Annotated in this window: 52 protein-coding genes and 13 pseudogenes (1 of these 65 cut by a window edge); 34 read left to right on the forward strand and 31 right to left on the reverse strand. The window is 54.6% G+C overall.

The features are described 5' to 3' along the window. Window positions 1-22 precede the first annotated feature (22 nt). The 5 genes from JNO11_RS20610 to JNO11_RS20630 all read right to left on the reverse strand — a co-directional run bounded on the left by JNO11_RS20610 (window position 23) and on the right by JNO11_RS20630 (window position 3152). The gene (locus JNO11_RS20610) at window positions 23-577 is read right to left on the reverse strand and encodes a hypothetical protein (RefSeq protein ID WP_325177780.1); all 555 of its coding nucleotides are present in this window, start codon (window positions 575-577) and stop codon (window positions 23-25) included. A gap of 106 nt (window positions 578-683) precedes the next feature. Beyond that, the gene (locus JNO11_RS20615; RefSeq protein WP_325177781.1) at window positions 684-1043 is read right to left on the reverse strand and encodes a hypothetical protein; all 360 of its coding nucleotides are present in this window, start codon (window positions 1041-1043) and stop codon (window positions 684-686) included. After that, window positions 1027-2070, reverse strand: coding sequence for a hypothetical protein (locus tag JNO11_RS20620; protein ID WP_325177782.1), 1044 nt, complete (start codon window positions 2068-2070; stop codon window positions 1027-1029). The genes JNO11_RS20615 and JNO11_RS20620 overlap by 17 nt, the downstream gene beginning before the upstream one ends. 16 nt (window positions 2071-2086) lie before the next feature. Beyond that, window positions 2087-2245: a hypothetical protein gene (locus JNO11_RS20625; protein ID WP_325177783.1), complete on the reverse strand. Its 159-nt coding sequence runs from the start codon at window positions 2243-2245 to the stop codon at window positions 2087-2089. Between the two features lie 76 nt (window positions 2246-2321). Then, window positions 2322-3152 carry an Abi family protein gene (locus tag JNO11_RS20630; RefSeq protein ID WP_325177784.1) on the reverse strand — a complete coding sequence of 277 codons (831 nt, stop codon included), beginning with the start codon at window positions 3150-3152 and terminating at the stop codon, window positions 2322-2324. 571 nt (window positions 3153-3723) lie between these two features. Here JNO11_RS20630 and JNO11_RS20635 point away from each other — a divergent pair. Together JNO11_RS20635 and JNO11_RS20640 are read left to right on the forward strand one after the other, a co-directional pair. Beyond that, entirely contained in the window at window positions 3724-4020 is a 297-nt protein-coding gene (locus tag JNO11_RS20635; RefSeq protein WP_325177785.1) for a hypothetical protein, read from the forward strand. Continuing rightward, on the forward strand, window positions 4002-4451 hold the full coding sequence (locus tag JNO11_RS20640; protein WP_325177786.1) for a tyrosine-type recombinase/integrase: 450 nt from the start codon (window positions 4002-4004) through the stop codon (window positions 4449-4451). The genes JNO11_RS20635 and JNO11_RS20640 overlap by 19 nt, the downstream gene beginning before the upstream one ends. Before the next feature lie 112 nt (window positions 4452-4563). Here the strand turns inward: JNO11_RS20640 and JNO11_RS20645 are convergent, their stop codons facing one another. The 3 genes and pseudogenes from JNO11_RS20645 to JNO11_RS20655 form a co-directional block, all read right to left on the reverse strand. Further along, window positions 4564-4887 (reverse strand): DUF1173 family protein, encoded by a 324-nt coding sequence (locus tag JNO11_RS20645; protein WP_325177787.1) that lies wholly within the window; start codon window positions 4885-4887, stop codon window positions 4564-4566. A gap of 1 nt (window position 4888) precedes the next feature. Then, a pseudogene (locus JNO11_RS20650) lies at window positions 4889-5191 on the reverse strand (hypothetical protein); the annotation flags it as partial. A gap of 116 nt (window positions 5192-5307) precedes the next feature. Continuing rightward, window positions 5308-5859, reverse strand: a complete 552-nt coding sequence (locus tag JNO11_RS20655; RefSeq protein WP_325177788.1) for a DUF1173 family protein — start codon at window positions 5857-5859, stop codon at window positions 5308-5310. Window positions 5860-5988: 129 nt separating this feature from the next. Here JNO11_RS20655 and JNO11_RS20660 point away from each other — a divergent pair, with 129 nt between their 5' ends. The 3 genes from JNO11_RS20660 to JNO11_RS20670 are packed head-to-tail and all read left to right on the forward strand — an operon-like array spanning window position 5989 to window position 7167. Further along, entirely contained in the window at window positions 5989-6612 is a 624-nt protein-coding gene (locus JNO11_RS20660; protein WP_187501747.1) for a ParA family protein, read from the forward strand. Window positions 6613-6648: 36 nt separating this feature from the next. Beyond that, window positions 6649-6879 (forward strand): hypothetical protein, encoded by a 231-nt coding sequence (locus JNO11_RS20665; protein WP_095708341.1) that lies wholly within the window; start codon window positions 6649-6651, stop codon window positions 6877-6879. Window positions 6880-6921: 42 nt separating this feature from the next. Continuing rightward, window positions 6922-7167, forward strand: a complete 246-nt coding sequence (locus tag JNO11_RS20670; protein WP_325177789.1) for a hypothetical protein — start codon at window positions 6922-6924, stop codon at window positions 7165-7167. A gap of 309 nt (window positions 7168-7476) precedes the next feature. Here the strand turns inward: JNO11_RS20670 and umuC are convergent. The 7 genes and pseudogenes from umuC to iraP form a co-directional block, all read right to left on the reverse strand. After that, window positions 7477-8519: pseudogene (gene umuC / locus JNO11_RS20675) on the reverse strand (translesion error-prone DNA polymerase V subunit UmuC); the annotation flags it as partial. Window positions 8520-8586: 67 nt separating this feature from the next. Then, window positions 8587-8751 (reverse strand): hypothetical protein, encoded by a 165-nt coding sequence (locus JNO11_RS20680; protein WP_325177790.1) that lies wholly within the window; start codon window positions 8749-8751, stop codon window positions 8587-8589. 685 nt (window positions 8752-9436) lie between these two features. After that, window positions 9437-10084: an EAL domain-containing protein gene (locus JNO11_RS20685; protein ID WP_325177791.1), complete on the reverse strand. Its 648-nt coding sequence runs from the start codon at window positions 10082-10084 to the stop codon at window positions 9437-9439. After that, window positions 10074-11504, reverse strand: coding sequence for a sensor domain-containing diguanylate cyclase (locus tag JNO11_RS20690; protein ID WP_325177792.1), 1431 nt, complete (start codon window positions 11502-11504; stop codon window positions 10074-10076). The genes JNO11_RS20685 and JNO11_RS20690 overlap by 11 nt, the downstream gene beginning before the upstream one ends. A 252-nt stretch (window positions 11505-11756) precedes the next feature. Next, window positions 11757-12023, reverse strand: a complete 267-nt coding sequence (locus tag JNO11_RS20695; protein ID WP_325177793.1) for a hypothetical protein — start codon at window positions 12021-12023, stop codon at window positions 11757-11759. 146 nt (window positions 12024-12169) lie between these two features. Continuing rightward, the gene (locus tag JNO11_RS20700; RefSeq protein ID WP_325177794.1) at window positions 12170-13714 is read right to left on the reverse strand and encodes a methyl-accepting chemotaxis protein; all 1545 of its coding nucleotides are present in this window, start codon (window positions 13712-13714) and stop codon (window positions 12170-12172) included. A 564-nt stretch (window positions 13715-14278) separates the two neighbouring features. Then, the gene (gene iraP / locus JNO11_RS20705) at window positions 14279-14644 is read right to left on the reverse strand and encodes an anti-adapter protein IraP (RefSeq protein ID WP_158150101.1); all 366 of its coding nucleotides are present in this window, start codon (window positions 14642-14644) and stop codon (window positions 14279-14281) included. Window positions 14645-15550: 906 nt separating this feature from the next. Between iraP and JNO11_RS20710 the strand changes: the two are divergent. Both JNO11_RS20710 and JNO11_RS20715 read left to right on the forward strand, forming a co-directional pair. After that, window positions 15551-17126: pseudogene (locus JNO11_RS20710) on the forward strand (diguanylate cyclase). 238 nt (window positions 17127-17364) lie between these two features. Further along, entirely contained in the window at window positions 17365-17766 is a 402-nt protein-coding gene (locus JNO11_RS20715) for a biofilm development regulator YmgB/AriR family protein (RefSeq protein ID WP_158132500.1), read from the forward strand. Between the two features lie 65 nt (window positions 17767-17831). On the opposite strand, the pseudogene JNO11_RS20720 reads toward JNO11_RS20715, so the two are convergent. After that, window positions 17832-19614 (reverse strand): annotated as a pseudogene (locus tag JNO11_RS20720) (GGDEF and EAL domain-containing protein). Window positions 19615-19948: 334 nt separating this feature from the next. Between JNO11_RS20720 and JNO11_RS20725 the strand changes: the two are divergent. The 6 genes and pseudogenes from JNO11_RS20725 to JNO11_RS20760 form a co-directional block, all read left to right on the forward strand. Further along, a pseudogene (locus JNO11_RS20725) lies at window positions 19949-21305 on the forward strand (methyl-accepting chemotaxis protein); the annotation flags it as partial. A gap of 642 nt (window positions 21306-21947) precedes the next feature. Next, window positions 21948-22188, forward strand: a pseudogene (locus JNO11_RS20730) (transcriptional regulator). A gap of 470 nt (window positions 22189-22658) precedes the next feature. Beyond that, a pseudogene (locus JNO11_RS24880) lies at window positions 22659-24841 on the forward strand (EAL domain-containing protein). Window positions 24842-25349: 508 nt separating this feature from the next. Further along, window positions 25350-25559, forward strand: a complete 210-nt coding sequence (locus JNO11_RS20750) for a hypothetical protein (protein WP_158150097.1) — start codon at window positions 25350-25352, stop codon at window positions 25557-25559. 975 nt (window positions 25560-26534) lie between these two features. After that, window positions 26535-27782: a DUF2254 domain-containing protein gene (locus tag JNO11_RS20755; RefSeq protein ID WP_325177797.1), complete on the forward strand. Its 1248-nt coding sequence runs from the start codon at window positions 26535-26537 to the stop codon at window positions 27780-27782. A gap of 110 nt (window positions 27783-27892) precedes the next feature. Beyond that, window positions 27893-28066 (forward strand): hypothetical protein, encoded by a 174-nt coding sequence (locus JNO11_RS20760; RefSeq protein ID WP_158150096.1) that lies wholly within the window; start codon window positions 27893-27895, stop codon window positions 28064-28066. A gap of 763 nt (window positions 28067-28829) precedes the next feature. Here the strand turns inward: JNO11_RS20760 and JNO11_RS20765 are convergent. From JNO11_RS20765 to umuD, 3 genes and pseudogenes are all read right to left on the reverse strand, one after another. Next, window positions 28830-30493: pseudogene (locus JNO11_RS20765) on the reverse strand (methyl-accepting chemotaxis protein). Between the two features lie 954 nt (window positions 30494-31447). Continuing rightward, window positions 31448-31675 (reverse strand): annotated as a pseudogene (locus JNO11_RS20775) (DNA polymerase V subunit UmuC); the annotation flags it as partial. Between the two features lie 8 nt (window positions 31676-31683). Then, window positions 31684-32133 carry a translesion error-prone DNA polymerase V autoproteolytic subunit gene (gene umuD / locus JNO11_RS20780; RefSeq protein ID WP_325177800.1) on the reverse strand — a complete coding sequence of 150 codons (450 nt, stop codon included), beginning with the start codon at window positions 32131-32133 and terminating at the stop codon, window positions 31684-31686. A gap of 395 nt (window positions 32134-32528) precedes the next feature. On the opposite strand from umuD, the gene JNO11_RS20785 reads away from it, so the two are divergent. From JNO11_RS20785 to JNO11_RS20805, 5 genes are read left to right on the forward strand one after another with little or no spacing between them, the layout of a single operon-like run. Beyond that, window positions 32529-32828, forward strand: coding sequence for a hypothetical protein (locus tag JNO11_RS20785; protein WP_325177801.1), 300 nt, complete (start codon window positions 32529-32531; stop codon window positions 32826-32828). After that, window positions 32788-33582, forward strand: coding sequence for a hypothetical protein (locus tag JNO11_RS20790; RefSeq protein WP_325177802.1), 795 nt, complete (start codon window positions 32788-32790; stop codon window positions 33580-33582). The genes JNO11_RS20785 and JNO11_RS20790 overlap by 41 nt, the downstream gene beginning before the upstream one ends. 57 nt (window positions 33583-33639) lie before the next feature. Further along, the gene (locus JNO11_RS20795) at window positions 33640-34542 is read left to right on the forward strand and encodes a hypothetical protein (protein WP_325177803.1); all 903 of its coding nucleotides are present in this window, start codon (window positions 33640-33642) and stop codon (window positions 34540-34542) included. After that, window positions 34539-35336, forward strand: coding sequence for a hypothetical protein (locus tag JNO11_RS20800; protein ID WP_325177804.1), 798 nt, complete (start codon window positions 34539-34541; stop codon window positions 35334-35336). Before JNO11_RS20795 ends, JNO11_RS20800 begins: the two co-directional genes overlap by 4 nt. Beyond that, window positions 35299-36216 carry a hypothetical protein gene (locus JNO11_RS20805; protein ID WP_325177805.1) on the forward strand — a complete coding sequence of 306 codons (918 nt, stop codon included), beginning with the start codon at window positions 35299-35301 and terminating at the stop codon, window positions 36214-36216. Before JNO11_RS20800 ends, JNO11_RS20805 begins: the two co-directional genes overlap by 38 nt. 207 nt (window positions 36217-36423) lie before the next feature. Here the strand turns inward: JNO11_RS20805 and JNO11_RS20810 are convergent, their stop codons facing one another. Next, complete coding sequence (locus JNO11_RS20810; RefSeq protein WP_325177806.1) at window positions 36424-36711, reverse strand: hypothetical protein; 288 nt, start codon at window positions 36709-36711, stop codon at window positions 36424-36426. 485 nt (window positions 36712-37196) lie between these two features. Between JNO11_RS20810 and JNO11_RS20815 the strand changes: the two genes are divergently transcribed. Next, window positions 37197-38135 carry an IS110 family transposase gene (locus JNO11_RS20815; RefSeq protein WP_325177807.1) on the forward strand — a complete coding sequence of 313 codons (939 nt, stop codon included), beginning with the start codon at window positions 37197-37199 and terminating at the stop codon, window positions 38133-38135. Window positions 38136-38290: 155 nt separating this feature from the next. On the opposite strand, the gene JNO11_RS20820 is transcribed toward JNO11_RS20815, so the two are convergent. From JNO11_RS20820 to JNO11_RS20865, 10 genes and pseudogenes are all read right to left on the reverse strand, one after another. Then, window positions 38291-38851, reverse strand: a complete 561-nt coding sequence (locus JNO11_RS20820; RefSeq protein WP_013360175.1) for a histidine phosphatase family protein — start codon at window positions 38849-38851, stop codon at window positions 38291-38293. A gap of 3 nt (window positions 38852-38854) precedes the next feature. Then, on the reverse strand, window positions 38855-39262 hold the full coding sequence (locus tag JNO11_RS20825) for a CbtA family protein (protein WP_325177808.1): 408 nt from the start codon (window positions 39260-39262) through the stop codon (window positions 38855-38857). Further along, window positions 39210-39605, reverse strand: coding sequence for a CbtA family protein (locus JNO11_RS20830; protein WP_325177809.1), 396 nt, complete (start codon window positions 39603-39605; stop codon window positions 39210-39212). Before JNO11_RS20830 ends, JNO11_RS20825 begins: the two co-directional genes overlap by 53 nt. A gap of 25 nt (window positions 39606-39630) precedes the next feature. Further along, window positions 39631-39840: a CbtB-domain containing protein gene (locus JNO11_RS20835; RefSeq protein ID WP_013360173.1), complete on the reverse strand. Its 210-nt coding sequence runs from the start codon at window positions 39838-39840 to the stop codon at window positions 39631-39633. A 30-nt stretch (window positions 39841-39870) separates the two neighbouring features. Further along, entirely contained in the window at window positions 39871-40305 is a 435-nt protein-coding gene (locus JNO11_RS20840) for a nitrile hydratase accessory protein (protein WP_013360172.1), read from the reverse strand. Beyond that, window positions 40302-40961 (reverse strand): nitrile hydratase subunit beta, encoded by a 660-nt coding sequence (gene nthB, locus JNO11_RS20845; RefSeq protein WP_325177810.1) that lies wholly within the window; start codon window positions 40959-40961, stop codon window positions 40302-40304. Before nthB ends, JNO11_RS20840 begins: the two co-directional genes overlap by 4 nt. Next, window positions 40958-41605: a nitrile hydratase subunit alpha gene (nthA, locus tag JNO11_RS20850; protein ID WP_013360170.1), complete on the reverse strand. Its 648-nt coding sequence runs from the start codon at window positions 41603-41605 to the stop codon at window positions 40958-40960. Before nthA ends, nthB begins: the two co-directional genes overlap by 4 nt. 50 nt (window positions 41606-41655) lie before the next feature. Then, window positions 41656-43171: pseudogene (locus JNO11_RS20855) on the reverse strand (amidase). 111 nt (window positions 43172-43282) lie between these two features. Further along, a complete protein-coding gene (locus tag JNO11_RS20860) occupies window positions 43283-44149 on the reverse strand; it encodes a transporter (RefSeq protein ID WP_013360168.1) in 867 nt (288 codons plus the stop codon). A gap of 38 nt (window positions 44150-44187) precedes the next feature. Beyond that, window positions 44188-45051 (reverse strand): phenylacetaldoxime dehydratase family protein, encoded by an 864-nt coding sequence (locus JNO11_RS20865; protein ID WP_325177812.1) that lies wholly within the window; start codon window positions 45049-45051, stop codon window positions 44188-44190. 491 nt (window positions 45052-45542) lie between these two features. Between JNO11_RS20865 and JNO11_RS20870 the strand changes: the two genes are divergently transcribed. The 5 genes and pseudogenes from JNO11_RS20870 (at window position 45543) to JNO11_RS20890 (ending at window position 49050) form a co-directional block, all read left to right on the forward strand. Then, window positions 45543-46544, forward strand: a complete 1002-nt coding sequence (locus JNO11_RS20870; RefSeq protein ID WP_325177813.1) for a helix-turn-helix domain-containing protein — start codon at window positions 45543-45545, stop codon at window positions 46542-46544. A gap of 413 nt (window positions 46545-46957) precedes the next feature. Further along, the gene (locus JNO11_RS20875; protein WP_325177814.1) at window positions 46958-47602 is read left to right on the forward strand and encodes a DNA methyltransferase; all 645 of its coding nucleotides are present in this window, start codon (window positions 46958-46960) and stop codon (window positions 47600-47602) included. Window positions 47603-47637: 35 nt separating this feature from the next. After that, on the forward strand, window positions 47638-47868 hold the full coding sequence (locus tag JNO11_RS20880) for a hypothetical protein (protein WP_109654244.1): 231 nt from the start codon (window positions 47638-47640) through the stop codon (window positions 47866-47868). A gap of 452 nt (window positions 47869-48320) precedes the next feature. Next, window positions 48321-48822 (forward strand): annotated as a pseudogene (locus tag JNO11_RS20885) (antirestriction protein ArdA). Window positions 48823-48861: 39 nt separating this feature from the next. Further along, window positions 48862-49050: a hypothetical protein gene (locus JNO11_RS20890; RefSeq protein WP_033781319.1), complete on the forward strand. Its 189-nt coding sequence runs from the start codon at window positions 48862-48864 to the stop codon at window positions 49048-49050. Window positions 49051-49179: 129 nt separating this feature from the next. Here the strand turns inward: JNO11_RS20890 and JNO11_RS20895 are convergent. After that, window positions 49180-49517 (reverse strand): annotated as a pseudogene (locus JNO11_RS20895) (nuclear transport factor 2 family protein). A 673-nt stretch (window positions 49518-50190) separates the two neighbouring features. Between JNO11_RS20895 and JNO11_RS20900 the strand changes: the two are divergent. The 10 genes and pseudogenes from JNO11_RS20900 to JNO11_RS20945 form a co-directional block, all read left to right on the forward strand. Then, window positions 50191-50424 (forward strand): DUF905 domain-containing protein, encoded by a 234-nt coding sequence (locus JNO11_RS20900; RefSeq protein ID WP_187495345.1) that lies wholly within the window; start codon window positions 50191-50193, stop codon window positions 50422-50424. A gap of 128 nt (window positions 50425-50552) precedes the next feature. Continuing rightward, window positions 50553-52523 carry a ParB/RepB/Spo0J family partition protein gene (locus tag JNO11_RS20905; protein ID WP_325177815.1) on the forward strand — a complete coding sequence of 657 codons (1971 nt, stop codon included), beginning with the start codon at window positions 50553-50555 and terminating at the stop codon, window positions 52521-52523. A 38-nt stretch (window positions 52524-52561) separates the two neighbouring features. Continuing rightward, entirely contained in the window at window positions 52562-52852 is a 291-nt protein-coding gene (gene psiB / locus JNO11_RS20910; protein WP_325177816.1) for a conjugation system SOS inhibitor PsiB, read from the forward strand. Beyond that, entirely contained in the window at window positions 52842-53000 is a 159-nt protein-coding gene (locus tag JNO11_RS20915; protein WP_325177817.1) for a hypothetical protein, read from the forward strand. Before psiB ends, JNO11_RS20915 begins: the two co-directional genes overlap by 11 nt. After that, window positions 52997-53728, forward strand: coding sequence for a plasmid SOS inhibition protein A (locus JNO11_RS20920; protein WP_325177818.1), 732 nt, complete (start codon window positions 52997-52999; stop codon window positions 53726-53728). Before JNO11_RS20915 ends, JNO11_RS20920 begins: the two co-directional genes overlap by 4 nt. 507 nt (window positions 53729-54235) lie before the next feature. After that, complete coding sequence (locus tag JNO11_RS20925; RefSeq protein ID WP_325177819.1) at window positions 54236-54628, forward strand: hypothetical protein; 393 nt, start codon at window positions 54236-54238, stop codon at window positions 54626-54628. A gap of 100 nt (window positions 54629-54728) precedes the next feature. Further along, window positions 54729-54866, forward strand: a complete 138-nt coding sequence (locus JNO11_RS20930) for a succinate dehydrogenase flavoprotein subunit (RefSeq protein ID WP_311979797.1) — start codon at window positions 54729-54731, stop codon at window positions 54864-54866. Further along, entirely contained in the window at window positions 54863-55432 is a 570-nt protein-coding gene (locus JNO11_RS20935; RefSeq protein WP_325177820.1) for a hypothetical protein, read from the forward strand. The genes JNO11_RS20930 and JNO11_RS20935 overlap by 4 nt, the downstream gene beginning before the upstream one ends. 354 nt (window positions 55433-55786) lie before the next feature. After that, window positions 55787-56701: a hypothetical protein gene (locus JNO11_RS20940; RefSeq protein ID WP_325177821.1), complete on the forward strand. Its 915-nt coding sequence runs from the start codon at window positions 55787-55789 to the stop codon at window positions 56699-56701. Window positions 56702-56825: 124 nt separating this feature from the next. Further along, a pseudogene (locus JNO11_RS20945) lies at window positions 56826-57046 on the forward strand (DUF932 domain-containing protein); it runs 603 nt beyond the window's last position.

The raw sequence follows: 57046 nt of genomic DNA on the forward strand, positions 1-57046 counted from the left end.
AAAAAGTTTATGTTCAGTATTATTATTTTCCTGTCCAGGCTGTAACCACTTCTTCCGCACTTTTAATGTAACAATTAAGCAGGAACTCGGCGGTGTTATTTTGCGAACAATCAATCAGGCTGAGTTCCGTACGGTTCTGATCATTAAGTATGACATTCGCTTCGCCGCCAAAATAAACACGTCCGGGAATTTTAAGAGGTTTTTCTATGAAATAAAGAACCTGACTGAACGGTATGCGGACCCGGTCCATATCTTTTGTTACTGAGTTGTACTTATAAGCCGTAATGAACGGACTGTTGATGTCCTGTGCGTCATCTCTGAATTCGCACGCCTTAATTATTCTCCGCGATAGTTCAATCAGAGGGGTAATATTGAATTGTCCTGGCTGGTCGTAACTTTTTGCCTTCTGAATAAGATGTTCGATGACATCTTCAGGTCCTGAAAAGTTGAGGGCAGATAAATCGCCAAGCACTTCTCTGATCTTATTATCCTGTTGAAGATTTGCGTGTGTAATAGCCTCCGTTGCCCACAGGTTGGTTATCGTGCTCAGCGATAAATTTTTGGTAGCCACTAACATAAAACTTCTCCTTTTCAAATTATGATTTATACTACTCATCTAGTGCAAAACGGTTGAGTATTTCTATAAAATCTGTCTGGATGAAAAATGAAAATTTATCATGAAATCATGGTTTCATTCTCAGGTCGCTGCGCTGGTAGCTCCAGTCAATAAGGTTATCAGGGCGCTGCAAATCAAAGAGTATACGGGTTTCGAATCCATTACCTACAAAGGACACATTGCCCTCTACAAGTGACGCAATGCCCTTTGACCCAACATGAAGCGTATTCTGGGTGTGAGCATATTTCTCCGGATATTCCTCAAGAGTAAACAGACCGGGATATCTGAGGTTTGCCCTTTCGAAAAACTTCTCATGGTCCAGACACAATACGATAAGCAGTTTTCCGGTCATCACATTCATAAGAATATCTGTCGGAAGATTCAGATTAAGGAAGGGGCGTGACAGTGGGTCAAAAAAAGCTGTCATTAATATTGGTTACCCGGCCTTTAAATTCGGTACCGTCTATCCAGGTGTTGAAACCGATAAATCCCAAATCACTCTCAGGATAAACGCCTATATAAACGCACTCATCAATAACATCTATCGCCCATTTTTTTCCGGCTTTAACTTCTTCAGCCAGTTTGACTATATTCATGTTAAAGAATTCAGGCTGATAATTTCGTTCTTCAATGGAAACAGGCGTTTTCATCAGATTGTCATAGCCCTCACCCGTATGTATTGCTTCCAGGGCATTACCGGCCCGAATCATCTGATTTTTAATACGCTTAAACTGCTGGATATCATTAGGCGGCATGCTATCGAGGAATTGTTTTTCAAATTGAGTGCAGCCGGAAGTGAAGGCAAATTCTGCTGCCTCGTAAAGTTCCATATTCTTTGTTCCGCTTTTGACCTCAACCAGCTGAAATCCGTGCTGCAGTGAGAACGTGACCAGATCTCCTACATGCACAAAGGTGCTCATATCACTGACAACCGCTAAACGGTGCGGGTCCTTATTAAGTTCGTCCGCAGCAATCAGCGAATCAATTATACTGTCTCTTGACAGGTTATCCGTATCTCCGCTGATAGGCAGGCGACGGACTGAGGAGTGCTCGTTATTGAGCATTCCCCAGATAAGGGCGTCTGCCGTGCGGCGCAGCACGCGAATCTCCAGTTTGAGCAGCTCAATAGAGGCGATACATTTGTCCTTGAGCAGTTTCTGACGGTTACGGTGATGCTCTTTCTTATCCGCCTCCAGCTTCTTGATATCGTCAAGTTTCACAATGATAGAGAGTGCGATATGCCGGTGTGCAGCCTTCCAGCGGGAGACACAAGCCTCATAGCCTGCTGTCATATCCTCTTCCTGATCCAGCCGGGCCAGTTCAGTTTCCTCGCCACGGATGAGACGCGTGATTTTCTGCATATGTGCAATGAACTCAGGTGAAAACAGGGTCCAGAACTTCAGAAAAGGCCTGAATTTTCTGTCCATTTCTTTATCACGTCCGGAGTTTTTCATCTACACCTCACGCCATTCAGGCCGGCTTAATGGCGGTTGCAACCGGATGCCGCCCCGCAGTTTTGTTTTCAGGCTCAAACGTGACGCGGTCACCCACGGCGTAAGCACCCAGTCTGCCCGCAAAATTTCTCGCCTGCGCAATAAACTTCGTCCCGTCTTTTTCACTGAGTAACATGGCAAAACCTTTACCGGCATCCAGCGAGATAATCCCGCCTGTGTGCCGGGTTTCCAGCAGCGCGCTGGCCAGCCAGTCATCCCCTGACGTCTGAGGTATGTCCGGCAGTCCTGACGGCAGCTTTTTTATTTTTCCACAACGCATGGGGATTACACAGCTCGTTCATCTTCTGCGTGTTCTCAATGATGCTGAGCAGCTTCAGGTTTGAAGGGTTTATCCAGCGGATGACGTCCAGACACTTGTGATAGTCCCGCACGACCTTATTAATAGCCTGTTCAACGCAGTATGTCTTATCTGAGCGCCAGAGTGGTTCATGGTGAGACAGGCGGTTTCTCAGGGTGTTGATGTCGCGAAGATCGGACCCGATTCGGTTGACGGAAAGCGGCGTGCCCTGCTTTTTATCGAGTGCGTTCGGGAAGACTTCCGGTATGAGGTGCGGCCAGAGGTGAAGATAGCTGGCATAGCCGTCGCTGTAGTCGCGGTTAACCATTGAGACCCAGAAGCCAAAGGTCAGCTTGGCGATGAGATTCTCAGTGGTCAGCGGCTTACGGTCCTTTCTCAGCTGCGACTTTGCGCTCTCCACTGCGCGCCAGGAGTCCCGGTTGTTCTGCTGAGTCATGACGGTCACAAACCACTGATCGTCTATGCGGCTTTTCAGCGCGGGCCAGTCGGCCGCAGGCGCACTCTGCTCGATGAGCGTCTCTTCGTGCCGCCTCTTTGCGGCGCAGATGGCGTTTCGCAGGGACACCTCTATAATCTGCAGCGCGGGAAGGAACGCGCCGGCGAGCTGCTTGTTCCAGAGGTAGATGCCGAGGCACTCCTCCTCGCTGGCACCGTTAAAGACCGAGGACTTGTAGGTGGCAAACCTGTGCTGGGAAATTGAATCCAGTATGGCGGCAATGGTCATAATCACTCCTTGTTATGCTGCTACTATACTGCGGCCCGGAAGGGATGCCACGGATATTACGCTTGACGTAAGCGTCAGTTTGTACGAGAATCACTCCCCAGAGACAGGATCTCTGACTGTGTGAGCGATTCCGGCTAAGGCCGGGACGCGAAAATTTCGAAAAAGGCTTCCTCGCGGAGGCCTTTTTTTGATCCTGCCGTTCTCAGAACCGTTCCCCCCTTCTTTCTGTTCGTATCATGCCGTCCGTCCGGGCCTCTTCTGCCAGATTTTTTCGATTGGGCATTTCCGTTAGACTCCCCATTCTGCAGCGTCAGCCCGGTCATTCCGTTTTTGTCTTTTTTATATCATCCTCTTAGATTGTTTTCTGCGTCACTTTACCGCGTGAGGCGCGCGGAGCGGACTTTTGCTGCCTGGGTTTTTTAAGGCTATTGCGTTTTTTCCCCAGTTTCAGCGATCATGTCCCTGGAGCAATCTGCGATTTATTGATCTGGTTCGTCCGTAACGGTCACGGCACACTATTCAGCGTGCGGTACCGCCGTCCGGGCGGACCCATCCGGACCCTGAGAGATGAATGAACCTGATACCTGTACCCGACACTGACCGACGGCATGCGCCGCTGATGCTGCCGGGCGGCTGGGCCCGCGCCGTGCGGCTGCGCGAAATTGCCGTGGCCGCCGGCCTCGACGTGCCCCGCTACCTGCTGGCACCTGAAGTCGGCCAGCTGCTCAGCTTCCTGCCTGACCTGAAGCAGCGGACGCTTATTGATACGCTGTGGAACACGGGCGCGCGGCTCAACGAGGCGCTGGCGCTCTGCCCGGGCGACTTTTTTTCGACTCAGAGGTGCCCTTTGTGCGGCTGCGCACCCTGAAGCAGCGCGCGCCGCGCAGCCGCGGCCGCCCGACCCGCGAAGCACAGGCAGTAACGCCCTTCCGGGCGATCCCGCTGACGGATACGGCCTACGTCTCCCGCATGCGCGAACTGTTTGCCACCTTCCGCATGATGACGCGCCGGGCGACCCCCGTCTGGGACGTGGCCAGCCAGGAAACGCCGCGAAACTGGATCCGCGGTGCCATAGCACGCGCCGGCGCGCAGGGTATCCGCTTTTCGGTAAATCCGGTGACGCCGCACACCTTCCGTCACAGCTTCGCGGTTCATCTGCTGATGAACGGCATTCATATAAAGCAGGTGCAGGCACTTCTGGGGCATCAGCGGCTGGAGAATACGGAAATCTACACGCGTATTTTTGCGCTGGATCTGCCGGCCGACCTGACGTTTACCTTTCCGCCGTCCGCAGGCTGATTTCATGAAATCATGCTGTCATTAAATAATGATTTCATGGCTGATGGGTTTGCAATATGCAGTAAACTTTAAAATAATGAAAGCATGCAATCATGCTTTCATTGTAAGCACCTCAGTCCATTCCGGTATGGTGCTGCCGGCCAAGCAGCGCGTCAGCGGCGGGAAGCGGAGGAACGGTGTCAGGAAAGCGGAATGCATCCCATGACCACCAACCCGCCGGCGTGTAGGCCGCATTGTACCAGGCCGTTTTTTCCTGACGATGCAGCCGGTATGCGTCGCTGTCCATTCCCCAGACTTCGAGCGCAAAAAGGTTGTCTTCGGTTGCGGCCAGATCGGTCAGGCAGAAGTCCGGCAGATAGTCAGCGAGGCCCGCATCGTAGCGCAGCGGCTTCATGAACTTACGTCCGGATGCGTGCAGTAACCCTTCAAGCTTCATTTCATGACCCGAATCCACCGGAATAAAGCGGGGGGCTGACCGTCATCAGTGCCGCCTGTCTGACCAGTTTTCCGCGTGGCGCTTCCGGATCGACGTAAGCAATCACAATGGTTCTGGCCCCGCCTTTCCAGGCGTCGAGCTCGCGGGAAAAGCTGTGGCCCAGCGCGCGCCAGAGCGAGGGCGAAATGGTCAGAAAAGGCATCCCGTGGAAGTCCCTGACAGGAAGGCGGTCCGGGCATGTGTCAAACTCAGGCTTCCACGTCTGCAGCTCGGCCACGGCAATCAGCCGCGTTTTGTTTTCACGTGCAAGACGGACGGCATCTGCGTTGCGCTTCGCGTCCCTGTCCCCCCTTAAAGCCGGCCGGTGTCAGCATCAGATCGGCGAGCCGTAAGCCTGCTGCCCGGATGTTTTCTGCTGATTTACGGAGATGCCACCCCATCAGGGGGGCCATTGCGGCTGCCTTCCCATGCCGGGTGCCATTCCGTATAGCGGGATGTTTCCCACAGCAGGTGCAGCAGGCCCAGCAGCGTCATCGTATTGCGTTTTACCGTCTTTCCCGCGGAGCGAGGCGCCGGTGTCTCAGCCGGTTCTGCTTCGCCGTCACCGAGTTTTTTCAGCGGAACGTCAAGTGAGATCATAAGCGTGCCGGCCGGGGTCTCCCGCAGGGCTTCCTGATGGTAAGCCTGCTGCCCTCCTTCCCCCGCCAGCCTGCTGTAAAAGCGGCAGTCTTCTTTGTGATGTGCACCGGTATAACGGTACTTTGCCAGATGGCAGTTTTCTCCGCGCCGGACAATGCTGAGAGGCAGTTCACTGCCGAACCGGCAGCGGCACCCGCCGCTGCCCTTTACGTCACGGGCATCGCTGAGCCATTCCTGAAACAGTGCACGCTTTTGCTGTTCCGGCGAAAAGATACGGCTCTCAGCTTCATCACTTCTTCCTTTATAGATGCTTACCCAGTATGTCTGTTTCATATCGGCAGGACCCTCCCTGTAAACGGTAAATCATTCTATCATGATTTAATGTTATCATGCTTTCATTCATGCTTAAACCGTGTCATAGTTGGCTCAGTTTAAAAAATGAAATAATGAAAGGATGAAATCATGACCATAATTTCCTGTATCGGGCAGAAAGGCGGCGGGTCGAAAAGTACGACAGCCAGAACGCTGGCGGCGGGATTTACCGAGGCCGGATGGAAGACGCATCTCGCGGATATTGATGAGAAACAGCAGACGTCAATAAAGTGGTGCCGCAGGCGTGAGGAAGCCGGGCTGCCTGCGATCGAGTGCGGACTTTACCGCCGGGTGGACACCGCCGTAAAGGTCCGGGATCAGTATCACCTGATCATCATTGACGGCCGTCCTGCCGCCGAGACGACCTCAATGGATGTTGCCTCAGAGTCAGACCTGGTCATCGTTTCGACCGGACCGACGATAGACGATCTCGAACCGTCGCTTGAGCTCGGACGCGAGCTGACGATGAAGGGCATTCCGCGGGAGAAGATTGTGTTTCTTGTCGCGAAAACGCCGTCTGCGGCAGAGGGGAAAAAAGCACAGGCCACTATCGGTGCGTGGGGCTTCAGGGTCCTTAACGCAACAATTCGTTTCCAGCCCGCATACGGGCAGGCTCTTGACGGCGGCAGGGCGCTGTTTGAAACCCCCTTCAAAACGCTCAATGACGAAGCCAGAGCGATGGTTGAGGAAATTCATGATATCATTAATGCATGATATCATTTTTTAATGAATTAATGCTCAGGAGCTCACGTGAAGCAGCCTAAAAATACAATAAAACTCTCACCGCCGCCGGCAAGTGAACCTACGCTGGACGTCACGGGAAAAGGGGCGAGACCCGATTCGGACATCAAGCCCATACAGATCAAAGTGTCCGTTGCCCGTCACAAAGAGATGAAAGCCTATGCGGCTGAGCAGGGTATCTCAATGACAGACATGCTCCTTGAAGGGTACCGGATGCTGCGTGAAACGCGCGGTGGTTAACTATTAGAATGAAATCATTCTATCATGATTTCATGAGATAAAATGATGCGCGTTACTGAATTCGTTGCAGGTTTTTCAGGCTTAAAGACTCTCAGCGATGCAGACCGGAAAAGCGCTGCCGAATGGGGGGTTTCTGCTGAGCACGCTGTTTATCGTGCCGCTTTTTTCCTGCCTGATGCCAGTGAGCTGGTCAAAATCGGCATGCAGCTGCTCTGGGGCGCCTGCGTTTCGCGCGCAGCCTTCCTGGCTAACGGCGGCTGGAAGAAGAAAAGACACGGCAGTGAATAACATTTAACCCAGAGGAAGCTATGAAAGAAATGCAGGAACTGCTGACGCAGATGCGTAGCCCGGGGATTGTATTCAAAACTGTTACGCAGTCAGCCAGTATGTTTGAGGGACCCGTCCGCAGGCGCCGTCCGGCCTTTGATGACTGGCTTCATCAGCTTTCGCGTAAGGACAGGGTTCCGCGCGGACGATACTTCCGCGGAAAGCGCCCGGGCAGACCCCTGATCATCATGGATGAGTTCTGGCCGCACTTTTCATGACAAGGCAGGGCAGCAGACTAACGTTATGTCTGCTGTGCCCTGCAGTTACAGGTTACATCACGCGCGCCACCGGGATGTCACTCCAGCGCGTGGTCCACGCCGGTGACAGCATGTCCCGTCTCATTTTCCATTCCGTATTCACGCCCTGACCGGCAAACCACACGCTGCCCAGCCCGGACTGATTGATGCCGTCCAGCACCTTCATCAGCTGCGCGCTGTTGGCCCGCGGCAGCGCATCGTCAAAGAGGTTCAGCTGACTGACGCCATGCGGCGTAAAGTCATCGAGCATCACGCCGGCCTTCATGTACCTGCGGCCGTCCAGCCAGATTCGGTCGAGCGATCGCATGGCCGCCCCGATGATATCGCGGGTGTCCTGGGTCGGCAGACTGAGCTTCTCGCCGGCGCTGTTGCCGTAAAACACCTCGTTTTCTGCATGCGGCGACGTCCGGATAAACACGCTGATGCGCCGGCAGAACTGCCGCTCTCCCCGGAGCTTTTCTGCGGTGCGGGTCGCGTACTGGCACAGGGCCTGCTGCATGGCCACTTTTGAGGTGATTCGCTCGCCAAAGGACCGCGAACAGCAAATCTGCTGTTTAGCCGGGGGGAAGCTCCTCAAGCGGAATACAGGACTCCCCGTTGAGCTCACGCACGGTCCGCTCCAGCACCACGCTGAAGTTTTTGCGGATGAGCGCGGGATGCGCGCGCGACAGTTGCAGGGCGTTTTCAATGCCCATCAGGTTCAGTCTTTTTGCGATACGCCTGCCCACGCCCCAGACTTCCTCCACCGGCTGATTCTGAAGCAGGGTGACCGTACGCTTCGGGTTACCGGGCGTCAGGGCCAGCACTCCCCCTGAACTGCTTCCACTCCTTGCCGGCCCACTGGGCACTCTTTGCCAGCGTCTTGGTCGGTCCCATGCCTACGCCGACGGTCAGGCCGGTTATGGCCAGCACGTGCGCCCGCAGGCGCCGTCCGAAGTGCTCAAAATCCTCACACCCGTCAATGCCGGTCAGATCAAGGAACATCTCGTCAATCGAGTACTGCTCAACCCGGGGCGTTACCTCCTCCAGAGCCGTCATCACCCGCTGGCTGAGACTGTGATTTATGTGGAATGGAAAATCTACAGAAATAACGCTGCCAGCCGTCCGCTTTTAACAAAAGGGTTCAGTTACGAATCGCATGCGAGAGAATGGCTGTGGGACTGCTGACTTCCTGCATATTCATAAAAAAAGGCGTGATACAGTAAGCGGCGGTTTTTCTTAACGCGAATTTCACTGATTCACTTCCTTCCCGGCCCGCAGGCCAGGTTTCGGGATTTTTTTCAGCCATCCGGGTTGGCTGCCCCGCAACGCACCTTCTGCATAATGAGCATGCCCCTGCGCTTCAGCCGTCAGGCAGCGCCGCACCTGTTTTCAGGTCAAAAAAACCGCCATCACGGCGGTACAAAGAGGAATACTGTGACTCTTGCGGCCGGAGCCGTCAGCCAGTTTTAACCATAAAAAAAGATCGCCACGATAACAAGCGTAAGCGGGAGAAAAAATAATTGTCATACCTGGTGACTTCTGCCAGCACGGCTGAGCATGAGTACCGGTCCTCCGGAATTTTGCACGTAAAAAAATCGCCATCACTAAGCGGGCTGAACAAAGGCGATCACAATTTAACGCAAACGGGCCGGCTCCTGCGAAGAAGAACAGCCTGTTTTTAGCATGAAAAAATAAGTGTGGTTGCGCAGGTCGCGCATATCACGCAGACGAAAAAAATGGCTTCTCCGGTGCAGGAGAAGCCAGAAGCATATCAGGCAGGGTCAACTGTCTTTTTTATGTCGCCAGGGGAGGCGTACACTGATTATCGGTATACCCGGCCCGGACATGAGCGAGTCGTGCGCTATTTTTTTGCACCCGCCAGGCATTGCGCTTTTAACATAACCGTGCTCAGACCATCATGTTTACGACCCGCTGCCTCCCGTTCATCCGGGCAGTGTAAGGCCGGCAGGCCTGTATGTATCTGCGTTTCGTCAGACTGGCTGGTTCTGCTTTCTGTGAGGCCCCGGACGGCCAAACAGAAAACCCTGCAGCAGCCCGCAGCCGGACGACCGGAGCCATTCTGCCTGCTCTTCTTTTTCAACACCTTCCGCCACCACCTCCAGCCCCAGCTCACGACACAGCGTCAGCACGGCACCCACAATCGCTGCCGCGCCCGCATCCGAGTTCAGGTCGCTGATAAAGGATCGGTCAATCTTGATTTTGCTGAACAGGCGGGTCCGCAGGTAGCTCAGTGATGAATATCCTGTGCCAAAGTCGTCCAGTACGATATGCACCCCCATCTCCTTCAGCTCATGAATGACGCGATAGCTGTCTTCCGGATGTTCAAACAGGGCCGACTCCGTAATCTCCAGCTCAAGCCGGTGCGGCTCTAGCCCGCTCTGCTGAAGAGCGTCTCTGACGATGTCGGTCAGCCGGGGTTCGCGAAACTGGCAGGGCGAAAGGTTTACGGCTATGCGTTCGCTGTCAGGCCAGCCGGCAACTTCTGCACACGCCCGCCTCAGGGCAAAAGTCCCCATCTCATGGATAAGTCCGGTCTGCTCTGCCAGAGGAATAAACACGGACGGCGGTACGCTGCCCCTGACGGGATGGTACCAGCGCATCAGTGCTTCATAAGACACCGTCACACCCGAGCTGCTGTTGACCACTGGCTGGTAAAAAAAGCTGTAACTCACCGTTCGCCAGCGCGCTGCGCAGGTCATTCTCCAGGCTGAAGCGCTCTGCCGCTGCACTGGCCAGCCGGGAGGAGAAAATCGCGTTGCCGTTGCGCCCGGCAGCTTTTGCCTCATACAGCGCAATGTCGGCGGCGGCAAGCATATCTTCCGCCTGCCGCGCATCGCCACCGGAAAGACAGATACCGATGCTACATCCCGAGATGACTTTGCGGTCCGCGATGGTAAACGGCTCCGACAGCACGCCGGCAAACCGGCGGGCGGTTTCGCCCGCCGCCGCCGCAGTAGTCACTCCGGGCAGGAGAATAACAAATTCGTCGCCGCCCGTTCGTGCCAGCAAATCGCCGATGCTCAGGACGGCCTGCAGCCGGTAAGAGATTTCAGTAAGCAGCGCGTCCCCGGCAGCATGCCCCAGAGCATCATTGACGAGTTTGAAGCGGTCGACATCGAGTATCATGAGCGTAAAAGGCAGGCTGTCCTTCAGAAATCCGTTAAGCACCGGCATGAGGCCCCGGCGGTTCAGCAGGTCCGTGAGCGGATCGTGTAGGGCCTGATAAGTCGACCTGGCTGTAGCCTGCTGCTCAGCGGTAATATCCAGTACGGTGAAAAGAATAAATTCGCCAGCGCCGCTGGTTTTCAGCCTTTCTGCCGCCACCCTCAGAGCCGTTTCCGGCACCTTCTCTCCGGAGGTGAAGCTTTCGACAAGCCCGTCGCCCGGCGAAAGGTGCAGGCCACGTCTGAATATTGTCTCCAGGTCCGTGTGTCGCGTTACGGACTGACGGGTAAGGATGTTGCCACTCAGCACAGGCGCTCGGAGCCAGGCCGAGTGAATGGCAGACTGATTTGTGCGGACAATTTTTCCCGAGCCCGCTTCACACAGAATCAGCGCACAGGGGGTGTGGCTGAATATCTCATCCAGCAGCTGGCTGGCATCCGACAGTTCGGCCTCGCGCCGGCTGATAACCCGCTGCGCAATACTGAGCGCCATTCTTTCCTCATAATGACGTGATACGTCACGCACGATTTTAATGAAAGCAGCCTGCTCACCTTCTGCCGGGCGAAGAAACTCAATGTCCACGAGCGCCCTGAAGACGCTGCCGTCCCTGCGCAGCCGCCAGCCCTCTGCAGAATAGCGACCGTGCTTACGGGCAGCGGCAAGGTTTTCTTCCGGCACATTCCTGGCCCGCTCATCGTCATCGTAGAAGACCGAAAAGTGCAGCCCGGTAATCTCCGGCCTTTCCCATCCCTTCATCTCCCTGGCGCCCCGGTTCCAGCTCAGCACCTCCCCGGATGAGGACAGCAGGTATATGGCGCACAGTGACGTTTCAGAGACCGCCACACCGAGCCGGCCATGGGTGTCATATTTCATATTTCGGTTCCTGATCGGTTCATAATGTACGCCGGAAACATTCCGGTCCGCAGAGTGGTTATTGGCATATGCACGAAGTCTGCACCGCGAAATAAATAAATGTCGCGGTGCAGACTCCGGTCCAGCTAAGGGCCTGTATTCAGCCTGACAGCATGTCTCCTCGCGGAAAAACCGCGCCGGAGGATGGACCTGACCTCAGAGCGAGCAGCCACAGACTGCGGGTGACAGCCTGAAAACCGGTCACCGGAAACATCATCGGGGCTTTGCTGCTGCCACTCTGAAAAAGTTCTGCAGGGCCATCAGCGCCCGGCCGGTCATGGCTATTTCCGATACCATCACGGCATCGTGCTGATTCAGCCAGGCCAGAAAAAGGGGGTCCGTCATGTAAGGGTTGAACGAATCAAAGGCAATTTTCAGGTGTACCAGATTGTTAGCCCAGGTATCCAGTGACCGGTATTCGCCCTCGCTCAGCTGCGTGAAAAGCGCATCGGTCTGTGACTTGATTTCTGCAACGTGCATATATTTTTCATGCATAAAGTTTTGATGTTCCCGCTGACTGGCTGCTGTCATCTGCCGGATTCAGAAAAAGCCTGCCGTTCAGTATTGTCTGGCAGTCATGTGCTGCCAGGTAATAAGGTGAAAAGAGAGCCGTCATTCAGACTGGCTTATACCCTGAAAGTCTCGACCATTCCGCGCAGCGCGTGTGCCTGCTCCGAAAGCGACTGCGACGCTGATGATGATTCCTCTACCAGCGCAGCGTTGTTCTGCGTGACGCCATCCATCTGACTGACCGCAATACTGACCTGAGAAATACCCTGCATCTGCTCGGATGAAGCCAGAGAAATGTTATCCATGGCCTCCGCCAGTTCACCCACCATACCGACGATTTTAAGGATGCTGTGCCCCGTACCTGCTGCGACCTCCACGCCACTTTCCACCTGCTCCACGGCCTGCTCGATCAGCTGCTTGATATCACGTGCGGCAGTAGCGCTGCGCTGGGCAAGCGTTCTCACTTCTCCGGCTACCACGGCAAAACCCCGCCCCTCTTCGCCAGCCCGTGCAGCCTCCACCGCCGCGTTAAGGGCGAGAATGTTGGTCTGGAAGGCGATGCTTTCGATCACGGCAGTGATATCCCGTACCTTTGTTGCGCTCAGCGAGATGGCATTCATGGTTTCCGACATGCGCTGCATGTCCGCTTCACCCGTACGGGCAAGTGACGCAGTTTTACGGGCTGAGTCTGCAGTCTGCTGCGCGCCCGCCGTGTTGCTTTTAACAGTGGCGGTGAGTTCCTCCATACTGGCAGCCGTTTCCTGCAGGGCTGCGGCCTGTTGCTCAGTGCGCGAGGAAAGCTCAGTATTACCCTGCGAAATTTCATCCGCGGCCAGCGCTACCGAGGCGGATGCATCTTTGATCTGTGACACCAGCCCCCGGAGATTAGCCTGCATGCCATCCAGGGAAGCCAGCAGGCTTACTGTATCGTTACGACGCAGTCTGACTGGCGTTGTCAGGTCACCCGCCGCGATGGCAGCCGCAAGAACCTGCGCCTGTGCCGGCTCCCCGCCCAGCTGACGCATAAGCACGCGAATGGTAAGCACGCAGGTTGCTGCCGCCACGAGTACGGATGCAGCAGCAAGTAACACCAGTATCAGTGATGCATTGCCAGTCGACTGACTGTTCCGCTGAACGGCAGACTGCGTGTTTTTCATCTGAATCTGTGTCATATCGTCAAGCGCTTTGAGTAAAGTGCTCTGCGCCGGACGCGTGACTTTCATAAGGTAATCGGTGGCTTCCTGAGCCCGGTTAGCCAGCCCCATCTGGCCTGCCTGCTCCAGCGCAGCCAGCGCCGGGCCTTCGGCTTCTGTTATCTGGGTGAATATCTCCCGGCTCCGGGGTGCGGAGTCCGTTTTCATCATTTCACCCAGAATGCGCCGGTTTTCAACATAGAGAAGCTTCTGTTTCTGCAGACGCACCCATTCCGGTTTCATTGCCTGAGGGTCAGTAAGCAAAGCCATATTACGGACCGCAACACCCATATCTCTCAGGCCGCCCCGCATGTCCAGTACAAGCTGATATCTCTTCATTTTGTCGTTAACAACGTCATCCATGCCGTCGCTGGCTTTACTCAATGCATTAAGCGCGATGCCGGTGCAGATGATAAAAAGCAGAATAAGCAGACCAAAACCTGCTGTAAGTCGCGTAGATATTTTCATGTATTTTCTCGTTGTCCGAAAAGAAGAGGCCTGGCGTTAACTATGTTATCGGCATGAACGGAGGAAAATACAGCGACCCGGATAGCTCATCTGTTGCCAGCAGGTCCGGAGTGGTCAGCAACCTCAGCGAAGCCGGAAAATGAGCCACTTAGTCAGAACAGTAAATCGTAAACGCTCACACAATGCAGCCCCCGTAAAAAGGTCTGAGGGTCAGTTCGAGACGATTCGTCATGTAAGACGTCAATGACGTCGGGGAACAGCCTCTTTACCGGCTGGCTTGCATATCGTCCTTTTCGTATCAGAATTATCGTGTGTCTGTTTCTGATGATTCCGGACTCGATGAGTTAGTCTGAACTGTTAGACTGGTTCACACGTCGGAATGGCAGGTTTTCTTGTGTTTATGACCGCAGGGCTGCAGTCCTGCAAACAGCCTGCGTTTACTGATCTGAGCAGACGGCTAAGCTGAGCCGCTGCTGGTTAAGGCATGAGGCCAGTGATACCGCCTCTGATCTGAGATGAACCACGCGTTTCGGCCCGGTTCCGCAGGCGTGCTTAAAATCAGGCTTATTGTTCTGCCGGAGCCTGCTTACCGCCCAGCGCTGTCACGCCATTCAGTTTATCAAGACCCTCATGATTAATCTCCTCATCCGCACTGTCGACAGCCCTGGAAATACTCAGCAGGCTCTGCAGCTCACTTAACAGAATGGCCGCATCGGATTTGAGAAGCTCGTCGGACTCAGCGGAGTCGATGACGGTATTAATGGCCTTGTTAGCACTTTCAATCATTTCCGTTACGCCGCCCTGCCGGCTTACAGCCAGAACGAGTGCGCTTATCAGCAACGACTGTGCTTCAACGCGCGCTGTCAGCTGTTTCATGCCTGCATCAATGTGTGAAATTTTAGCCAGCATGCTCAGTACCACGTTTTTCATGTCGTTTTTCCCCGCAAAAAGACGGATATTAACGCCCCATGCCAGCGCTGCCTATAGTGACGATCTGAAAATCCATTCCGGCAATCCTGAAATCAGTGCAGCAAGAGGATTAACCTGCCACATCATTCTGTATTCTTGAAAAAGCAAAGGCACAATTGCTTATCTGTCAGGAGATCGTGGCCCTGAGACACGTTACGGTTTGCTTAAAGCAGTGTATCTTTCCCCCCTGACAGACAGGACCAGAAAACGGGTGCCGCGCGTATGCCTTCAACCAGGCATTGCCTGTCCTGCCTTTCAGGTGCAGTGGAATCACCGAATCCGCTATCGCATGAAGTAACCGGCAGTTGATGACAGGGGGCCCGTGCTATGGCCGGTGAGTATGCCAGGAAAAGGGTTTCAGCCTATTCAGAATGTTGCAGGAACCTCTGTATGATGTAACGTGGAAGGCATATTGCTATTAACCGACGCTGTAAGCTGCAAAGCGCGCGCATTGTCCCGTATGCGGGCGGCACCGGGTCTGATGCCATCAGCAGGAGCGTGAATGAGTTGTACATAAATTATCCACAATTTTTGTGGATAACACCGGGAGATGTCTGTATTGGGCAGTCTGCGCATAAATACCTGCGCTTTATCAGCTTTGCTGACATTGCAGATGCACAGGGCACTCTCATGCTGTGATAAGACTCTCCCTTCACTGAACATACCCGCTGACTTTATATCCACGGGAATGACGTCAGAATCGAAATTCATCAGATTAGGCTGCGAGCAGGCAGATAAAATACTCTAAGCTGACACATCGCCAGGCACCGCCGCCCTTATGCATAGCGTAAAAGGCGCGCTGATCTTCTTTTAACCGGCTCCTGAACAGTTACACTCAGATGACACCTCAACCAGGTCCTTCACGCCATGCTGCTTAAAAAGCTCCGTCTCCGCACCCTGCTTCTGTCGCTTTCCGTTGGCGGGGTGATCCTGACCTCCTGCCTGCTGCTCGTGGCGCTTCTGATTTTTCAGAAGGGCAACATTGAGGACAGCCTTCTGGAAAGCAATATTGCCTAGCGCGCGCAAGCTGGCTGACACGACCGATCGCTATCTCGGCACGGCGCAGCGTGAGCTTGCGTGGAGCGCCACACAGATTAAAGGTCTCACCGACCCGGCGGCGCTGAGAGAGGAGACCGACCGCCTCCGGCTGCAGTCCGGCTTTTTCAACACGGTCGTCGTGGTTAACCGCGACGCCGTTATCGCCGCGACCTCCCCGGAAAGCCTGAGTCTGATCGGTGTTAAACTGCACTCCGATGCAAGCCGCCAGGCTATCGCCACTCAGAAGCCGTTTATCTCCGCGCCCTTTATTTCGGCCTCCGGTAATTATGTTGTATTCCTCTCCCAGCCGCTGTTTACGACCGGCGGCGATTATCTGGGTTACATCGGCGGCACCATTTATCTCAAAAAGCAGAGCATGCTGAGCGATATCCTGAGCCAGCATTTCTACGCCCGCGGATCTACGGTCAGCATCGTCAGCAATGATGGCCTGATTGTTTTCAGCCACGAGCCGGATCTCGTGGGCACAAAAATGACGCTGGGCTCTGCACTGGTCAAACAGCTGGCCACGACGGACAGCGGCCGGTTCAGCACACAAGCAAACGGGCAGCAGTTTCTGACGGGGTACGCCAGCCTGCACAAAACGGACTGGAACATCTTTATTGCGGGTACCGCAGAGACGGTCCGGCATATTCTCGTGCGCACCGCAGAAAACGCCCTGTGGTTTCTGCTGGGGATTATCATCCTGACGGCTGCCGTCGTAGCCCTGATGGCCGGACGTATCGCATTACCCCTGGAAAAGCTGGCTGATATGGTACGGAATGAGGACAGTGATATGTCGCTGGCGTCGGTACCGGCCTGGTATTATGAGGCCGGCCGCCTGAAGGAGGCCGTACAGGAATACCATTATGCTGTGGCTGGCCGCATGGCTGCGCTCAGCGACGAAGCCATGACCGATCCGCTTACCGGCCTGTGGAACCGCCGCGGCTTTACCCTCATGGCGGACCGCTCAGGCGATGGCGCGGCACAGTGCGTCATCGCGATTGATATTGACCACTTTAAAAAAATAAACGACTGCCATGGTCATGATGCGGGCGATGCGGTGCTGATAAACCTGGCCGGTCTGCTGCGGCAGACGTGTCGTGCAGAAGACATTGTCAGCCGTTTTGGTGGCGAGGAATTTATACTCCTGCTGCCGCAGACCGGTGTGGAGGATGCAGCCCGAACAGCCGGGCGCATCCGCGAAGTTGTCAGCACCGCGACGTTTCCCTTTGCAGGAGCGTTGACCGTGTCTGCCGGGGTGGCCTCGCTGGCGGACTGCGGAAACCGGGAAGCGATGCTTCGGCGGGCGGATGAGGCCCTTTATGAAGCGAAGGGTGCAGGACGTAACGTAGTTGTTATCGCCGGAGCAGAGACCTTCCGCCTGTATCGCGGGACCGGGCAATAAGCATTTTTCTGCACTGACAGTATCTGTGTGCCGGGGAGTAAGACCGGAGTATATCTCAGGAAGGGATGACACATGCGGAAGACATTCTCCGGGCTTTTTTCCGGAACAGGATAAAAAGCGCTGAAATATTCTCTCCCGCTGGCGCGGGAGTATCGCTTTGAGGTCACCCGGTCCGGCAGCAGCATACCGGCCAGAGAGGACAGCAGGGGACATCGTTAAGTGTACCCGGAGCACTGCCATGCAGGTCAGTCACAAGGTCAGGCCATGCTATGCTGACCCGCACGGGCCGGCGACGGGACAGTCAGTGACACCCGCAAATAAATCGCTTACACCTTTACAGCCGCCGAAATGGATGAATCGCAGAGAGCAGGAAAAGATGAAAATCATGGCAGACACAAATACGGTTGCACATATCCGCGCATATCTGCTGGGTTCCGGTCACCGGTTCACAGGTGAATCAGCGGAATTTGAAGCGGTAATCCATGCCCTGTACAGCGAGGGGAGACAGGTCAGTAATCAGGCCATTATCCTCAGACTCAAAGATGAACAGGCGGCCGAGACTGACAAAAACCGGCAGGCCACGCTCCTGAGCCTGCAGCAACTGGTTGCCGGTTATACGCCGGATGATCCGCATACCTGAGGCGGGCATTTTACACTCGCAGAAACATGACCCGCCAAAGGGACGATACTGGTGCGGGGACGGTATCAGCAGTGGCCGCGCAGCTTCCAGCTCAGCCACTCGTCGAGTTCACCTTCCGGCAGGGGCCGTGAATAGAAATACCCCTGCACCTGGTCGCAGCCGTACTCCGCGAGCGCGGAGCCCGTTTCGGCATCCTCAACGCCTTCGGCCAGCACGGTATAATCAAGGTCCTTCAGCATGGTAATGATACTGCGTGCAATGATGCGCGAGGCGGTGTCAGTCGCAATTTCACGGATGAGCGAGCGGTCCAGCTTGATAACGTCAATCGGCATGCGGCGAAGGTAGCTGATGTTACTGTAGCCGGTACCAAAGTCATCCAGCGAAATCCCGAACCCCCGCAGCTTCAGCATTTCAAGCCCGTGCATCGCCGCCGGATTTTCAATAATACGCTCGGTCTCCAGACACTCAATGCCCAGCAGCGAAGGGGGGAAGCTTTGCCCTTATCATCTTCAGCTCCAGCGCGTCGGCAAAGCCCTCGCACGCAAAGTCCTGGCTGCTGACATTCACCGTGACCGGAAGCTGAATGCAGCTGTTGCGCAGACGCGCCAGACGGCTGATGACGCGGTCCGTGACCCAGGTCGTCAGGTCGCTGAGCAGCGAAGTCTGCTCGGCCAGAGGGACAAACAGCGCAGGAGAAAGTTCGCCGCGGACCGGGTGTTGCCAGCGGACCAGCGCCTCCAGTGCGACGGGCCTGCCGCTGTGCAGGCAGATTTTAGGCTGGAAGGCGAGCCACAGGCCCCTGTCTTCCCGTAACGCGGCGGCGAGGTCGTTCATCAGCGTAAAGTCCTGAGTATGACGCGCGTCGCTTGCCGCGCTGAAGCGCATGGCGGGTATACCCCGGCCGATGGCCTCATGAAGCGCGCTGACCGCACGGCGCAGCGCTTCCTGTGCCGTTATGCTGCCGGTTGCAAAGGTCACTTCGCCGGCATAGGTGCTGAGCGCCACGGCGATGCCGTCCCCGAGATCGGCACGGATCCCCTCCAGACGACCCGCGACCCATTCTGCATTCATGTGGCTGTCATCGCACGTCAGAACGGCAAATCGTCCGGTGGCGACGGTGTAGAGCGGTTCACCGGCGGCCGGGCGCAGGCGAAGCGGCAGCAGGATGGCAACGTCCCTGAGCAGGCTTTCCACCGGCCCCATTCCCATCGAACGGGCGAGTTCGTAGGCGCGAGGCATGTCAATGCAGTCAATCAGCACCAGACGGCGTGACGCGCTGTCACCCGATGCGGCCAGGCCCTGCAGGTCACGGATAAGACACTGGCGGTTAGGCAGGCCGGTGACCGGGTCGGCAAGCCCAGCAGAGTGCCAGGCCTCCAGAAACGACATCACCAGCGCGGCCAGAAGCTTCAGGGTGGTTACCTGCCCGGATCCAAACGGATGCGGCACCGTGTCCGTGACGCACAGCGTACCAAGCACGATACCCTCGTGATTTTTCAGCGGTACGCCGGCATAGAAACGTATGTAGGGCGCGCCGGTAATGAGGGGATGTGACGAAAAACGGGTATCCTGCCAGGTGTCAGGTACAATCACTTCACTGTCGCTGTCCACCGCATGGCGGCACAGGGAGTCCTCACGCGACGACTGCTTCAGCCCGAAATTGTGAGCGGCCTGCACATACTGGTGCTTATCGTCCAGCACGGAGATAAAACTTCCGGGAATGCCGAGTGCCTGGCTGGCCAGCCGGACAAATTTTTGCAGCACGTCGGCCCGGCTTTCGTCGGGGCTGCGCAGCGCCTTCAGCGCCCGGGCGCGGCGATCATCATCGCCGGTAAGGTTTATCAGCATGGAGTCCTCCGCCCCGGCCTGGTTCCGGTGCGAAATAAGAAAGGAAAAATGTACAATAACGGGCCGACACGAAAGGAAATAACTGCAACAGGAAGAAGCTATTAAAGTTATAATATATCCGGCATTCTAGGTACCATCAGGTCCGGTGTCATCAATTATTTTGTTTAGCAAATTATATACTGCATCACGATTCTTTTCTCTTATCGTCAAAACATATTTTTTTCTGATTATTCCTGCCACAATTCTTCTTAATAAACGCAGCGCGTAATTAATTACGCGCAAAAATAAAAAACTAAAAATTATTTAATAACAATCTGACACCAGGGAAAGCCTTATGCAGTTACTCAGACACCTGACCATCCGCCGCGTGGTGCTGTGGATAATGATCCTCTCACTGGCCGTGGTGGCGCTTGCCGGTGGCTATGGCGCACTGACGCTGCGCGAGATGTACCGCCATGCCGACCGCGCCGACACGCTGACGCAGCAGCTGACCTTTCTGACGCGCGCGGGCCTCGTCATGCAGGACGGCAGCGCAGCGGATAAAACGGCGCTGCTGACCGCCGTTCCGGCTGATCCGTCATGGGACGCGTACCGCGCAACGCTGTCGGCACCGGCAGGTTATCAGGCCGCGGCACGCGAACGCCTTAGTGCCCTGACGCAGCAGCTGGCCGCAGACGATGCGCCAGTGCTGGCCGAACGCCACCGTCTTGAGGTGATTCTTTTTTACCGCCCTGCTGGCCGCCACTGCGCTGCTGGCATTCTGTGACCGCTACCTCGTGGTACATCTCGTCCGCCCTGTTGCTAAAATCCGTGCGCACCTGAAGACTATTGCGGATGGCGACCTCACCCGTGAGCCGGAAGACCTCGGCCGCAACTGCGTCGGGCAGATGGTACCGCTGGTCAGGGAGATGCAGCACAGCCTGCTCGATGCGGTAAAATCGATCCGCGACAACGCGGTCATACTGCACCGCGAGGCCGGCGACATTGCCAGCGGTAACGCAGATCTGTCCGACCGGACCGCCACCCAGGCTGCCGCACTGGAGCAGACTGCGGCCAGCATGGAAGAGATTACCGCCACCGTCAGCCACAACGCCGCTAACGCCCGTGAGGCAAGGGAGCTGGCGGTACAGACCGCGGAAACCACGCGCCGCAGCGAGCATCTGGTTCGCGCAGTGGTTGATGCCATGGGCGGAATAGCAGAGGGGTCTGAAAAAATTCGTCAGTTCACCACAACGATAAGCGGGATTGCCTTCCAGACCAATATTCTGGCGCTGAATGCCGCGGTCGAGGCTGCCCGTGCCGGTGAACAGGGCAGGGGTTTTGCCGTCGTGGCCGCCGAAGTGCGTTCGCTGGCGCAGCGGAGTGCGATCGCCTCAAAAGAGATTGAAGAACTGATCGCCGATACCGTGGCACGCGTCAGCGCCGGCCGCCAGGCAGCGGACAATGCAGGCACTACCATGGATGAGGTACTGCATGGCGTCAGCGGGGTCAGCGAACTGATCGGCCAGATAGCGCTCGCCTCCGGGGAGCAGAGCAAAGGGATCGCACAGGTCACGCTGGCTGTGGCGGAGCTTGACCGTGTTACCCAGCAGAATGCCACACTGGTACAGGCGGTGTCCGCTACGGCGGGCAGCCTGAGCGGACAGACTACCGCTCTGAGAGGGGCAATCACCCGCTTTACGCTGCCGGCGGCGGACGATAACGTTATGACTGTCGCAACGGGGCTGCAGCGTCATATCAGTCCCCCCGGTGACCACGTCAACAGAAGGTGGCTGGGTGGCGTTCGGTCATCAGTAACACCCGTATACGGCGGCAGGCTCTCATCCTGCCACGCGCTCGCGGCCGGTGTCCGTACCCGCCTCACGCCCGCCCGGGATCTGGCTAGCCCGGGTTGTGCGCAGCGACATCGTCCGCAAAGTTATCGGCTCCTGTTATCGGATGACTGCATCACTGACGTTGTCGGCCATCAGACACTGAATATTATCCTCTTTATACCGGTATGAGCAGTATTACCCATGTCCGTTTATTTAAAGTTTTTCCTGGCATGACGACTCATCAGACAGGATATAGCGGAATAACTTCGTCGGCAGCATTGCGGAAACAAGGAGAACCCCCCTGGAGTCCGCAGGAAATAAGGTTTTCACAGAAAAACGAATAACTCAGACGTAACCTGAATTAACGCATACCGCCTGCGGTAACTCAGTAAATGGCCGGGCCGCTGGCATTGCATTACGGAAGAAAAGTTAAGACAATGTAATGACTGTACTGTCATTCTCTGCGTTATCTTCACTCTGCCAGCCTTGCCTGGCCCGCACCTGTAAAGGGAGTATACTCTGGGAAATCAGCCTGTGAAGCGCCCTGTTGTTGGCTTTTCCGACGTCCGTGAACTCCGGCTGGCCGCAGGCCTGTCGCAGGAAGCTGCAGCTGAACGCTTTGAGCTCAGCCTGCGCGTGTGGCAGACCAAAGAGGCAGCAAAAAACCCCGCCCCCCCTGAGCCAGGGAGAGTATGAAATGTTGCTTCTGCTGGCCGGGAGACATCCTCATTATGCGCTTGTACCGAAAACGAAAAAATAGTTCTCCCTGGCTGGCAGCACCTGAATTTAACGCGTTACCGGCCAGGATGAGGACATGAGTCAGAAATATTTCTATGCGGTGCGGTGCGGCCATCCCGCAATCGGAGAGGTTCACTGTAAGGGCTGCACCGAACTGGCTCGGGCCGGCGGGAGGAAGTTTATGGGCACTTTCCACACCCTCACACATGCGCTTCAGTCAGCGCGGCTGCAATATCCCGACTGTGTTATCTGCCAGCTGTGCGCCTTACAGCAGCGGTGACCTGCCGCCCGACGGCGTCCGGAACAGCAATGCTGTGATGTCCCGGTTGTCCGGCATGACATCTCTCCCGTCACCGGGAGGCCGCTCGCGGATCCGTTTTCAGACTACGGGCCGCAGGGATTTCTGCGGACTGGTCTGATTGAACCCGTCTCCTTTTTGCTGTGTCATGCCTGCCACAGTTCTTACACTCAAGGGGACAGATTCTGAAACGCATGACCACAGATCATGAGATCGCCCGCCTGGCCGCACTGGCGGAGTACCAGCGGGCGGATGCGCTTTCGGAAAACGTGCTTGACCGGCTCACCACGCTTGCCGCACGTCTTTTTCGGGTGCCCACCGCCTTTGTTTCTCTGATTGATGACCAGCGGCAGATTTTCACGTCACGCTACGGGCTCAGCATATCCGGTACCGCCCGTCGCATGTCCTTCTGCGATCATACGCTGGCACAGGGGGGAGTTGCTTTGCGTATCTGACGCCCTGAATGACCCGCGCTTTCGCCACAGTCCGCTGGTTCAGGGATATCCGCATATCCGCTTCTATGCGGGGATCCCGCTGACGACGCCGGATGGCCATATTATCGGCACCGTATGCCTGACCGATACGGCCCCGCGTCCGCCACTCACGGAGGCCGACCGGCAGCATCTTACCGACATCGCTGCGCTGGTTATGGACAGGATGGAGGTTCACCGGCTGGATCAGCTGCGCCATGCCAGCCAGCAGCGGCTGGAGTCCATTTCTGCCACCTCGCCGGACGCCATTATCTGTACCGACCTGCGCCGTGGCATCACTTTCTGGAACCCGGCCGCCACCGCCATGTTTGGCTACGGGCCGGAGGAGATGGCGGGCCAGTACGTCGCAGGACTTATTGCTGACCGCTGTCAGACCGATTACCGCAATGAGCTGGACCGTCTCACCGGCGAAGATACGGCGATTTCCCTGCCGCGCACGATGCAGACATGGGGGGCGACGGCGCGACGGCCAGGAATTTCCGGCCGAAGTCTCGTTCTCGGACTGGCGTGAAGGCGACACCCGCCTGGTGGGAATGATCGTCCGCGACGTTACTGCACGGCATGAGAGCGAGGCACGCCTGTGCGAGCTGGCCTCTCTGGACATGCTGACCCGGCTGGCCAGCCGCGGCGCGTTTATGCAGCAGCTGACTCAGCTGACTGAGGCCGGCGTGTCCTGCATGCTGCTCATGATGGATCTGGATGGCTTCAAGGAAGTTAATGATACGCTCGGCCACGCTGCCGGCGATGCACTGCTGTGTCATGTGGCTGAGCAGATCCGGCGGGTATGTACTGATGCCATAATTGCTGCCCGGCTGGGCGGTGACGAGTTTATCATCCTGCTGCCTGGCGGGCATGATGATGCCGGCTCAACGGCAGAGCGTCTTATCGCGGCCGTGCAGACGCCTTTCCGTTATCACGGTTCGCGCGTCGTGGCTGGTGCCAGCACCGGCATTGCCTCCTGTCCGGAACACGGTAAGGATCCGTCCACGCTAATGTCGGCGGCTGACCTGGCGCTTTACCGGGCCAAAGCCTCGGGTAAAGGCCGCAGCGTCCATTTCCGGCCAGCATTTCGCGAGGCAGAGCAGCAGCGCCGCCGCTTTGAGCACGAGCTGGAAACCGCCGTAAGGCAGCAGCAGTTCCTTCTGCACTATCAGCCGCGCTATGACGCCAGCAGCGGCCGCATCGTGGGCTGCGAGGCGCTGTTGCGCTGGCAGCATCCCGTACAGGGCCTGCTGCTGCCGGCCGGGTTTACCGATATGCTGGTAAAGAGTCCGCTTTCGGTCGTACTGGGCAACTGGATTGTCCGGACTGCCCTGGCGCAGGTACGTCAGTGGCAGGGCAGCTGTCCGCAGCTTCGGGTCAGCATCAACCTGTTCCCGCGCCAGCTGGCCTGCAGCAGTCTTGAAAACGTGCTGCGCGAGTCTGCAGGCGGTGATGCAGCTTTTGTTGAGCTGGAGGTGGATGAACCGCTGCTGGCGGAGCTGGTTCAGGACAGGCCGGCACAGTTAAAGGCAATAAGGCGTACGGGCGCCCGGTTTGTTATCGACCATTACGGACGAACGCTGGGCGCCATCAGCCTGCTGCAGCACGGCTTCGTCAGCGGTTTCAAAATTGACAAGTCCCTGACTCTTCAGCTGGGTAACAGTATGCGCATTCGGATGATGTTCCGTGCTATCGCAGCCCTGGGAAAAAGCCTCGGACTCAGCGTATCGGCAGAAGGAGTTGAAGATACGGCACAGCAGGTATTCGTGACGACCGCCCGTTGTGATGTTATGCAGGGTAACGGGCTGTGCCGGCCACTCACTCCGGAGGCTTTTGAGGCACTGCTGATGTCGGATGACGACAGCTTCACGCGCAGGCAGCCCGCCCCCAGATGGCGCAGGTAACTGACCATTCCTGTAGCCGATCAGGCTGCAGAATTATCCGCCTGACTGATGACGGCAATGAACGACGTGACCGGGAAACTGTACACTAATCAGTTCATAAGCTCCCGGTTATGAACTGGCTGAGGCCAGCCGCTGCAGGCGGAGTAACGTTTTGGCGCACTTTGCCATTCGATGAGTTTATTCTGGTGGAGGCTGCCCTGATGTCACCGTCTGTCACCCAGTTTAATCTACTTTCAGTAAGCGCCGTATGAACAGACAGTATTTTCAGTGAGGAGGTGATATAAAGCGGGCCGGTTCACACATTTGTAAGATAATTAAGCCGGTAACGTATTTTACCAGGGCAGGCGACGTGTTAAGTGACTAATCTGAAATCACTTTCCCCCTGACGAACTGTGTTACTACGCCTTCTGCCTGAATCCACACTGACCGGGGTGATTCAGCCTGGGATGGTATTACTCATGCCGGGCACTGGCCACAGGACGTTCTGTAACGTTAATGGAGAAAAATTTTGGATGATGTAGATCAGGCACAGGAACGCGAAGAAGCGCACCTGACTGCCTCACTGTCCGCGCGTAAGCCGCGACTGGTAAGCCCCAATGGTAAATGTATATGGTGCAAAGATGAGGCTGTTGTGGCTGACACAGCGTTCTGCTCAGCAGAGTGTGATGAGGATTACCACAAATATCAGCGTGAACGGCGTCAGCGGGCTGGTGACTGACCGTACTGCCCTTCGTAAATCAGGTCTGAGCTTTACCACTGCCCGGGCACAACCTGGTGTCCTTCAGTAGCAGACAGCGTTATCAGCAGGGGCCGATTAAGATAACAGCGGGCTCTGGGTGACAGGTGAGTGGTACCGGCTGAAAAACACAGCATCCTGGCATCGGTATCATGCAGTTTTTTATGTCGCTGGTCTTTTCAGTCAGCATGCCATGCCGGCTAAAGTTTTCACGCGGCTGGCCGATGGATCAGAGGAGCATAAATTGCTCAATAAACGCTTCTCTATTGAATGCTCTGTTGTAATTAGCCCGTGTAAAGCGGGCTTTTTTTCGCCATAAAAAAAGGGCGCGGGGCAGTCTTACCACTTACACCGATCATCTCATAACACTCCTCTTCTCTGTAACATGCGGCGAGGGAGTAAGCGCCCCCCGCTACTGGCTGATATGTTACAGACCAAAAGAAGGGTGTCTGCCTCACAGCAGAGCGAAGCCAGTCAGGAGTCTGAAACCACCACCGCGATTCGTACCGGCTGCCAGCCTCCGAATCGGGTATTCTTCCTCCTGCCGCTTGGCTCAATCTCTGATACTCACCTACCCTGACTGAACCCACCCCGTAACCTGCTCAGACAGGAGCGGCTGAGTCATTGCCCGGTCGCCGGGCTTTTTTTATGCTGTTTCAGAACCGATGGTACGACTGTTTCTGCATGACATAACCACGCAAAAATATTGCTGACAGTGTCAGCGAAAACGCCGGACAGACACCTTACAGAAGTTATGAGAACAGCTGATGGATGACAGAAAAATGATATCTGTTGAATATTCTGACAGGTTCGTGCAGAAAATTCCTTACTGATATCCTTTTGCATCGTCTGCAGCAATGCATCGGCGAAGTGCCGGCGCTCTGCTTTGTGTCAGCCGGATTAAGCAGAAGGTGATCACAGCCGGCAAACTTATTTAAACTCATTACAGCAGGCAACATGATGTCTAAAACGCAATGGCTTATTCACCGGCTGACCCGGCAGCTCTGGTTTCGCAGCTCATTATTCGCGGTGCTGGCCATTATTACTGCACTGGTCGCTATCGCTGTTAAACCCTTCATACCGGCTTCGGTTTCCGGCATCGTGGGCAGTGACGCGGTGGACAAAATTCTGGCCATTCTCGCCTCAAGCATGCTGGCCGTTACCACCTTTTCTCTCAACATCATGGTCTCTGCCTATAACTCTGCCAGCAGCAGCGTCACACCACGTGCGACCGTCCTGCTGCTTGAGGATGGTACGACACAGAATGTGCTTGCAACCTTTATCGGCTCCTTTCTTTACAGCCTGGTGGGCATTATCGCCCTCGGCATGGGAGCCTATGGCACACAGGGCCGCGTTGTTCTGTTTTTTGTTACCCTTGCAGTCATTGCCATGATTGTTATTACCCTCCTGCGCTGGATACAGCATCTGGCACAGTTTGGTCGCATGTCTGACACATCGCGTCGCGTTGAGGAAGCCACAACGGCGGCGCTTCACAGCCGCCTCCAGGAACCCAGTCTTGGCTGCTCCGCATGGGACGGTATCCTGCCGGAGGCGGCCTTCAAGCAGGGCGTTTTTCCGCTGGAGACGGGCTATCTGCAGCATCTGGATCTGAAGCATCTTTCCGATTTCGCAGAAGAAAGTGGCAGTAACCTTTACCTTGCTGCGCAACCGGGCAGTTTTGTTCACTGTGGTGCCGCACTGCTCTGGTGTAATAAGCCGCTTTCTGATGATGAACATCAGATACTGCGCAATGCCTTTACGCTGGGTGAACAGCGTTCCTTTGAGCAGGATCCCCGCTTTGGCCTGTGTGTACTGTCCGAAATCGCCTCACGCGCTTTATCTCCGGCCGTAAACGATCCCGGCACTGCCATTGATATTATAGGGCGGGCTGTCAGATTGTTCAGCCAGCCCGTTACAGCAGACTCAGTTACAGCGCGTTATCCGCATCTCTTTATGATGCCTGCGCAAATCGGCGATATGTTCGACGATATATTTACAGGCATTGCGCGCGATGGTGCCGCACTGGTTGAGGTACAACTGCGTCTGCAGAAAGCGCTGCATGCGCTGGCCATAATCGCGCCTCATGATTATGCCGCAGATGCGCAGCGCCACGCGCGTCTCGCACTGGTACGTGCAAATTTTGCAATGACCTGTGAAGCGGATAAGTCTGCTGTGGAGCATGCCTCGCACTGGCAGAGCAGATGAAGCCAGCACCGGCCAGGCTGTTGCACCGTTAATCATCCGGCAGCCTGCCGTTTTTACTGCTCCATACTGATTGTTACATTTTGTCTTCATCCGCTCCTGGCAGGATACCTGTGTCTTCATCAGAAACTGAAAACCGGCACAAACCAGACCACATCAACCCGCCAGTATTTTTCATCTCTGCTGAGCTTATTTTTGTACTTGTTACCTTTTCTGCATTTTTTCCGGAACAGGCTGATGTGCCGGCTGATGCTCTGCAAAGCGCGCTGTCTGCTAATGCCAGCTGATTTTAACGCCCGTTTTCAGGGCAAAAAAAACCGCTATAAGGCGGTACAAAGAGGAATACTGTGACTCTTGCTTTTATCGCGGTCAGCCGGAGCTGCCGGCCGGTCTTAATCATAAAAAAAGATCGCCACAATAACAAGCGTAAGCGGGAAGAAAAGCTTACTGTGCCCGGGGCTGTCTGCCACCATGGCTGAGCATGAGCACTGAAGTCCCGGGATTTTATCCGTAAAAACCAGCCATCTTTAGCGAGCGGATCAATCAACTCCTGCAGTTCACTGCAAACGTGCCGGCTTCTGCAGGGAACGGCACGTTTACAGCATGAAAGGAAAATGCGGCTATACAGGCCAGCATCCCCGCAGGCGAAAAAAGGCTTCTCCGGGGCAGGAGAAGCCAGAACCTCAACAGTTACGGTCACTTATCGTTTTATATCGCCCAGGGAGGCGTACGATAATTATCGGCATGCGCCGCGCTGGCATGAGGCCGGGTGGCACAATTTTTTTCATACCCTCCTGTACGCTGTATTTTCCATAACCGTGTAGTCTGCATCAGGTCTCATGAGGGAGACAGCGACGGTACCACGGACTGGCTGGTCAGGTCCCGCCGCTTCATCCATGATCTGGCGTGCGTTGCCGGCGAACTGCATTAAAGCGTAGCCAGAAATTATTCAGGCACACCAGGAGAAACAGGCACTGTAACATGACTATGTTACAGTGCCTGGTGGACGCTGCCGCTCTGTCTCTCAATCAATTAAGCCTGACGCCTGCTTCAGAAGCTCTGCCAGTTGTCATCCCCCCGTCGCCGCAACAGGCGGAGCAGAGCGTAATGAGGCTGCCGTCCGTACCGGACGGACTGCGTCAGCGCGCGAAGCAGGTGCCTGGTCAGAAGCGGAAACCAGCGTAAAGGTACTGACCAGCCGGTTCAGCGATGCCGCCTGCTCCATCAGTGAACAGGACGCTGCTGAGGCCTCTTCAACCAGTGCGGCGTTCTGCTGCGTTACGTCATCCATCTGATTTACTGCCAGATGGACCTGCTCTATCCCCTTAGACTGTTCACTGGCGGCGACGGAAATCTCGTCTACAAGGTCAGTGACCTGCCGCACGGCATCGTTCATGCGGGACATATTCTCGCCCACGCCCTCGGCCTGGGCCGCTCCGGCTTCCACGAAGCCTGTTGATGATTCAATCAGTTCCTTGATTTCCCGGGCGGATGAAGACGAACGTTGCGCGAGATTGCGCACTTCCCCGGCTACCACCGCAAAGCCACGCCCCTGCTCCCCGGCGCGGGCGGCCTCTACAGCGGCGTTCAGGGCCAGAATGTTGGTCTGAAACGCAATCCCTTCAATAAGCGCGATAATATCCGTGATTTTTGCAGAGCTTCCCCTGATATCACCCATGGTGCCCAGCAGCGTGCGTACCCGGCCGGCACTGTCCTCTGAAATATCCCGGGCGTTCTTTGCCAGCTGGCTGGCGAGAGCCGTGTTCTCTGCCGTCTGACGAACCGTTTCGCTGAGTTCAGACATACTTGCGGCCGTCTGCTCCAGTGAAGCCGCCTGCTCTTCCGTACGGGATGAGAGGTCATCATTACCGGCAGATATCTGCGCTGAGGCAGAGCTGACCGACTGTGCAGAGGCCTCCACTTTCGACAGCGAAGCCGAGACGTTTTCAATCAGCTGGTTAAACGCTTTCGCGGTCAGGCCGATTTCATCCCGCCGCGACTCGTCCACTCTGAGGGTCAGGTCAAGCCGCCCGCTGGCAGTTTCCATGGTCTGGCGCATCCCGTTAAGCTGGCGCCGGATGGCGAAAACGGTTTTCAGCGCAAAGAAAGCCAGGACTGAGATAACCAGTGCCGAGCCGCCCAGCAGGCCCCAGAGTGTCATCCGGTAAGTCCGGTCATTTTCCTGACGCAGGGCCTTACCGATGTCCACGTTCAGCTGGAGCTGTTTCCTGTACCCTGCAATCAGCTGTCGGGCCGCTTCGCCAATACCTTCATTGCTCTGAAGTGCCCCCCAGTGAAACGGCGTCATTCTGCGCGCGTGAACCGGCAAGGAATGCCGGCAGCGAGGATTCTATCTGTTTGATGGTGGAGAAGGCCGCTTCGGTCATCTGCCGGTCCTGCTCGTCCGATACGTCGTTGTTCAGATAGTGCTGGTTCAGTGATTTGATATTACCGATAGTTTCATCAATTTTCTTTTCGACTTCGGCCTGCCGCCGGGGCTCTGTCGCGCTCTGATGCCGGTAGAGCCAGATAATGAGAGAATTACTGCCGTCTGTCATCTTTCCCAGGTCCAGAAGGGAAGCAACGGTGTTTTCCTGCACATACTGAAAGCGGGACTGAAAACCGCCGGCTACCATGACGGCCACGATGACCATCGCGACCAGCGCAGCGGAGAGAAGTGAAAAGGTGAGCAGCAATCGCTGTGTGATCGTCATCTGTTACTCCTGCCATTGTAAGTGGCTGATAATTTATAAAATCTGAAATAATGAAAACTTTCAGCATCTATATCGGCAGAAATGCAGGAAACGTTATTTTAAATAGGGGATATCAGTGTGATGAGGTGAAAAAAGGGCGATCAGTATCCGGTGTAAGTGGACAGCATACGCTTCGCTTATTACATCTGCTTAACCGTGTAATCTGAACATACAATTCCTTCCCCGGACCGGTAACCCGGCAGGTAACAGAATACCGCAGGCCACAGTGCAACTGTTGTTTCGGGGAAAAAATGTTACGCCAGATAACTCTCACAGCCTTGCATCGCAACCACGCCTGAATTATGCCCGTAAAAAAAACCCGCCATCTTTAGCGGGCTGAACAATAAAAAATCGTTCACATTTTACGGCAAACGCGCCAGCCTCAGCAGGGAAGCGGCACATTTTAATGATGAATCAGATATCCGTTTAAGCAAGTCATCCTGTATCACGGGTTGAAAAATATCTCCCCCCATGGCGGCCCGATACGCGCAGTATTACGTACCGTTGTATATCCCTGGTGAAGGATGTAACAAGTATCAGCCGGATTCATACATGTGCAAGCGAAACCGGCATTATTTCTGCTTACATGTGCAGTACCGTACTTTTGATACAGCTATTCTCTTGCAGGCATTATGAGTACTCCATTGCCATTTTCATAACCCGGAGCCGGTTTCCGGCTGGCCGGACAGCAGCATAATCCGGGGTTGTGAATGGCCTTCCGGTCAGTACCGGCGGTCCTCATTCTGCGGGCAGCACACGACAACTTCCAGTGCGCAGCGCAGGATATCAAGTCTGACGTGCTTTCTATCTCAGCTATAAGGGCCAGAATTATGTCCTTTTGCAGTACCCGTCCGCCCCGCGCTTTCAGACGTTGCAAAATGGTGCTAATGATGTTGCATTCCACTTAACTTACTAGAGCCCGTAATTTGAGCTAAACACATAAATCTTCTCAGGATATCTTTCATTTTTTATCTGAAACCACGGGGCGCCCATTTTGATGCCCAGCGCTTTGGCACCCGCTGAACGGGCGATGACGCAGCCATCGTTGTTCGAAAGGACGACGACGGGTTTTCCCCGCAAATCAGGTCTGAACAGGGCCTCACAGGACGCATAAAAGCTGTTGACGTCAGCGAGACCAAACATCGGCATAGTTACCTCCGGCGCGCCTCGGTATTGTGGAAGAACCAGGTAACCACGCCCAGCAGGTGCAGCTCCTCGGGGTAAATCACCGGATAAGCCAAATTCATCGGGCGCAGGGCTATTTTTGGGTGGAGCTGCAGGCGCTTTACGGTGAACTCGCCGCCGACCTCCGCGATGACGATGTCACCGTGCGTGGCTTCCTTCGCGCGGTCGACGACCATCACGTCGCCGTCGTACAGTCCCAGGTCCTCCATACTGCTGCCGCTGGCGCGCACAAAAAACGTGGCGGCCCGGTAGGTGATGCAAAGCTCGTTCAGGTCCAGCTCGGCCTCGACGTAATCGGTGGCAGGGGAGGGGAAGCCGGCCGCGCAGCGTTCAACAAACAGCGGGATGCGCATGACGGGGCGGATATCGGCAGGCCTGAATATCGTCAGCCCGCCCCGGGAGGATGTTGTTTTCATGGTATCGCTCTTCGGACTGTATAGCCTGAAGCCGGTGCCGCAGTGAATGAATCTGGCATGGTTAATTTCCTCCCTAAATAATGCTGTATATAAAAACAGTGTTATTGAGCCGGAGGCACATGGCAAGAGGAACGAAACGGCGCTGGGGTGAGGAGGTGCTTATCTTACTGAGCAGACTAATGTTTTTTTGTCGGGCAGTTTCAGTCGGGGAAGCGCGTAAGCAGTCGTTGCTGACCTGAGTGAAATGACGCTTCCTCGACACGGCTGTTCGTTCCTCGCTCCGCTGCGGTACGCCTCAGCCGTGTTCTGCGGCGAGCGTTACTGGCTCTTATATGAAGAAACTAGATTTAGTGCTTTGTGATAAAATTTGAGTTTGAATGTGAGGAAATCGACTTATGCGATTAAATGAATTAGGAAGTTTCAGTTTTCCTGAGTTGGCTGCCTGGCCTCAGCCCCGCCATGGAAGTAAATACTGGCACATGTACATTTTAAAACTTCGAGAAGATGAAACTCTCCACTGGTACCAACGATTTATTGAAAAAGATAGCAATAAAAATCACATTTTTGCGGATATGTATGATAGCTATGCTTCCGCGATAGAAGCAGCAGATAAGCTCAATAACGAATTTTTATCAAATATTGATTTACTCCCACTTGAAGAATTTAAAAAAAGCATCTTTACGTTTAAAAGTTGAAAAGGCACTGACGGCAAAGACGCGATTAACGAATGAAGAGCAACTTATGTTAGAGGAAGGCATAAAAAAGAATGCTCAAGTGCCCCGTTTAAAACAGGAAGAGTTAATCATAAAGCCTGAGATAACTAACAGTGAATTAAAGTCTTTGATTTTTAATGTTCTCAATGAGATGCCTTATCTTCACTTCATTCACATATCAAGATATCACTGTACTCTCCTCCTTAAGGAAGATGGTTCCTGGGCCCATGAGCAGTGCAGTACATCTAAAGCCGAGAAGTTTTTTTATCGTGAATGTATTGCCAGAGGTTTTGGGCTGTCTGGCTTTGAACACTGGGGTAAAACAAAATCAGCTATCCGTGCCATGCTCTTGCCAAGAGCTAACGAGCTTTTGCAACTTGCCAGCGTTAAGAGAATGCTTTCAGAAGCCCTCTCAAAAGGTCAAAAGGTTCTTTTAGTTGATGGATTCGTGTTCTGGTTTGAGGATCATAATCAGGTTGGATGGACAGTTAAGGAAGCCAGTGACAGTGGAGCTGGTGCAAAGGGGAATACTTTATGGAAAGAAGGAACTATTATTTCAAAAAATCATGGTCGAATAGTAGTCCTGCCTTACATCAAAGAGAATGGTGATTACGTACAGGGGCATACTAAAAGTGCGCCCAATGACGGTAAGGCTTTACCCCGCCATCGTGATGAATATGTAAAATTACCTTTTGAAGTCTTAAATGGTGATGTGATGAGGGGGGCTTTTTGGTGAACTCTATTATGAATAATCAATTTATCTCTACTACCTCAATGCTCAACAAAAAATTATATGACTGATAAAAACTTTCATGAAATCTATAACCAGCTTTCTGCATCACAAACCAGCGGCGCTGATTGCTATTCCGTTATTGAGGAGCTGACCCGGCTGTGCCTCGAAACAATTAGTAAATCATCCGTACAAGAATGTCTGGCGGCTGCAGATGCTTGTTTTAGTGAAATTTGTCATTCAGAACGCCTTTTCACTTTAGCCATGACCCGCTGGATTACCGTGGATGAATGTCTCGGCCTGGCTGAAAAACTGGAGAATGAGGAAAGCAACAAACACTTTCAGGCAAAAAGCCCCGTGGCTTATGATTTGTCTTCTACTGATGAATCGCGTTCTATGCTCGCAGCATGTCGGCTTTGTGTGCTTCATGCTTCTCCAGCGGTATCTCTTGGCTGGACATTGAGCTTGGCAACATCCTTCCCTACAAGTACTAACGCACTCAAAACATCCCGCATACTCCTTCTGCATCACATGGAGGATTATCCGTTGACTACGTTACGGCTTCTTTCCAGTCCCGGTTCCCCGTTCGCCTCAGTTCAACTGACGCAAGATGCGCTCAGGCAACTTGAGGAACAACAAAGCAATTTGAACGCACTGCCGAAATTACGTGAATTTTCGATGCCTCCTGAAATGCGCCTGATTTATGCCAGCCTGAAACGTAGTGAGAACCGTGATATTCAACGGCACGCGGATGAAAAATCGATTATGAGCATGTTTTTTACTAAGCACTTTTTCAAGTACGCTAACAAAACCGCTATAGAGTTCCACGCCGGGGATGATGTCAGGGAAACTTCTCTTGAAATGACGTCATTTCAGGTTGAAGCAGAGCTACCCGTAACCTGGCTTACTGATCCGATTTCAGCTGATTTTGCCAGGATACGACTGTGGAAGGGAGATCTGCAATGAGCATCCAGTTGGTTCTCTCCCATTATCTGGCGGGCCTACGCGAACGTAATGAATTAGATGCGCTTCTCCCTGAACTGCTAAAAGCTATGGGGCACTCTGTACTCAGCCGACCACAGATAGGCCCGGCCCAGGCTGGTGTGGATGTGTTATCGACCAGAATAAATGCAGATGGTATTACTGAAGTTTATGTATTCATTATCAAATTTGGAGACTTGGGTCGTACCGACTTTTATGGAGGCCAGCAGTCTATCGATCCTTCTGTGCGAGAAGCATGCACCGACTTCCTCAGAAATCGTCTGCCGGCACACCTAAAGCGTTTGCCCAAAAATATTATTCTCGTATCCAATGGTGTGCTGTTACAGGAAGCACAGGCCGGCTTTTCAGCGCTGACTGAAGACGTCTCTGAACGGCCGCTCTGCAGACTTGAATTCTGGGGAAGCGATCAACTCACCCCTTTGATTGAGCATTTTTTGTTTGATGAAACATTACTCCTCGCTAAGGGCAAGTCCGATTTACGTGCTGCCATTGCGGGTATCGAAGAGTCAGACGCAGCTATAGGCCGTTTCATTTGCTTTATCGACGCCTGTTTTGAATATTCCGACAAGGAAATGAAGCAAAGTGAGCTAACGCGTAAGAAAAAGTTTTTAAGACGCTGCGCAGCGGCTTCTATGGGATGGGCGGTACTGCTGGTCTGGGGCAAAAGTGAGGGAAACCTGAAACCCGGCGCAGTAACGGGGGGAATACTTGATACTGCGCATGTGGGCCGAAGCGGTAAAACTTCAGTGGGATTCTGACCGCGCGTTTATTAACCGATTTGAAACCATGGTAGACCTGCATACGCAGTATTTGGTGGATTATTTTGAGAAGGTGATGCCTGCTCTGGAGACACCACGAGCAGTCCTCTCTTACCGACCGGACCGGATTTTCTATCTGGAGCTTCTGTTCGAGGAACTTGGCCGTCTGGCCACTTTATTGCTGCTACTTCAAAGAAAACCTGGGCAGGATGAGCTTCGAAAACGTTTACGCATGGCTGCTGTTTACCTCATCAACCAACATAAGGGCGCACGGCTTCCTGTTTATGATGGTCACACTATTGACCTCACTTTACTCTTCCGTGCCCTCATGGGAGAGTCGGATTGGGACAATACCCAAGCTCTTACCAGAGAGTGTGTGAACCGGCTTATCCATGCATTAAGAACGGACAGATACTTGCCTGTAGACACCGATGTTCTGGAGGATGCCGTCTCGCTCGACAGAGGGCAAGCCAAAAGCCGGGATTACTTCCAGACTTCAACGCTGGTACCTGCGTTGGCTACCGTAGCAGCCTTACTGAATGACGAAGAAACTCTTGAGCTCTTGCGTAATGACGTGCTGCCTTTGATGAAGGGCGTAACGCTTGAGCGTTGGTATCCTTCTTCGTCTCTTGAAACACTCACCGGATCATTGATTGGAGTCCAAAGTGTTGGAATATCCAAGGCACTGTCCGGTATCAGACTTTCTTCTAAGGAAGAGGCTGAGGCATCAATCAAAACCGTGGAAAATACTCCGTCACCCTCAGATTTCAGATGGGCAGCTCAGTGGCATGTTCTGATCGCACTGTCAGCACGACTACACCGACATCCCTTACCAACATGGTTTATTGCCGAATGCAGGCGACCGGAAAGCTTAGATTGACAGCCTTGCACCAATAAAACGAACTGCAGGTTGCCAGCTGTAGATCTTTCTTGAATATAACAACAGCGTGTGCATAAAAATGAGGCCAGAGATCAGGAGCGAGAACTCCTACAACAGAAGGTTATTTAGCTCAAAAAGTTGACAGAAATGAAGTGTGACAAAGGCTTTTTTTGAAATCAAGAAGCCGCCATCAGGCGGCTTTTATTACTATCCATCGCTGTCATTAAGGCCGAGTTTATGCAGCGACTGCATTGCTTTTCCACACTCAGATGACCCACTGCGAAGACCATCGGAAAGTGCAGGTTTGAGTGAGTTAACAGCTGTAACGTAGCCCTGTGCTGAACCATCGTTAAACCCCTGCATATAATAAGCCGTGGTTGCCTGGCTAAGTACTTGTTCAAAATGCTGATTCTGCTGTGCCAGCATTGCATTGAATGTTGCAATCATCATCTTGTTATTTGCCGCTAAGATCTGCTGAAATTCTTCTGTCGTCATTTCTCTGTCTCCTCCTGTGTTGGCGGAAAATTTACCGCCCTAAATCCCTTCTACCGAAAATATGAACATATGCAACTTAATTAGCATGTCTTTACGTAGGCCCAAAAATCATGGGGCTTCACTTGTCCTAAAGTCTTTATTGGCGAATGTTTTACCAGTTATCCCCTTCAGAAACCCATGAGTATGTCGCTCCGCTCCGCTTTTTTTGCCGCTTCCCGTCCGCTGGCCGGAAACCGGCAGGGATAAAGTGCCGTGCCCTCACGGTAGCCGGGCCGCTTCGCCTGCAAGGGAAGCTTCGCCGTCCTGCTTGTATGTTGGGGGGTGTCAGATTAAACTGGCAATAAGGATGCTGCTGCACGACCGGCCTGCTGGGTTTCAAAGCCCGAGGGTGAGCTGAACAGCGCAGCATTTTTTTCAGCACCAGCCCGAACAACTGCCTGGGCGGTTAATTCCAGCCCGAATTTTGCAAGACCGGGAGAACTGAAATGAACATGAAAGTCATTGTGGGTGTAGATATAGCCAAGAATAGCTTTGACGTATGTGTAAGTGGATGTACTGGCACCTATCACTTTGAAAATTCTGCCAAAGGTTTTGAGGCGTTGCTGGATTTAGTCAGCAGCAACGAAATCAGCTTATTCGTGGTTGAAGCAACAGGTAACTATCACAGAGCGCTTATAGAATTACTTGAATTGCGTGGTTTCAAGGTTGCTGTCGTTAATCCGCGCCTGATAAAGAACTTCAGTCGTGCGTTGGGGTATCGGTCAAAAACTGACGTACAGGATGCCAGACTAATCTGTGAATACGGTATGCGTATGGATCCGCCGTGTAGAGAGAAGCCTGATAAGGAACTGTTGAAGCTTAAAGCAATGGTTAGTCGCCGGCGTCAGCTCGTCGCTAATCGCACAATGGAGACGAACCGTTTTGAAGCACAAACAGAGCAGGAAATTAAGACTGATATTCGTCGCCACATTCAGTGGCTGGCCTCAGAAATAAAGCGTATCGACGAAGTCCTCGCTGGAAGGATCGGGAAGATTCCCGTATTGAAAGAGAAAGTGGAACTACTTAAAGAGGTTAAAGGAGTAGGGCCGGTTGTGATGGCGGCATTACTTACCCAAGTGCCTGAACTTGGAACGCTTGATCGCCGTAAGATAAGTGCTCTTATCGGACTTTGTCCTTACTCCAGGGATAGTGGGAATTTCAGTGGACACCGGACGATTTGGGGTGGCCGTTCTGATATCCGTTCAATGTTGTATATGGCTGTACTTTCGGCTGTGCGCTATAACCCGGAAATCAAGGCTTTTTATGAAAACCTGACAGCAAGAGGCAAAGTATTCAAAGTTGCCATGACGGCATGTATGCGTAAGTTGATAACCATCATAAATGCGATAATCCGGGATGGTGAGAAAAAAATAACGATGATGTAATCCCGAAACCAGTCCCTTCGCCATTGACAAGATAATATCATGCACGCCTGAACAAGTCAGACCGCCATGCCTGGTATCAGACGATGTGGCCAGACATTTTAGCCGCACAATCCGTCATAATTTGTTCCATCAGTAGAAATAACATTATGTAGAAACTATAATTTTTCACCTAACGTGCAGATATTCCAGCGGCTTCCGGTACTTGTGATAATTGTTCTGCTCATTGGCGCAACATCGATCCGCTGGAATGCACTCAATGGCGCATCCAGCAGACCCGTTATGATTGCGCAAATAACCGCTGCCGATGCAATCGTGCAGTGGTGCCCCTGCACACCCGCATTTCGTGAAAGCCATTCACTTGTACGGGATATAATCGCAGCTATACTCTCGCCACCCGGTGGTGCGTCACACGACAGCCAGCGATGAAATGCTTCACTGTTATCCTTCATAACCTGTTTTATGGGCAGGCCCGCCCATTGACCATAGTCAGGCTCAGCCAGCTGAGTAACAACCTCGCCCCTCAGCCTCAATGCGGCTGCAGTCTGTAGGACTGCAACCTCCGGAGCGAGCCATATTTTACTCCCGGCTCTGATATCTACCTTCATCTTGCTCAGGGCTGCAATTGCTTTCTCACTGAGCTCGTCATTCGCCGGAAAACGCGTGTGGCGGTTTGCCAGGGTTTCTCCCTGGCAGATAAGGTGCATCACCGCGCTCACGCTTCAGTCGCCTGCAGACGCAAAACGAAGCCTGACTTTGTTCAGGCTCTTTTCTGTCAGCCAGCCAAACAGAAGTCCGGTTGTACACCACATGGCCAGTTGCGTGCCGAAAGCACTTAACCGGAAGCGCCAGAGAACGTCTGCAGAGAAGCCTTCGGGTATTTCATTCACCGCCGGCATCAGCAGACAGGCCACAATCAGCATCGTGAGGCCAGCCAGGATACCCCAGAGCGCTGCATTCCAGTTGCCCATATGTGTCCGGAGCTGGTGCGCACCCCAGGCTGCCGTAACAACAATCGCGGCTGAAACCAGCAGCATGATGAAGTAAAGCATCGTCCTGTAACCAATCGTAGCTGCATCACCCACCGCCGGCGGATTGGGCGGATATTTCAGCCCCGGCATCAGGCTCATAAACAGAAATCCCCCCCAGTGACAGTATCAGCGCAAGCGCTCTTGCGCTGGATGGGCCGGTACGCTGCCAGCATAGCGACCATGCCAGCGCCAGTGCTCCACCCATTGCGGCGCTGAACAATATCATCCCGCTCAGCAGGCCCGCTCCGGACTGTGTACCGCGGGTGAAAACCTCGCCTTCGTCATCATGATTATGATGATGTTCACTTTCACTGCTGGCATGCTTTACGCTGAGCGTTTCTTCAAAGGCTATGGCTTTGTCAACCTGCGGCTCACCCAGAAAATGGGCAAAACCAAAGGCAACGATACCCGCCAGCATTCCGGCGAACATTCCGTTCAACAACAGCTTTCCGGTCATGCGTCAGTCCTCAGTGGCAGGGAAATCCCAGCAGATGCCGGGCATCATGGAAATACTCATGGATCTGATTGCCGGAGAAGACGGCGGTTGCCCCCTGCTCAGCACCGATAAAATAAACCGACAGAAGCACCATCAGCGTGATAAATGTAGCCCAGGGCAGGATTGCGTTAAGGGGAATCGGCGCGTGCTCTGAACGAATATTTTCAACAATGTGTTCCATAATTTGTCCTCTTCTCTGGCTGCAAAATCTTCAGGAATCAATCTGTGACGTTCCCGGGCTTATAGCCACGGGGACACGGTGCACCGGGTGGTGGTGAACATGCTCAGGCGGGCAGCTTGCCCTGACGAGCGTCACCGGCATGCCATGGGGAGTGTTAAGATATGCCTGACGCCATTCATCTGTCCGGCAGCTTATCTCTGCCTCATCGGCCATCTGCAGTGACATCAGCATCTTTTCCGTTGCGGCCACCCACTGGCGGTAATAGGCATCATTGACACTTTCATGCGCCAGTGCCGGGTGCGCTTTAATTTCTGCACTGAACACGTCGACCCAGGCCTTCCAGCTGAACAGTCCTGCCTTGTGCAGGCAGACGACCAGGGAAAAGACCTGCGCCTGCCATGGGTGCTCAAACGGTGCGCTGCATGCTTCCGGTTCACTCATCATTACCGATGTGAATGTACTCATAACGCCTCCAGATAATCGTCCCACAGGTCAATGCGCACCGTGTCCTTTGCCGGCGCGTTTTCTCCCCACAACTCTGTGGCGTCGAAGCTGACGCTGTAGACGTGTTGCGGATGATCGCCAAGGCCATGTGCCACGGTGTCCGGGGTAATAAATACGCCGTGGTCAATGACAATTGTGCCGGTTTTTCCGCGTACATAGCGCGGCAGGCGGGTGTGGCCGACTGGATTGATGTTTTTTGCCCTTACGCGGTCGCCCGCCCTGAAGCTAGCGGGAATGTCTGTCTCAACGCGGGCTGATGCTCCTGTCATGATGACGGCCTGCACCATTTCCTGGCGTAATACGGGGATGTCAGCAGAGACTTCTCCCGGCTGCTGAATGCCGGCCAGCTCTTCCGGGGTTATCACCCCCTTTTCAAGCAGCAGCGTTTCGAAAGCGTGCATCCAGTGTTCGTAATAGCTTTCTTCAAGGTAGTGCACCGGGTTCATGCGCTCAATGGCATGCCGGAACATATCGACGTTAAAGTGGCCGCCGACAAACAGGGAGGCAAATAATGAAAAGGTGCGTCGCTCCCATTCGTGATGAAAAGGCGGTTCATTTTCTTCAGTAATGACGGCACCCATGCCGTGCATGCCGCCCAGATCGTGTATTCCGTTCATCGCACATCCTCCGGAATGTCTTTCAGGGCATCGGGTTGCAGGGCAACACCGGTGCCTATCATGGCATCGCGCGTCACCAGCTTAGCGAGCTGATCTTCACTCCAGCCCGCGGTGCCGGCCGGTCTCTCTGGCAGCACGAGATAGCGCAGTTCGGCGCTGCTGTCCCATACCCTTATTTCCTTTTCCTCGCTGATGTTCAGGCCAAACTCAGCCAGAACATTTCGCGGCTCAATAACGATACGCGAGCGGTAAGGCGCTGACTTGTACCAGGCCGGGGGCAGGCCAAGCGTCGGCCAGGGATAGCAGGAGCACAGCGTACAGACAGTCACGTTATGAACATCCGGCGTGTTCTCAACCACCATCATGTCCTCGCCCTGTACGCCGGAAAACCCCAGCTCGGCAATGGCCGCGGAGCCGTGTTCAAGCAGACGGGCTTTATAATCGGGGTCGCTCCAGGCTTTCGCCACCACGCGGGCGCCGTTTCGCGGCCCGATGCGGTGTTCGTAGGTGTCGATGAGTTCATCCAGCGCAACAGGGTCAACCAGTCCTTTTTCCGTCAGTAGTGACTCCAGCGCTTTCACCCGCAGCGCAATCTCTGCCGGGGGCTCGGTGTGGTTGTGCTCATGTTCATGGTCATGTGCCATCGTTCTTCTCCGGGTGTTGGTAAACGGTGTCGGACATTGCGGCCCGGTTATTACATCTGCTTCCAGTCGCCGCTTGCCTCAAACGCGGCGGCAGCCTGATAAATCGTGCTTTCATCATAGTGACGGCCTACCAGCATCATGCCAACGGGCAGTCCCCCCTGCCAGCCCGCAAGGGACAGACATAGCCGGATGGCCGGTCACATCAAGGGCCGCAGTATTGCCGATCATCTCAAACGCCCTGGAGATATATTCCGTTACCGAACAGTCAGATGATGGCAGGGGTGGGGCCGTTACCGGCACGGTAGGCATGACCAGAAGATCGAAGTCACTCAGGGCACGGTCATAATCTGCGCGTGCGCGGCGTGCCAGGTTCTGGGCTTTGGCGTAATAGCGGCCGTTGTAGCGCGTGAGGCCGTACTGGCCGATGAGCATACAGATTTTGAGAGAGGGGGAGAGCGAGTCTGCGTTCGCACGCCATCCGGCATGTTTATCGAGCAAAGCAACATCATAGAGGCCCTCCCAGTTAAACCCCATACCGTTGCCGTGCATCATCTGCATCGTCAGGCCCTCGCAGCCAATGGGTGACCACAGCGCGGCGGCAAGCGCATGCCCAGGCACCGACACCTCGCCTGCCTGTGCGCCGAGGCTTATCAGGAGGTCAATAGCTGCCCGGACTTTCTCCGCGACCGCAGGCTGAAGGTTAGGTAGCCCAAAGCCCTCCGTCACTATCCCTATTTTCATTCCACTGACCCCTTTCTCCAGCGCGGCGGTATAGTTCCCGCTGCGCGGGCTGTACTGTCGCGGGTCCAGACCGTCAGGACCTGCCATGACTTCCAGCATCAGAGCGTTGTCACGCACGCTGGCGGTGATCGGACCGGCATGGTCGATAGTGGCCTCAATGGGCATAATGCCGGTGTAAGGCACCAGCCCGTGGGTGGGTTTCATTCCGTAGGTGCCGCAGAATGCGGAGGGAATACGGATAGAACCGCCCTGATCGCAGCCGACAGCCATATCAACCTCACCCGCGGCAACCAGCGCGGCGCTGCCCGAAGAGGAGCCCCCGGCACTGTGCCCCTGACGCCAGGGGTTATGGACAGGCGCCGGATCGGAGGTATGACTGCCGCCGGAAAGGCAGAAATGTTCACAGGTGGCCTTACCCAGTATGGTTGCGCCGGCGTCCAGCAGGCGGGTTACCACGGTCGCATCAAAGACGGGCACATGCCCCTCCAGCGAGGCGGCCCCGTTCATCATCGGCACGCCGGCCAGGGCGACGTTGTCCTTCAGCGCCACGGTTTTTCCTTTCAGCCTGCCATCGGGTGCCCCTGGTACCTCACTTTTGTAATACCAGGCGTTCAGCGGGTTTTCATCTCCTGCCGGGCGGTGGCCTTTTTCGCGCGGGTACTCAACCGGCGGAATTTCGTCCGTTAAACCCTCTATCAGGTCATAGGCATCGAGGTTAGGCTGCATCAGGGAAAGATATTCAGCGGCTTCACTCTCTGAAAGAGTCAGATGAAGCTGGCGGGCGAGTTGCTGTAACTGGGTGGCATCCGGGCGTTCAATGGCCATTCTCTGTTCCTCATGTAAATATCTAAGACTGATTTCCTGCACTGAACATAACGCGGTCGGCTACCCGCCACCTGGTTGAGAAGGACAGCCAGCTGGTCAGGAAGGACAGCATCAAAAAACGCGGGCGTAGCGCAGGTTCACGCGGAAGTTTTCTTCCGTACCATTCTCCACGTGCAGATCCCGCCCCAGCTGTATCTGGAACTGATCGCGCGGGGTAACGAATTTCGTGGTAGTCAGGCGGATATTGGTGGTCTGAGTCGGGTTATCCTGATTCATACCATCGATAGTGGTTTCGCCTCCCCACGTCTGACCCAGTCCCAGCCCAAAGGAGAGCGTCTGATCGGGCATATATCGTCCCATTATCTGTGCGGTCCAGGCGTTATCCTGCTCAAGTCGTGATGACCCGGAGCCATAATTACTGTTATTCCCGTACCAGATGCCATCGCCCACCACGTCCAGCGCCCAGCGTTCTGTAAAGAACTTCACCCATGCAGCCTGCAGATCCACTTTCCAGCGGTTTTCGCCCAGATTCAGCGGATCGTTATGGTTGTAACTGCCAGAGGGCAAGTACAGATAAGGTGCAAACCCCAAAATGTCGCCACCCTCGCTGAGCCTGACCTTCAGAGGAACGGTCAGTATCAGGTCTCCTGTGCCGCTGGCTGAACCAAGCGAAGCAGCCTCGCCGCCGCCTGAAATCCGCCCAAACGGCAAAAGAAACTGTGGGTCCAGCGTCGCCGATTCGCTAATTTGCACGGTATGCAGAAGACGCAGCATGCCGATATCAGAGGTCAGGTTGTAATCAGAGCTGACTTTTTTTCCGCGCGAGTACGCCGAGCCGGTTGATGCATGCTGGTAGTAAAGCAGCCCTACGGTTGTGCCGTCAGGGAACTGGCTGTAATCACCGGGCGCCACTTCCACCGCGAAAGCCGGCAGAGACGCGAGCATGAGCGTTGGCGCGCTGAAACGTAATGCGTGCATAAAACCCCCCAGAATGTTGACGTTGTTAATTATTTTTCTCAGTGCTTTGCGTCACGCATCATCCCGGTTCCAGGATGGCAGTTGATGTATTCAAAGGTCTGAAAACGGGCATCTGAAACGGAAACCTCATGGTAAAGCCGCAGCTTCTGCAGGCCGGTTACGACACGAAAGAAGGTGGTAAAGATACGCAGATGGGTGGGGTGAGATTCGGCCCAGCGTTCAAGCCGGTCCAGAGAGCGCCAGAAGCCAATATCGTAGGCAATATCCAGCAGGTTTCCGTTACGGTCGACGTTGCGTACAAAGCGGTTACTGTAACAGCCGAGCTCGTGCCCCTCGTCGCGCAGAAAATCCATGCCTGCCTGCAGCGGTGGAAGCATCTCGTTGAAGTAAAGCTGGCGCTCCTGTTCATCGGCCTCTGCCCAGTCCTGACCGGAGCGGATAAGCGTTATGTTATCGTGGCCCTGTACCACCACCCGGCCTCCGGCTGCAGGGTCGCCTGCCATGATGCGCAACTCGCCGTCAGGCTGCAGCCAGTCATTCTGTGAGGCCGGAATCCGGTCACGCACCGATCCCCAGTAGCCGTGTTCCTGTATTTCACCGCTGAGATTATTCATCAGGGCCCCGACACCCGGCAGCTCCTCTTTAAAGGCATACAGAGTTTCGAACTGCTCGGCGCGCGGTGCGATGATTTCCCGGAAATAGCCAAGATCATCATTCAGACGTTTGTCCGATGACCACCAGTTTTCGATCTCTGGCAGGCGCAGCCAGCGGCAATAGGCTGACGGATCCCGCCAGTAGCCCACCACAATAAAATTTCCGAATCCCTGGTTATCGACATGAAATGTCATGTCGTGGTGACCCGGACCGTAATCAAGACCGAAGCTGTCGACCATGTGCTGCATGGCCAGAACAGCTTTCTGCCGGTGCTCTTCATGAAACTGCACCCCCCAGATAGGCCATGACGACCTGAGTCAGATCTTTATCTGCCCGGCCGACAAACATCGGAAAAGGAGGTTCGTAGTCATCATGAACCCGGCGGGACAGCGTGCGGGGGGCATTTGAGGTGCTTATCGATGGCTGATTCCATAAAACTCTCCGGTATGATTTTTAAGTGATGAATATTTTCAACACCGATACTAAGGAGAATTTTTCTGCCTACCTGGCTGAGCAGGACAATCAGCTGGCTGTTGCGGACACATCTTTGATTGCGTTACCGCGGATTAAATCTGAATAGAAATGGTGCGGGAGTGCCCTGGAAAAGTGCACCGGGGAGGCTGGCACACTTCTGACCGCGTCAGTATATGCATGTGGTGCGGGATGAAAGCATGGCGCGGAAATTGCTTAAAGTCAGGAACAACTATTAGCTATCAGCCGATTTATATGAGGTGTCGCTGTGAAAAATTGTTCCGCACCCCAGGGCGAAATTCGGTATTCAACCGGAGAGGTTGCAGTCCATCAGCGCTTCGATTACTGGCATGACGTTATTCTTCGTCACTGTATTCCTTCAGATGGTAAGCCTCAGGCTGACGGCAGATTCAATGGTGAGCTTGCGGTACGTGAAATAGGGCTGGTAGATGTGTGCACCCTTAATTCAACACTGCATCACTGGGAAAGAAAGGCACATCATCTGCGCTCGGGGCCGGAGGATGACCTGTGGTTGGGCTATATTCAGAGGGGATATGGTCAGCTCGAACAGGACGGCCGCAGGGCCTCTCTGTCAGCAGGAGACCTGGTGCTTTATGATGCGGCTCAGACTTTTCGTTTCAGCATTGGCGGGAGCGATAATCATCTGATCCGGATTCCGCGACACCTTCTCAATGGGCAGATTTCAGCCGGAAGGGGAATGACCGCCACAATTCTTGATAACAACCGCCCCGGTGTGGTCCCACTCCGGGAAATCGTCTGTCTGGCCGCAAATAATTCTGTTCTGTCAGGTAACCCGGAAATGGCCGGGCACTTTTCGCAGACGATATTGGATCTGCTGACGCTTAGTGTTGAACTTCAGAGTATCGATAAAGTTGCTGCTGAATGCGATTTGTACGTGAGAGTACGTAACTATATCAGTCGTAATCTGAAGAACCCCGAACTAAGTCTGGAAAGCATTGCGAAAGCGCATCATGTGTCCGTCCGCACTGTAACCCGTGCTTTTGCGCGTCATCAGAAAACTCCGGCTGCTATTATATGGCAGGAACGTCTGACCGCCTGCAGAAATGCCCTTGTTCAGGGCGGGGCACGAAGTGTTTCAGAGATAGCTCTGGATCACGGTTTCTCTGATTTGACTCATTTCAGTCATGCATTCCGTAAAGCTTTCGGAGTAACGCCCAGCTCGGTGATGAAGGAGAATTCATGCGTGATTAACATGGGTGGATTTTCCGGGCATGAAGAACTGGCTTAAGACTAACGCACTAACCAAAAGTGTTATCGTGCGTCAATGCAATAAGCTCAGTTTTCTTCATACCTGCTGTAGAATTGGCAGGTTTAACATCTATTTACTTCAGATGTATTCATCTAGAGGCATTCAGCCTCACATCAAAAGCCAGTTCAGCTTTTCATCCCTAGCCGCCTTCTGATTTATCCATCAGGCTAAGCAAAAAATGCTTCCTCTACGGTGCGTTTATTCACTGTTCATAGTGAAATATCTTGAAGTTAAACACAACTGCTCACCCGTTCCCCGCCGTGCGCGGGACATTCGGTCCGCTCCGGCGACGCGTGCGGCTTCGCGTCCGCCCTTGTTTGCTCAGCTGTTCGCCCGTCTGCGTGTTGGTCACGGCACCACAGGGGTGCCCCCTGACACTGAGGAGCATAACTATGTCCCGATTCATGCGTGGCGACAGCGTACAGATCATGGCCGGCTTTTCGGATAACAGCATCGACTTCATTCTGACCGATCCCCCGTACCTTGTCGGCTTTAAGGACCGGTCCGGCCGTTCAATCGCCAACGACGTGAGCGACGAGTGGGTGCTGCCGGCCAGCCGTGAAATGTTCCGCGTGCTCAAAAACAACAGCCTGGCGGTGAGTTTCTACGGCTGGAACCGCGTGGACGTCTTCATGCAGGCATGGAAAGCGGCGGGCTTCCGCGTCGTCGGGCACCTTGTGTTTACCAAAACCTACGCATCGAAATCGGCATTTGTCGGGTATCAGCATGAAAGCGCCTACCTGTTGGCCAAAGGACGCCCGCCGCTGCCGGCTAAGCCCTTACCTGACGTGATGCCCTGGCAGTACACGGGCAACCGGCACCACCCGACCGAAAAGCCGGTGAGCGTGTTGCAGCCGCTTATCGAAACCTTTACGAAGCCCGGTGATCTGGTTTTAGACCCTTTTGCCGGTTCCGGCTCGACCTGCGTTGCCGCGGACCAGTGCGGCCGCCGCTGGATAGGGATCGAACTGCTTGAGGAGTACCACGCCGCCGGCCTGCGCCGCCTGGGTGAACTGCGCGCCGCCCGTGCCGCATAACGCATATTCTCTGACCGGACCATAAGGACAGCAACATGACAGACCAGACACTGACGACCGAAATCACGCAGCTTACCGACGACATTAACGACCTGGAGGAATCGCTTTACGAGTTTCACCTCCGGTTACGGGACATGACAAAGCGCCATCTTTACCGCGGCGCTGCGCCGGCGCAGAAAATGGCCGGGATGCTGATCGAGCAGATAGATACCGAACTGGTGGCGCTGTACCGGCGGGCTGCCGAAATGCGCAGTCACCTGAAGTAACGGAAGCAGGTGGTCATTTTATAACCGCCTGCTGTCTGTGCGCTGATACAGCCGCCGCTGCGCTTTTGTCCACAGGGTTATAGCCAGGCTATGCACCCGGATTGTGGACAAATGGACATAAGGAAGTTGCTGCGCGCCGCTTTTTTCCGCCATGCGGCGGGACAGGGCAGAAAACCCGGTCCGTGCGTGCTGCGGCCGGTGCCGTGACTTCACTGTAGCCCGATCGCCTTGTGGTAAAGCGCGCCTCCTTCGCCCGTTCGCACTCCCTCCACCGCGCTTACTTCCGTCGCGCTTCCGCTCAGTCTTCGCGTCAGCGCCGTGCGTAAACACATCTCCGCTCGCTTGCGCTGCGGCCTCCTCGTCACGCTTGACCACTGCGTCTCTCCGTCGGGCTGTCATTCAGTCACGGCACAGGCCGGAACTGAGACAACTTTGACTGCGGAGGATTTCTTATGACATTTAGCGGACCAGCGGTATACGTCGGGACTTACCATAAATATAACTGCGGCAGTATTTTCGGGAAGTGGTTTGATCTTACTGACTTTGAGGAAAAGACCGAGTTTCACGACGCGTGTCGCGAGCTCCACGCCTCTGAAGAAGATCCTGAATTTATGTTTCAGGACTGGGAGGGCATTCCGTCTAAATTCGTGTCTGAATCCTTTATCGACTGGGATTTCATCGCGGCGTGGAAGCGGGCGAAAGAAGAGGGCAGGGAAGACGCCTTTGTTGCCTGGGCGGATTATTCCGGCGGGTGCGATTTCGATGCGTTTGATGATGCGTACAGGGGGGAAGGCGGAAAGTGAGGAAGATTATGCGTATGAGCATATTGAAGACAGCGGCCTGCTGAATGACGTTCCGGAGCCGCTGCGCTCTTATTTCGACTATGAAGCCTATGCCCGTGACCTGTTCAGCAGCGGGTATGTGCTGCACGACGGCTTTGTATTCAGCAACTGATGACGCTGGCAGGGGAAGCCCTGCCGTAAAGGAGAAAAAATGAAACTGTCACCGCAAACCCGCGACATCCTGCGTCAGTATAAAGCCCTTGTGAATGCGCAGCGACGAACCAACGGCCTGAGAGAACTGAGGACGGAGGAGATCATGGATGAAATCTGTTATTTCATGACATGTCAGAGTGCCGTTTACATCGGTGGCCACTTTATTAAGCAGGGCGGAAAAGGGTAATCAGCACAGTCAGGCGGTTCCGGCCGCCTTTTAGCCCGCGAAAACCGTGCCTGCGGCAGCAGAAAGGAAAGAGGCGCGCCTGACGGCGCGACTCCCGTCTTTCTGCCTGTAAGGGCAGCGAGATTGATATCATGGAAAGTAGAACCACGCCGTTGAGATAAGGTCATTTGTAATTTCGAAAACAGCAATGCTTTCGAGGGGGGGCGGGTGACAGGCCATGAATGAATTCGTGATCAAACACTTTGTTACCCAGCACAGTCCTGGAAATGAGTTCTGCCCTGAGTTCCGGATTATTAAAACGATTACTTATGTAAAACTCACGCAGCGCTGATTTTCCAATCGTTGAGGGGGGTTTCGGCGGGCATACGATAGCCCCTGAAATCCTCAGAAAAGCAATCAATGAAAGCATTTATATCGTGTTTATTGTACGCCTCAAACTGAGCGGCGACGGGACGTGTTACTGACATGTTCAGCTCTCTGTGGTTGTTTATTTATGCTATTTGGTAGCATGAATATTCATTCATTTGAAGACTTCTGAAATCCTTTCTTCGGTGTATCGCCGATTAATCATAAAAAAGTCCGTTACCCCGGGCGTCCAGTCGGCTGTCATGCTTCGCACAGAGCCGGCAGGCCGTCTCTGCCCGGCCCCGTTCCGGGGCAGCGGGTTTCCATCCTGACGCAACACCTTCCGCTCGCAGCAGCCGTTCCGGCTGCGCCGCTCAGTCTCGCCGTAAACGGCGCTCCCTGCATCCCGCAACCACACATGGCGGGATGTAAGGGGCAACGCTGTTTCGCGCCCGCGCGTCACACCGTTGCGGCGGGTTCCTGCTTTCCTCATGGGTTGTTTCGCCCGTCTGAGTCCTTTCGCCGGGGCTGAGACAAGCACAAACCGCCTGGCTGTCCAGGGACGGCTGAAGCCTCTCGCTGGAAAATTTTTTTATGTGGCCAAAAATTTTTCCGCTCGCTCCCGGACATCTGCGCCGGCCCGTGCTCGTTACGCCCTTTGCGGCGAACGGCTCTCAAACGGGTGAAGGTTACAACCTGGGGAGAAAGCAGCAGTTACCCGCAAAACGTCAAGACCGCGGCCCCGGCAACTCAACGGGTGATGGTTTTAAGGGCAAACACAATCAGGAGATTTCAGTGGAACAGCCAGCAGTTGTGCGCTTACCGGATGACACCTATACGCGTGAGCAGGCGACGGCAGTCGCCGCGCAGTACATCAATGTTGCTATCGAAGACGATCAGGGTACGCATTTTCGCCTTGTCGTGCGCAAGGACGGCGATTTGGTCTGGCGGGCATGGAATTTTGAATCAAACGCGGGTTACTGGCTGAACCGTTATATCGGTGATTACGGTATTCGCAAAGCGCAGTAAGCAGTTAAAAGGTGCCCTGCGGAGCAGCAACTCTGCAGGGCGAGACAGTCATTAATCTAACGAGGTATCAACGATGTCAGTAGCCAATGTTAAAGCAAAAGCCCCTAAAAAAACCAGCGCTAAAAAAAGTGATCGACGCCGAACAGGCAGCGGTAAAAGCGGCGCTTGAAGCCACGCCGGTTGAATACGCGCCCCTGTCAGTGTTCGTGATGTCGCTGCTTAATGCCCGCACCATCCCGTATTCAACGGAAAGCATTGAAAGCATGGCGGCAACCATTAAGTCGGTCGGCCTGTTGCAGAATCTGGTCGCCCACGAACTGCTGGATGGCGAACTGGCGGTGGCCGCAGGCGGCAAACGCCTTACCGCCCTGAATCTGCTGCTCTCACAGCAGTTTCTGACCCCCGATTACCCGGTGCCGTTCAAGCGCGTTTCCCCGGAAATGGCCGCGCTGGTTTCCTACATCGAGAATGCGCAGCGCAGCGATATGCATGCGGCAGAGCAGATTGCCAGCTTCGGTGCCCTGGCTTATCAGGGCAAAGCCCCCGAGCAGATTGGTGCAGAGCTGGGCTACAGCACCCGTCACGTTCAGCGCATGCTGAAACTCGCAAACCTTGCGCCGTCACTGCTTAAATTGCTGGCAGACGATCAGCTGACGGTTGAGCAGTGCCAGACGCTTTGCCTTGAAGACGATCAGGCCCGTCAGGTGCGTGTCTATGAAGAGGTGAAAGCCTCCTGGCATAACCTGCCCGTCACCATGTTAATAAAACTCATTACCGATAAAGAAATCTCTATCACTGACAAGCGCTTTCTTTTCGTGGGCCGTGAGACGTATGAGGCAGCAGGCGGTGTCGTGCGTGAAGACCTGTTCAGTCAGCAGGAAGGTGAGGGAACGGCTGACTCAGTGCTGCTGGAAACCCTGACCGTGCAGAAGCTGACCGCAATGGCGCAGGACATTCAGAAAAGCGAAGGCTGGAAATGGAGCATGGGCCAGCTGAGTTCGTTTTATCCGCACCGGGATGCGCTGACGTATCAGCTGACTGACGAACCGGAACCGGTGTACGTCGGTGACGAGGAAAGCCGCATTGATGATCTGTACCAGGTAGCTGACGATTGCGAGCAGAACTCTGACGACGAAGGCTACAGCGCGGCCAGCGATGCAATTGAAATCATCGAAAAAGCTGCACTGGTTCGTGCCTGGACCCCGGAAATTCGCGCCATGTCGGGTGTGGTGGTCGGGTTCGATAAATACGGTGAACTCTGTGTGCAGCGCGGCGTTGTGCGTATTGCCGATCTGCAGGGCGAAGAAAGCAGCGAAACAGAGCAGGGCGCAGAGTCTGCCGTACCTCAGATCAGCCCAATCAACATGGCTAAAAAGCCGGATGCGGCTGAGGGTATCAGTCTGCCGCTTCTCACAAAAATGTCCTCTGAGCGCACTCTTGCCGTGCAGGCTGCGCTGATGCAGCAGCAGAAAAAGGCGGTTGCCCTGCTGGTCTGGCAGCTTTGCACTGACGTCTTCACCTCCGGCTCACATTATGGCAACCCGTTTGGCATCCGCGTGACCGTGCCTCACTACAGCCTGACGCAGAATGCCCCGTCCGGTGACAAAGGCCCGGGCTTTACTGCCCTGATGCAGGAAAAGACCCGTCTGGAAGCCCTGCTGCCGCAGGGATGGAATAAAGACTTCACCACCTTCTTCTATCTGAGCGGTGAAACGCTTATGTCACTGATGGCGTTCTGTGTCGCCTGCTCGGTTGACGGGGTACAGACGCGTGAATATCAGCGCACCTCTGACAGCCGCCTGGACTCACTGGAAAACGCCATTGGCTTCCACATGCGTGACTGGTGGCAACCCACAAAGGCGAACTTCTTCGCTGACCTGAAGCATACACAGATTATGGATGCGCTGACTGAGGCCGGTTTTAAAGGCGCGGCAGCAGACGCGGCGAAAATGAAGAAGGGGGATGCTGCAGAACTGGCAGAGGGAAAAATGCGGGATACGCGCTGGGTGCCAGCCTGGATGAAAGGGCCGGAGCCTGAAACGACCGGCGGGGCCGGATCTGCTGACACTGACAACAACGATCCCGCTCACGCGGCCTGATAAGGAGCGCCGCCCTTCGGGGCGGCATGGAGACAAACATGAAAAATAACAATGCTCTGAATCTGACCGTGCTGACCGGAATGCACCCCTGCGAATTTGAGGAGTGGCGCGAAAGAGGCGAGCACGATCGCCATATTCTGACCAGCGCTGTCGCGCAGCTGCTGCACGTGCCAGCGGGCTGGAATGTCAACGGGGAATACCGTGGCGAATTTGGCGGATTCTTTCCGGTTCAGCTGCGCTACACGCCGCCCGGAGAGGCGTTCAGTCTCTGCGTATGCAGCCCGGGAGACGTGTCCGGGGGAGTGGCTGATTGTACTCATGTCAGCTGACGGTAACTGCGTGCGCGAGGTGCTCAGGCTGACGCCGTTCGACCCGCAGCGCATCAGCGACCTGATCGCCGCAGCGGCGCAGGCATCCCTACTGGAACACTGCGCAGCCGGCATAGCGGAATATCTTGCAGAAGGAGAGTTCGCATGATCCCGGTCAGCCGTTCACTGGTTCCGCTTTCACCTGCACGCCGTGCAGCGATGCAGGCCATCGCCTTCGTTGAAAACAGGCATGAACGTAACGTGTACTGTGCAGACTATCCGTATGCACACGCCTTTTTCCGCCTTCTCAGGGGCAGCAGGCGGGTAACCCTGAAAGAAATCCGCTTTTTCCGTCCCTCAATGCTTGAGGCCGAATTCAGGGGTAACAGACAGTCATGGCTGGCAGCGATTGACCGGATGATTGCCAGTGCAGGTGAGGACTGTCCGCATCCGCTGAGCAGTTATGATGTTCACGATCTGTTTCCGGGATGGCGTTTTCAGGGCACCGAGCGGCAGCGGCGAAAAACGGAGCTGCGCGATGAGAAGTATTCCCGCCAGTATCGCCGGGAGAGAGAGGAGAAAACGCGGATTCATCAGGCGGTAAAAGGGCAGGCTGAGATTGACCTGGCATTCCACACGCCAGCCAGTGTCAGCTGCTGGATATCACGCTGGTCTGACTCGCAACTGCATCATACCGAGCTGGAGATCATGTTTTATAGGTGGAGTGAGAGATTCCCTTCACTGAAATCTCTGGAGCGCTGGGAAATGGCAGGCCAGCCGTTATGGAGACTAGGGGCTGAGGCCGGGTTCCTGTCAGAGGAATCGACCGCGATGACGCAGGAGCTGGAACGCTGGATGGTACCAAACAAGCTGATGTTCAGGGCGGTAGCGGTATGAGCCAGGGAGATTACAGCACTGAACTGAAAACGGCACGGAGTCATGGCCCCCCTTCGGCTCCCCGGCTTTGCCGGGTCGTCAGTCCTACTGCGCTAACCGGCTTTGCCGGTAAGCTCCGCCGAACCCCTTCGGGTTTCGGACATAGGGCCTGATGGCTGAGGTCAAAAGCTGCAACCGGCTGTCGCCGGTGCTTCAACCGGGCGCGCTGCGCCCTTTAAGGGCGTCACGCCGTTCCGTCGTGACGCCTGTGTTCATGCTCATCCCTGTGCTGTCACCCTTTTCCGGCTGGTACGGAGCGGAGGGCTTTTCGTAGCACAGTCATCCGTTCGCCCACTAGGGGTACGCTTCGCCGTTCCTCGCCCGTTCGCACTCGCCACAAAGACGGCTCGCTTGCGCTGCGGCCTGCGGTGACGCCCCGTGTTCGCTCGTCTGCCGGTGCTACTTCTGCCCTTCGCCGCTCCATACCAACCGAAACAGGGTTTTAGTAACCATCAGAGGAGAACCAGCATGAACACACAGAACGTCAAAACCGCCGCAACCAAAACCACCGAAACCGGGGCTGAAGGGCAAAACATCAACGGCCTTGATCCGGCACTGGCTCAGAGTCTGGATTATCTCAGGTTATTGAAGTCGGAGAGCATGACCGAGGAAGAACGTTTTGAACTTCTCACAGGCACTCTGAGGAATATGGCTGAAGAGGTTTGTAACACGGTTACTGACTGGTCGCGCCCGCGCCCGATGATCCCGCTGGCGTCATTTAAAGCGTGGATTGAGGCGGCACACATTGCGCACGGCTATCCAGACGGAATAGGCGATGCAGCATGGGGATACGCAAGCAATGAACTGGCTTTGATTCTCAAAGCCGGATACGCCATGCATAAAGCGGATATTGCCCGATGAGCGAAGTGCAGATGTAAAAAAAGCAGAGTTTCCTCTGCTTTCTTCACCGCCGGTATTTACGAGATACCGGCAACATCAAAACCAGAATCTGGAGAGATATATGATTTTTGACATGCAAATCGTCGCACATGCCATCGCGATTGTAAACGCCATGCGCAGCGGCCAGCTGGCACATTTAACAGCAATGGTGTTTTCACAGTGGATGCAGGTAGCGCGTCAGGTGGAGAAGCAGCCATGAGCCAGATTATTGAGCATCCACATTCCACAGCATTCACCAGCCCGATCCAGCAGGACGATATCACCAGAGTGATGGGCAAATACTGCCTTATTCGCCTGGATAATGGTGCAGATTCCTTCTGGCACAATGGCCATTATGTCTGCGAGGCAAACGGTGCATATGGTGAAACGGGTGTGTCAGACATTGCCAGGCTGACCGCTCGGGCGGGTGGTCATTCGTTACGGTGCATCGAGCTGCCGGTGCCTGATGGCGAGTGGTGCTGGGGTGATATAGCGGAAACACTGGCTCGCAATGCCCTGAGTGAAACGGTACGGGCCTCCTGCATCGTGACGGGCTGCATAGCAGCGCAGGGCAGGGGGGTTCACTTCTGCAATCATCCGCTGCTGAGCGGTGACAACTCGAATCTGTGGTTTCCGATTGGCAACAAGGAAGACTGGTTTGCGGCAGTGGAACGGATTCTGATCATGAACGGTTTAGCCGAAAATCTCACCAGTCTTTCACCGCTTCGTGACGGACCAGATTACATGGACTGGAAAGCGACCTATAACAGGAAGGTCATAATCTAGGGAGCTAAGGCCGGTTTACACCGGCCATTCTGGCCATGAGCGGGGTGCTGAACCGCGAAAAAACCAGCAGGCCTTACAGGCCAGGCAAAACCCGGTGCTGACGCACCGGCTTTCCCCTTCCGCATTCTCTGTAGTCTGCCAGTAATGCCGGGTGTCTCATTTCTGTCCGGATGGTGTCGCCGGTTATGCCGGTTCTGGTGCGATGGCTGCCTTTACTGACTAAACATCAACTTCAGGGGCCGGGACATGGCCACCTTCGGCTCCCCGGCGTTGCCGGGTCGTCAGTCCTACTGCGCTAACCGGCTTTGCCGGTAAGCTCCGCCGAACCCCTCCGGGTTTCGGACATAGGGCCTGATGGCTGAGGTCAAGGGCTGCAACCGGCTGTCGCCGGTGCGTTCACTGGCCCCGAAATCGGGGCCGCTGAAGACCGGACCGGCAAAGGGCCGCCGTCCGGTGCTGTGCCCTGTTCATCTCCCGCGTTCTGTTTCGTTTCCTGAATCCCTCGCCGTGCAGGAATCTGGCACACGGGCGCCTTCGCACAAGGGACGCAAGCTAAACGGCTGCACCCGGTCCCTTCGGGCTGCGGCTTTGCCGTTTCCCTCTGCGCTCAGCCTGATCCCCGTGCGCCCGTTCAGCCCTCACGGCGAGGAACTCAGAGAAACATCGAATAAACCACACGGGAGACACAACATGTCAAAGCTGAACGTCAACACCCCGGCTTCAGAATCTAAAGAATCATCTTCTTTAACGGCAAAACCATCAGAAGAAATCAGCTATGAAGCTATCCGCCGTGCATTACGTCGCAGTCTATTTTTCAAGGATCATCCGCAGTTCAATGTGAACACCGCGGCGCTGCGTAGCGATTTTGCTATGAATCTGGAGTATCTGACGGCGGCAACCTTTACGCGCGAAGAGGCAGATTTTAATACGGGAAAATTCCGCTCAGGAATCGAGATGTTGCTGATTAACGCGCATGAAAAACTGCAGATCACGGTTTTTGTTTATGCTCCAGCGTCAGGCTCTGCACCGGAAACCTATGAAACCCGGATCGTGCATTCAGCTAATCCGATTGGTGAAGAAGAGTATGCGGAAAATACCGAATACCAGACTACTAACGTTTACAAAGCCGCAGGTGAGCTGAATGTTGCGGCGCTTGATCTGTTCTGGTCTGAGCATGAAGGGCTGATTAAATATGCGAAGCAAAACCTGCCCCGGACTAACGAATACAGCCCATTCTGCCACTGGCAATTTTCGCACCTGAGAGGATGACAACATACTCCCCTGCAGCGCTCTGCAGGGGAAGTGAGATATCTGATATTCAGCGAATCGCTGGCCGCTTTATAAACTTTTTTTATTTGACAGCTGACACCATTCCTTTATGAGGTAATTAATTATGGTCCGTTTTTCTTCCCGCTATGCAGCCCCGACTGCTATCCGTAAAAACAGCCCGCTGAATAATGATGAGCTGATGCGCATTGTTCCGAGCGCATTTTCAGCCGAAAAGCATGATTCACGCTCTGAGCGTTATACCTATATTCCAACCATTACACTGCTGGATAAACTGCGTGAAGAAGGGTTCGAACCTTTTTTATGCCAGCCAGTCGCGCGTCCGCG

The organism is Pantoea sp. 1B4 (assembly GCF_016925765.1).
Taxonomy (GTDB): Bacteria; Pseudomonadota; Gammaproteobacteria; order Enterobacterales; family Enterobacteriaceae; genus Pantoea; species Pantoea agglomerans.

What these genes read in the sequence shown, in the direction of transcription:
- JNO11_RS20940 (WP_325177821.1), top strand. Translation starts at nt 55,787, where the DNA reads ATGGCTGAGGTCAAGGGCTGCAACCGGCTGTCGCCGGTGCGTTCACTG.
- JNO11_RS20865 (WP_325177812.1), bottom strand. Translation starts at nt 45,051, where the DNA reads ATGCAGCACATGGTCGACAGCTTCGGTCTTGATTACGGTCCGGGTCAC.
- JNO11_RS20810 (WP_325177806.1), bottom strand. Translation starts at nt 36,711, where the DNA reads ATGACGACAGAAGAATTTCAGCAGATCTTAGCGGCAAATAACAAGATG.
- JNO11_RS20615 (WP_325177781.1), bottom strand. Translation starts at nt 1,043, where the DNA reads ATGACAGCTTTTTTTGACCCACTGTCACGCCCCTTCCTTAATCTGAAT.
- JNO11_RS20620 (WP_325177782.1), bottom strand. Translation starts at nt 2,070, where the DNA reads ATGAAAAACTCCGGACGTGATAAAGAAATGGACAGAAAATTCAGGCCT.
- JNO11_RS20610 (WP_325177780.1), bottom strand. Translation starts at nt 577, where the DNA reads ATGTTAGTGGCTACCAAAAATTTATCGCTGAGCACGATAACCAACCTG.
- JNO11_RS20680 (WP_325177790.1), bottom strand. Translation starts at nt 8,751, where the DNA reads ATGGCTGAAAAAAATCCCGAAACCTGGCCTGCGGGCCGGGAAGGAAGT.
- umuD (WP_325177800.1), bottom strand. Translation starts at nt 32,133, where the DNA reads ATGAAAACAACATCCTCCCGGGGCGGGCTGACGATATTCAGGCCTGCC.
- JNO11_RS20645 (WP_325177787.1), bottom strand. Translation starts at nt 4,887, where the DNA reads ATGAAGCTTGAAGGGTTACTGCACGCATCCGGACGTAAGTTCATGAAG.
- JNO11_RS20925 (WP_325177819.1), top strand. Translation starts at nt 54,236, where the DNA reads ATGAACACACAGAACGTCAAAACCGCCGCAACCAAAACCACCGAAACC.
- JNO11_RS20875 (WP_325177814.1), top strand. Translation starts at nt 46,958, where the DNA reads ATGTCCCGATTCATGCGTGGCGACAGCGTACAGATCATGGCCGGCTTT.
- JNO11_RS20715 (WP_158132500.1), top strand. Translation starts at nt 17,365, where the DNA reads ATGCAGGTCAGTCACAAGGTCAGGCCATGCTATGCTGACCCGCACGGG.
- JNO11_RS20635 (WP_325177785.1), top strand. Translation starts at nt 3,724, where the DNA reads ATGAACCTGATACCTGTACCCGACACTGACCGACGGCATGCGCCGCTG.
- JNO11_RS20630 (WP_325177784.1), bottom strand. Translation starts at nt 3,152, where the DNA reads ATGACCATTGCCGCCATACTGGATTCAATTTCCCAGCACAGGTTTGCC.
- JNO11_RS20800 (WP_325177804.1), top strand. Translation starts at nt 34,539, where the DNA reads ATGAGCATCCAGTTGGTTCTCTCCCATTATCTGGCGGGCCTACGCGAA.
- JNO11_RS20660 (WP_187501747.1), top strand. Translation starts at nt 5,989, where the DNA reads ATGACCATAATTTCCTGTATCGGGCAGAAAGGCGGCGGGTCGAAAAGT.
- JNO11_RS20805 (WP_325177805.1), top strand. Translation starts at nt 35,299, where the DNA reads ATGTGGGCCGAAGCGGTAAAACTTCAGTGGGATTCTGACCGCGCGTTT.
- JNO11_RS20935 (WP_325177820.1), top strand. Translation starts at nt 54,863, where the DNA reads ATGAGCCAGATTATTGAGCATCCACATTCCACAGCATTCACCAGCCCG.
- JNO11_RS20625 (WP_325177783.1), bottom strand. Translation starts at nt 2,245, where the DNA reads ATGTTACTCAGTGAAAAAGACGGGACGAAGTTTATTGCGCAGGCGAGA.
- JNO11_RS20860 (WP_013360168.1), bottom strand. Translation starts at nt 44,149, where the DNA reads ATGCACGCATTACGTTTCAGCGCGCCAACGCTCATGCTCGCGTCTCTG.
- JNO11_RS20700 (WP_325177794.1), bottom strand. Translation starts at nt 13,714, where the DNA reads ATGAAAATATCTACGCGACTTACAGCAGGTTTTGGTCTGCTTATTCTG.
- JNO11_RS20785 (WP_325177801.1), top strand. Translation starts at nt 32,529, where the DNA reads ATGCGATTAAATGAATTAGGAAGTTTCAGTTTTCCTGAGTTGGCTGCC.
- JNO11_RS20690 (WP_325177792.1), bottom strand. Translation starts at nt 11,504, where the DNA reads ATGAAATATGACACCCATGGCCGGCTCGGTGTGGCGGTCTCTGAAACG.
- nthA (WP_013360170.1), bottom strand. Translation starts at nt 41,605, where the DNA reads ATGGCACATGACCATGAACATGAGCACAACCACACCGAGCCCCCGGCA.
- JNO11_RS20840 (WP_013360172.1), bottom strand. Translation starts at nt 40,305, where the DNA reads ATGAGTACATTCACATCGGTAATGATGAGTGAACCGGAAGCATGCAGC.
- JNO11_RS20890 (WP_033781319.1), top strand. Translation starts at nt 48,862, where the DNA reads ATGAAACTGTCACCGCAAACCCGCGACATCCTGCGTCAGTATAAAGCC.
- psiB (WP_325177816.1), top strand. Translation starts at nt 52,562, where the DNA reads ATGAAAAATAACAATGCTCTGAATCTGACCGTGCTGACCGGAATGCAC.
- JNO11_RS20695 (WP_325177793.1), bottom strand. Translation starts at nt 12,023, where the DNA reads ATGCACGTTGCAGAAATCAAGTCACAGACCGATGCGCTTTTCACGCAG.
- nthB (WP_325177810.1), bottom strand. Translation starts at nt 40,961, where the DNA reads ATGAACGGAATACACGATCTGGGCGGCATGCACGGCATGGGTGCCGTC.
- JNO11_RS20670 (WP_325177789.1), top strand. Translation starts at nt 6,922, where the DNA reads ATGATGCGCGTTACTGAATTCGTTGCAGGTTTTTCAGGCTTAAAGACT.
- JNO11_RS20815 (WP_325177807.1), top strand. Translation starts at nt 37,197, where the DNA reads ATGAACATGAAAGTCATTGTGGGTGTAGATATAGCCAAGAATAGCTTT.
- JNO11_RS20920 (WP_325177818.1), top strand. Translation starts at nt 52,997, where the DNA reads ATGATCCCGGTCAGCCGTTCACTGGTTCCGCTTTCACCTGCACGCCGT.
- JNO11_RS20795 (WP_325177803.1), top strand. Translation starts at nt 33,640, where the DNA reads ATGACTGATAAAAACTTTCATGAAATCTATAACCAGCTTTCTGCATCA.
- JNO11_RS20655 (WP_325177788.1), bottom strand. Translation starts at nt 5,859, where the DNA reads ATGAAACAGACATACTGGGTAAGCATCTATAAAGGAAGAAGTGATGAA.
- JNO11_RS20835 (WP_013360173.1), bottom strand. Translation starts at nt 39,840, where the DNA reads ATGGAACACATTGTTGAAAATATTCGTTCAGAGCACGCGCCGATTCCC.
- JNO11_RS20915 (WP_325177817.1), top strand. Translation starts at nt 52,842, where the DNA reads ATGTCAGCTGACGGTAACTGCGTGCGCGAGGTGCTCAGGCTGACGCCG.
- JNO11_RS20755 (WP_325177797.1), top strand. Translation starts at nt 26,535, where the DNA reads ATGATGTCTAAAACGCAATGGCTTATTCACCGGCTGACCCGGCAGCTC.
- JNO11_RS20930 (WP_311979797.1), top strand. Translation starts at nt 54,729, where the DNA reads ATGATTTTTGACATGCAAATCGTCGCACATGCCATCGCGATTGTAAAC.
- JNO11_RS20825 (WP_325177808.1), bottom strand. Translation starts at nt 39,262, where the DNA reads ATGAGCCTGATGCCGGGGCTGAAATATCCGCCCAATCCGCCGGCGGTG.
- iraP (WP_158150101.1), bottom strand. Translation starts at nt 14,644, where the DNA reads ATGAAAAACGTGGTACTGAGCATGCTGGCTAAAATTTCACACATTGAT.
- JNO11_RS20880 (WP_109654244.1), top strand. Translation starts at nt 47,638, where the DNA reads ATGACAGACCAGACACTGACGACCGAAATCACGCAGCTTACCGACGAC.